Genomic DNA, 57671 nt, shown 5'->3' on the forward strand with positions numbered 1-57671 from the left:
ATTTCAATCAATATTTTCAATATGTTATAAAAAACACATATGACCTTCTCTTCGATTTTGAAATCATGATTTCACCAACCTGACCGACGAGCTCGGCTTGGCCAAGGACGAAGCGGCCAACGCCATCGCCGCCGATCTTCTCAAGGTCAAAGGCCGCCCACTGCCCGTGGTGATCTCAGACAACATGACCGTCCATCCCGGCTCCTTGCAGGCCAGGAATACGGTGAGCCCCGGAAAGAGGCAGGCCAGGCATGTGGAGTGACGGCCGCTCAACATGGCCAAGAAATTCAAGCGGTTTTTTGGAACGTGGACGCCGAGGAACCGGCTTCATCAGAATGCGGAAGTTTTGAGTCGGAAAGCACGAATGCTGTCGACCTCACAGACTCGGCCAGAGACCCCGTCGGACTAGATGAGAATGACCAGAGGCGTGTACTTGGCGAGGACTCCGTCGCCGGTGATCAGCCGCATGGGTTCGGCCATGGCCTGAGCCACCAGCATGTGATCAAAAGGATCGTTGTGGTACCTGGATAGCGTCGCCAGCATTTCCGCGTGGGAGCCGAGAAGCGGCAGCTCCAGAAACCCGCTTTCCTGCGCTGAAGCGCGAAGTTCGGTCAAGTTGGCGTCCAGTTTTCCGATATTCGTTTTGATGGCGATTTCCCACCAGGAGACGGTGCTCACAAAAACTTCGTTCTCATCCGCAAGCAACAGCTCTCTCACCGGGTCAATGCGCAGTCCATTGACCAGCGCCCAGAGCAGCGCGTTGGTATCCAGCAGCAGCCTCATTTGGCTTTCCCCTCAAAAGCGGCTAGAATTTCCGCAGGCAAGGGTTCGTCAAAATCATCGGGAACAATCAGCCTGCCTTCCAGAAGACCAAGGCGTTTCTTGGGCTTGGCGTTGGCGACTGAAGAAAGTACGGCCTCCGCCCGGCCATAGCTGCCGATGAAAATGGTTTCACCCCCGGCGGCACGCTTGACCAACTGTGAAAGGGTACTCTTTGCCTTGTGCATCGGCACTATGGCTGTGGACATAAAGCCCTCCTTTGTAATCTGTCTTTTAAGAAAAGACTTAGCCATGGCTTAGCCCGACGTCAATATTGGGTGCATGCAGGGATATGTGTGAGGCAGTCTCAGAGACCCAGACGGAGAAAATTCAATATTCAAGATCTGACCCCCCCAGTCTCTACCCCGAAACAGGCCCTCAGGCCTGCTTTTTCCAGACTCCGTCATCGGGAAAAAGATGGACACCCGTTGCGATCTCCAAGGGGCTGGCGAGCCAGTTCTTGGTGGTCTCCACCCAGCGAACGAAATGCGGGGTCTTCTTGTGCTCTTCGAAGGCCTCGGCGCTGGCATAGACTTCGTAAAGGTGCAGGCAGTTCTCGTCCTCGCTGTCCTGGACCACATTGAACAACAGACATGCGCTCTCGTTCCGCACGGACCCGCGTGCGTCGTCAAGCATGGCCTCCACGAATTCCTTTCTGTATTCCGGCTTGATGTGAACATTGACCATTACAGCGAACATGTCATTCTCCTGATGTTGTTGAGTTGCCTTGTGCGCAATGCACGACTCGGGACCGAATGCATTGAGCTACAGGAAAAGAGGTGGAGAGCGCAAGCAAGAATGACAATCCGCCGTTATGCGAATTTTCGTGGTGGCAGAAGTTCTGGGAAATAAAAATCACACACGGTGGTCACACTGCTTTTCCGCAGGGACCAAGGCGATCCGCATCCCCATTGCTCCAGCCACACCCATCAGCGTTTTGAGGTTGGGATTTCCTTTCTTGGAAAGGCTCTTGTAGAGCGTCTTTTCGTGCAGGCCTGTAGCCCTGGCAACTTCAGGCATGCCGCCAAAAGCCTTGGAAACATGGCGCAGCGCCAGCAAGAATCCTTCCGTATCGCCGTCTTCCAGGCATGCATTGAGCATGTCCGCCGCCAAAGCGGGATCTTCCCGGTACATCCTTATGGCCACTTCATCAAAGGGCTTTGTAGCGCTCATTTCTTCCTCCGTTCATAGTCGGCCCTGTATTCCCTGGCCCGCTGAATGTCCGCAGTTTGGGTATGCTTGTCCCCGGCACACAGTAACAGAACGATCGTGTTGCCATCCTGCGTGTAGTACACTCGATATCCAGGCCCGTGGTTAATGCGCAGTTCGGACAATCCATCGCCGAGTCCCCTCTGGTCACCGAAATTTCCCAGAGTTGCACGCTGAATGGTAAGCGCTCAGCGAAGCCCATCTTCCAATAATTTCAAGCTATGAGATAAAGGACCTTCAATCCAAGGAGGTCCTTATGAAATCTCACATCCGCCAGAACCGCGCTGCCCGATGGCTCGCTCATGTTGAGCATTGGCGGCACAGCGGCATGAGCAAGGCCGCGTATTGCACGGCGCACGGCCTGAATTTCAGCTCATTCCGGTACTGGCTGCGTAAATCGCGCTCGGCATCAGTGGACGTGTCCGCCTTGCCGCCCGCAATCGTCCCTCTCCCATTCACCCTGGCACCGAAGGCTCCGTCCATCGGATTGATGGTCGGCACCCGTTACGCCCTCGATATCCCGGCCGACTTCGACGAGGTCACGCTGACCCGGCTGTTATCCGTGCTGGAGCCCCGATGCTGAGGATGCCCGCGGCCAAGGTCTATCTCGCTCCCGGCACCACGGACATGCGGGCCGGTATCGACAGGCTGAGCATGATGGTCCAGGGAATCCTTGATCTGGATCCTTTCTCCGGGCACCTCTTCGTCTTCTGCAACCGCAGGCGCGACGCCATCAAGGTGCTGTATTGGGACCACAACGGATTCTGTCTCTGGTACAAGCGCCTGGAGAAGCATCGTTTCTGCTGGCCCGAGCGGGTGTCCGAGGTCATGAACGTCACCCCGCAGCAGCTCGGCTGGCTCCTTGATGGACTCACGCTGACGCCGCAAGGAGCCCATCAAAGACTATACTACAAATCGGTTCTCTAGCAATAAAATCCTTGCTATTTCAATGCATTATTGCTAAATGCATTTGCATGGGAGACATTGAAAACCTTCCCGACGACGTCGGGCAACTCAAGCATCTGGTCTGCGACTGCTACCAGCAGATTAACCATCTCCAGGACCGCGTGGCCCTGTTGCAGGCCGCCCTGTACGCTCCCAAGTCCGAGAAATCCAAAGACCTCTACCAGGGCATTCTGCCGCTTCCCATCGTCAGGATCGCAGAGGCGAAACCGGTAGAAGTACCCGTCGTCGAGGTCCCGGCCCACACCAGAGCAAAGCGGGGACGTAAGCCCCTGCCGGACAATCTGCCGCGCATCGAAATCACTCACGATTTGCCCGAGGACCAGAAAGTCTGCGCCTGCGGGACCTGCCTGAAGCGCATCGGCGAAGAAGTCTCCGAAAAGCTCGACTACGTCCCGGCCATCATGCAGGTCGAGCGCCATATCCGGCCCAAGTACGCCTGCCCGGCCTGTGACGGCGAGGAGGGCATGCCGGTGGTGCGCATTGCGCCCATGCCGCCGCAGATCATCCCCAAGGGCATCGCCACGCCGAGCCTGCTGGCGCAGGTCATCACCGCAAAGTTCGTCGATGCCATGCCGTTCTACCGCCAGACCAAGCAGTTCGCCCGCCTGGGCGTGGACATTCCGCGCCATTCCATGTCCGGATGGGCCATGGCCGTGGCCAAGGCGCTGGAACCGCTCCATGAACTGTTCCAGGCGGAGATCCGATCCGGCCCGGTCATCAACATGGACGAAACCACCCTGCAAGTCCTCAAGGAGCCTGGACGATCCGATACCTCGACGTCGTACCTGTGGCTCTTCCGTGGCGGCAACCCCGAGCGGCCGACCGTGGTCTATCGTTACGATCCGTCCAGATCGGGTTCCGTCCCCAGAGAGTATCTGGGCGAGTACAAGGGCTACATCCAGACCGACGGCTACTCCGGGTACCAGACTCTCGGTGAATCGGATGGCATCATCCATGTCGGCTGCATGGCCCACATCCGTCGTAAGTTCATGGACGTCCAGAAGGCGACCTCGAAAAAGATCATGCACGGGACGGCCAAGGAGATCCTGGATCTCATCGGCCTGCTCTACAAGGTCGAGCACAACATCAAAGAACTGGAGCCGGAGGAAAAGGTCGCCAAACGCAGGGAACTGGCTGTACCCATCCTCGACGCGATACGGACCATCCTCGATGAGCGCATCGATCACGTCCCGCCCAAAAGCCTGCTCGGGCAGGCCATGACCTACGCCCGAAACCAGTGGCGCCGGGTCGTGCGCTACGTGGACTGCGGCCTGCTCACGCCCGACAACAACGCGGCCGAGAACGCCATCCGCCCCGTGGCCCTGGGTCGGAAAAACTGGCTCTTTGCCGGCGCCCCCAAGGGCGCTGACGCCAGCGCCATGCTCTTTTCCCTGGTGGAAACCGCCAAGGCCAACGAGATCGAGCCCCAGGCCTACCTGAAATTCCTCTTCGAACGCTTCCCCGCAACGCAGACCACGGAAGACATGCGGGCGCTCATGCCGCAGCACGTGGACCGATCCCTTCTCCCAAGCCTCCCCAAGCCCAAACCGCGCAAAAAATAGGGTATTTTTCCTTCATGCCTTATCGCAGATCATTTGCCACCATGGAAGATGGGGGCGATTGAGCGGTTACGCTGAATGCGCCGCAAGACGTGCACCTTGGCCAGCCTGTCGCGCAGTTTGAGAAGCCAGCCTTCGAACGGGGCTATCCCTTCGATTGTCTGATAGACGACGATTTCAAATCTCGTGCTCTCGTTCATTTTAGTAGTTTTTAATCTACCCACAGTCAACTCCTCTGGCCAAAATTATCCGCCACGCTCCGGTGAACCGGAATGGAGCCCTGGATTTAATGGAGAAGCAAAGATATGGACATTCGGCGCATCGTATACCGCTGCGACACCGAAGCTACGCGGTTTGCGGTATGCACAGGGACTGAAGTGTGAGATGCTTTGGAAGAGAATAACGCGGCATCGCAAAAATATTCGAAAGTGCGCGATATCTGCACGCACAATGACTACGTTTATGTAATCTGCTGCAAATATGTAGCAATCCACAGCGCAACCCGTCCGGAAAGGAACGGATATCATCGCAGCTCCCGATCACGCTTTTCCGCGCCACCGTGACCGGGTTGAGGCCAACGGGCCGGAAAGCTAAGGGATCTTGGAAGTCCGAGAAGCGACGTCGGAAACACCTCCTGCGGCCCGGTTGTTGCTCAAGAGCCTCTAACTCACCCAAGGCGGAACACCGCCCAACCCTCGCCACGGAAAATGCGAATGGACATGACCTTTCTCTTCCCGGTGCAGCTCAGCCTGCGCGTGGCTGCCCTGGCCACCCTGACCTCCCTGGGTGCCGGAGTGGCCATGGGCTGGGTCTTCCACCGCTTCCGCTTTCCGGGCAGGGAACTGCTCGACTCCATCTTGAGCCTGCCCATGGTCCTGCCGCCCACGGTCCTGGGCTACTACCTCATCGTTCTCCTGGGCCGAAACGGCTTCCTGGGGCGCTGGTTGCAGGACGCCTTCGGGGTGACGCTCATCTTCACCTGGCAGGGGGCCGTCATCGCCGCCGCCGTGGTTTCCTTCCCCCTCATCTTCAAGTCGGCCCGAGCCGCCCTGGACGGCGTGGAGCGCAAGTTCGAGGACGCGGCCCGGACCATGGGCTACCCCGAGTGGCGCGTCTTCCTGCAGGTCTGCCTGCCCCTGGCCGGGCGCGGCATCCTGGCGGGCACCATGCTGGCCTTCGCCCGGGCCATGGGCGAGTTCGGGGCCACGCTGATGATCGCCGGCAACCTGCCCGGCCGCACCCAGACCCTGTCCCTGGCCGTGTACAGCGCCACCCAGGCCGGCCAGGACAGCCTGGCCGCGCAGCTCGTGCTGGTCATTTCCGTGCTGTGCACCCTCATCCTCTGGGTCTCGGGGCGATTGCTGACCCCGAAATGGCAGGCATGAACATGTTCTTCATCAGCCGCACCGAGACCTCGCACGCCTCTTCGGCCCCAACGACAACGTCCCCGACCGTGACCTGCGACATCGAGGCCCGTGTCTGCGCACCCGGGGCGGAGTTTTGCCTGCAGGCCAAATTCGAGGCATCGTCACGGCGCATCGCCCTCTTCGGCCCCTCGGGCTCGGGCAAGAGCCTGACGCTCATGGCCCTGGCCGGGCTGCTCAAACCCCGGACCGGACGCATCGAGGTCCGGGGCCGGACCTTCTTCGACGCCGCCTCCGGCCTGAACGTGCCGGCCCGCAGGCGCAACGTCGGCATAGTCTTTCAGGACTACGCTCTTCTCCCGCACCTGACTGTGCGCGAGAACGTGTCCTTCGGCCTGAAACCCTTCCTCGGCCCCCTGAAGCCCGCCCACCGGCGGCGCGTCGACGAGCTGCTGGAACTTTGCGGCTTGGGCGATCTGGCCGGACAGCGCCCGAACCAGATCTCCGGCGGCCAGCGCCAGCGTACGGCCCTGGCCAGGGCCCTGGCCACGGAACCGGACCTCCTGCTCCTGGACGAGCCCTTCACCGCCCTGGACCAGCCCCTGCGCGAGCGCATGCGCGCCGAGCTCTTCGCCATCCTGGAGCGCTTCGACATGCCCATGGTCATGGTCAGCCACGACCTCGACGACGTGGACCACTTCGCCCAGACCCTGGTGGCCTTCGGCCGGGGCCGGGTCCTGGACGTGGTCGACTACGAGACGCGCCGCAGGACGGAGTCCGCCCGACAGATTCTCGACCCTCTCTTTCTGGCCGCCCAGACGCAGACCGTCTGAACGGTCACGCTTCCATCCCCTTCCGTGACCTCGTTGCAGGGCGCAACCTTTTCCCTTTAACTCAGAGGGAAATACGGTCCGATTCCATCACCCCGGACCGACAAGCCCGGAGCATCGCATGGGACTCTGCATCCAGCTACGCAAACGTCTGCCGCATTTCGACCTGCGCCTCGAACTGTCCTGCGCACGGGGAGAGCTGACGGCCATCGTCGGCCCCTCGGGCGCGGGAAAAAGCACCCTCATCCGGCTCGTGGCCGGTCTGGAAACTCCGGACTGGGGGCGCATCGAGCTCGGCGGCAGGGTGCTTTTCGACAAGGCGGCCGGAACGGACATGCCGACGCGCAAACGGCGCATCGGCATGGTCTTCCAGGACTACCCCCTCTTCTCCCACCTGACCGTCGAGAAAAACGTCGCCTTCTCCTGTCCCGACAAAGCCATGGTCGACACATTGCTGACCCGCTTCGGAATCCGGCGCCTGGCCCGGCGCAAGCCCGAAGCCATCTCCGGCGGCGAGCGCCAGCGTGCGGCCATGTGCCAGGCCCTGGCCAGCAGCCCCGACATCCTGCTGCTGGACGAACCCTTCTCGGCCCTGGACGCGCCCACGCGCAAGGACCTGCGACGCGAACTCCTGCACCTGACCGCAAGCCTGAACATCCCCGTGCTGCTGGTCACCCACGACCTGCACGAAGCCTCTGAACTGGGCGACTCCATCTTTCCCATGACCGACGGCCGCCATGACCCCGAATGGCTCACGGGAGCCATCGCCGGGGCGCGGCATGCCGCCGGCCGTCTCTCAACCCGCGTCTGCGCATAAGGACCCGACATGAAAAAATCGCTGCTTATCCTCCTCTTCCTCCTCCTCGCCCTCCCTGCCCTGGCCGGTGAGACCCTGCTCATCGCGTCCGGCGCCGGCTACAAACCCGTGGTCGACGCCCTGGCCGACGCGTACACAAAAAACTCCGGGGCGACTGTGGAGCGCATCTACGGCAACATGGGCCAGGTCATCGGCCAGGCAAAGACCAGCGGCAAGGTGGACCTGCTCATCGGCGAGGAAGGCTTCCTGCGCGCCGCCTCCCTGCCACTGGCCGAAAGCGCCGCCCTCGGCAGGGGGCGCCTCGTCCTGGCCTGGCCCAAGGGCAAGGACGAACCGGCCGACCTGAAGTCCCCGGCCGTGGCGCGCATCGCCATGCCCGACCCGGAGCGAACCATCTACGGCAAGGCCGCCGCCCAGTACCTGGACGCAAGCGGCCTGCGCGAACCCCTCAAGGACAAGCTCGTGGTCGTGGGCACCGTGCCGCAGGTCTTCACCTACCTGGCCACGGGCGAGGTCGACGCCGGGTTCATGAACCTGACCCAGGCTTTGGCCGCTCCCGACCAGATCGGCGGGTACAGGGAGATGGACGAGAAGCTCTACAAGCCCGTGTCCATCGCCTGCATCCGGATGGAAAACGCCCCGTCCCCCGACGCCGCCCGCACGTTCGCCGACTTCCTCGGCACGGACGGCGCCAAGGCCATCATCGCCGCGCACGGACTGTAGGCATGCTGGAGTCGCTGACCGACCCGAGGACCATCGGTCCGCTGCTCCTGACCCTGAAAGTCCTGGCCAGCGCCGGGGGCGCGCTGCTGCCGTGCGGGGTGCTCCTGGCCTGGTACCTGAGCGGAAAACCCTCGCCCGCCCGGACCGTGGTCGATTTCCTCGTGGCCGTGCCGCTGGTCTTCCCGCCCATCGCCACGGGCTTCATCCTGCTCATGCTGCTCGGTCGAAACGGCCCTCTGGCGGCCGTCATGCCCGTGGACGTCGTCTTCGCCTTTCCAGGGCTGGTCCTGGCGTCCATGGTTTCGGGGCTGCCCCTGCTGGTCAAGCCCGTGGAGGCGGCCCTGCGCAACCAGGGCAAGCGCCTGTCCGAAGTGGCGGCCGTCCTCGGCAAGACGCCCTGGCAGACGTTCCGTCTGGTCCTGCTGCCCACGGTCCGCAGGCCGGTGCTGGCCGGGTGGCTCCTGGCCCTGTGCCGGTCCATGGGCGAGGTCGGCGTGACGCTCATGCTCGGCGGCAACATCATCGGCCGGACCAACACCCTGTCCCTGGAAATCTACAACTGCGTCTTCACCGGCGAGCTCGACCGCGCCATGGCCCTGTGCGCCATCATCGCCACGATCTCCGGCGGGATGCTCCTCACGCTCAAACGGCTGTCCGCCATCTAAAAACACACGGAGAACCACAATGAACACTCTTGAACAGGTCCGCCAGCGGGCTGTCGACATCTGGAAGGATGCGGGCCTCATGGACGAAACCGTCGAGGTCACGGCCGCGCCGCTGACCGTCGAACAGGCCATCGGCAAGCCCGAAGGCCAGGATTTCCCGATCCAGAAAGGCAAGGAAAAGCTCATGGAGGCGCGCTTCAAGGGTGCCAAAGGGCAGGCCTTCACCGACACCTACGGCAACTATCAGGGCACCCTGGCCGACATCGCCCGCCTGGACCTGACCGCACCCAAGGCCAGTGCCGTCTTCGTGGCCACTCTGAACGCCGTCATGCGCAGCATGGACAGGGCCGAGTGCACCATTCACTGCAAAGACGCCGGCCCGGCCGAGTGTTCGAGCCGCATCGCCGCGCACATCCGGGAACGTCACGGCGCCCCGAAAATCGGCATGGCCGGGTTCCAGCCGGCCATGATCAAGGCACTGAGCGGCGAATTCACCATGCGCGTCCTGGACCTCGACCCCGACAACATCGGCCAGGTCCGGCACGGCGCCCTCATCGAAGGCGGGAACGCCACGGCCGACGTCCTGCGCTGGGCCGACCTGCTCCTGGTCACGGGCACGACCCTGGCCAACGGGACCATCGACATTTTCCTGACGGAAAAGCCGGTCATCTTCTACGGCACCACCATCGCGGGAGCTGCGGCCCTCATGGGATGGGAACGATTCTGCCCGTGCAGCATGTAAGAATGAATTTCGAACATCATTATCCAATTTATCCCGCAATCACTTTTTCGATCACATCCGTGACAGCATAGACCAACTCGATAAAAATGACGCATATGAATTTTCAAATCATCACAAGGAGATCCATATGCGTCTTTTACTGCTCTCAATCATTTCTTTTTGCATCCTGCTGTCATCTGCAGCATATGCAGACAACGCGACTTCAGCGGCAAAACCGAAGCCACTCGCACCGGTCACGTTTCAAGACGGCAATGTTTTCGATCCCATGAAATTCGCCGTAATCGGCAAATACGTCTATTATGACCAGTTCAAGATCTACACGGGTTCATCCAAGGACGATCCCGGCTTCGGAAAGCGCAGACGTACGGCCCACGCCGGCCAGCTGACCTTCCGCGCCGGGGTGTTCGAAGGCTTCGAAGCGTTCGTCACGGCCACGGCCTTCGACAAGGAACTGGAGCGCAAGAACGCCAAAGGGCTGACGGATGAAAGCGATGTCCAGGGCCTGGGCGACATCCAGGTCATGGGACGCTGGCAGGCCTTGTCGCAGAAGAAGGGCGACCCGCTTTCCCTGGCCCTGGGCCTGGGCCTTGAAATCCCCACGGCCGACAGCGACAACCGCAATACCTTCGGCACGCAGCCGTACATGGGGCCTTTTCTGCAGTTGAGCACAGGTTCCTGGAACCCCAAGGCCTCCCTGAGCGCGTCCCGGGTATTCGGCCGATCCCGCCTGGACGGACAGCTCATGTGCACGCTGAACACCGAGGGGGAGCATGACCTGGAAAAGGGCGACATGTTCCAGTACGATCTCGGCTACGGCTTCGCCTTGAGCAAATGTCTCACCGCGGGCCTGGCCATGAACGGGGTGCATCAGGAGAAGAACACGCAGCAGATGGCTCCGGGCGTGACCAGGAAGGATCCCAACTCGGGCTGCGACATGATCTTCCTCGGCCCCGAGCTGAGCTTGAGGGTCGAACCGTTGAACATGGTCCTGGGGCTGGCCGCGCCCATCACCGTGTACGCCGACATGGACGGCACCCAGCCCGTCGAGGATTACCGCGTCGTCGCCAAGCTGGCGATGCAGTTCTGAAAAAAAATGGGGCCCGGCGCGAACTCGTCGCACCGGGCCCCGCACACAAAGGAATCCGGAAGGTCTATTCGAGGGTCAGGATGACCGAGAAGGCCTTGACCATGGCGCAGATGTCGTCGCCGACCTTGAGGTCGAGCTTGCTCACGGACTCGTCGGTGATGAGCGAGGTGATCTTGGTGCCGTCGGCCAGGTCCACCACCACCTCGGCCGCGATCTGACCGACGTTGACGGCCGAGATCTTCCCGCAGAACTTGTTGCGGGCGCTGGTCTTGAACATGGAGTCCTCCTTGACCAGCACGACCCACGGGGCCTTGACCGTGGCGATGACCGTCATGCCCATGGCCAGACCCAGATTCTGGAAACTCTCCTTGGTGATGACGGACACGACCTTGAGGCCCGAGGCCGTGGTCACCTCCACCTCGCTCAGGATGGCGCCGTCGCGGATGGCGCTGATCTGACCGACGAACATGTTGCGGGCCGACGTCTTCATCTTTCTTTCCTCGTAGATGTAATGGTTCATGATCCTCCTGGTGTCGGCATCGGAAAAGCTGACATATTGGGAGGACGGGTTCTGGTGGCCGAGCATGGCGTCGACCACGACCAGCGGCACCCCGCCGCGCAGCAGTTCCACCGCGCGGGAATGCCGCAGCACGCGCGGGTTGAGGAGGTCGCGCGGGATGTCCGTGCCCTGGCCGCGCTCGGAGAACTTGCGTCGCACGTAGCCCTGGTCCAGGCGGAAGACCTGGCCGCGAAGCTCCATGCTCATGGGGTCGTCGAAGAACAGCGTCAGACCGTCCACGACCTCCACGGGCAGCGGGATCTCGCGCGACGCCTCTCCCCTGACCCGGACCACGCCGCGGGCCAAGTCGAAATCCTCGCGGTCGTCGAGTTCCAGGGCCTCGCCGAGGCGCATGCCCGTATGGCGCAGCAGCAGGAACAGCAGCCACATGCGCATGCGCCCCTGCCGGGTGCGGGTGTCGCGGGCCGCGAGCAGCCAGTCGCGGAAAGACCTGGTCAGGGCGTCGAGCTGAGCCAGACTCAGATGCTTGACCGTGTCGGGAACCTGGAACATGCGCGCCGCCTTGGGCGCCTTCCCGGTCCCGGCGGCCGGGATTCCCATGCCGCGCCGAGAAATCTCCTCCTGGGCCAAAAAGGCAAGATGTAGCAATGCATTCGGATCAAGTTGATCCATTTTATTTGTATCAATCTGCAAGGCTGCGCCGGACTGAGTCATGCAATCCCCCCTTAAAAACACATGCACGATACGCAAAGACATGAGCAATGCAGTCACGCTTTGGCCTGCATGCGTGACCACGTTGCCAAACAGGCTTGCCCGAGGCCAGAGGAAAATCAACACCAACCTGGAAAGGAGACCATAATGAAATCACGAACGCTGACTGCACTTTTGTCCCTTGTCCTCATCCTCTTCTCGACGACCGTTTTCGCCGGCGACCTGCTGGTCTCCGCGGCGGCCAGCCTGACCAACGCCTTCCAGGACATGAAAGGCCCCTTCGAAAAGGCCCACCCCGGAACCACCATCGTCTTCAACTTCGCGGCTTCGGGCCCGCTCCTGCAGCAGATGGAGCAGGGCGCGCCCGTGGATGTTTTCGCGTCCGCCGACCAGGAAACCATGAACAAGGCCGAAAAGCTCGTCGACCCCTCCACCAGGGTCGATTTCGCGGGCAACGCCCTGGTGCTCGTCGTGCCGGCCGAAGGCGCCCAGCCCCTGACCGGTCCCGCTGACCTGCAGGGCGAACAGATCAAGCTCGTCGCCATCGGCAACCCCGAATCCGTCCCCGTCGGCCGCTACACCAAGGGCGCCCTGACCGCGGCCGGCCTCTACGACGCTCTGACGTCGAAATTCGTGCTGGCCGAGAGCGTACGCCAGGCCCTGGATTACGTGGTCCGCGGCGAGGTCCAGGCCGGCTTCGTCTATGCCACTGACGCGGCCCTGCGCGCCGACAAGGTCAAGGTCGCGGCCGAAGTGGCCGGCCACAAGCCCATCAGCTACCCCATCGCCCTCGTGCAGACCTCCAAGAGCAAGGACCTGGGCCAGGCCTTCATCGACTTCGTCAAGGGCGCCGAAGGCCAAGCCATCCTGGCCAGGTACGGCTTCAAGAAGCCCTAGACGCCACGCGCTTTCAGGGGGGCTCCATGCCGCCTTGAAAGTGTGTGGAGAGAAAGCTCCCCAAGCCCCGGCGCCGTGCGCACCGTCCGCCGGGGCCTGTGCTCAACTGCCGCCAAGCAGTCGGGCGCGGAGCTTCGGCTCGCTCGTTTCGGGCGAAAGCCAGATATTGAAAAAGCGGTCCGTGAATTCCTGTTCCCGTATGGCTCCGATAAAAACGCCGTTCCTATAGAACAGCGTGCCTCCCGCCCTGTCGCGCACCCCCGTCAGGGTCATGTCTTTGACGACGTCAGGGAAAATCGCTTCCATGCGCGCCCCGAAGCGCCGCAGCGTTTCAGGGTCGTCCAGGCCCTGCCGGCGCATTTCCTCGATGCTCCTCGTCGCGATGTCCGCCCCCTTGAGTTCCATGTGATAGACGATATGCAGCGCAAAGGGCCCGTCAGGGCGCCAGCTCCCGGCGGGCGCGTACAGGGTGGCGGTGTAGACGTTCCAGACCAGGAAACTCAGGTTGCCGCTGCCCACGGGCTGCGGGTTGTCCATGTATCTGTAGAGATGTGCGGGTGCGGACAGGGCGTCTGCCGCAAGGAGCAGGATCAGGAGCCAGGCGCGAAGAAAGCCTTTCATGTGCATTACCTCCCTCGGACGCAATGCGGACGTCCATGATGGAGAGGTATGACGAAAAAGACCGGGAAGGAAGCGACAATCGGAAGGGCCTGGGGGGTGAAAGACAGAACGCGCCCCGAAGGACGCGTTCTGTCTCGATCAATTTCGGCAACGACCCGTCACACCTTGAACTTCTTGACCAGCCCCTCCAGAGCCCTGGCCAGCAGGGAGAGGTTTTCGGAACTCTGCTTGAGCTCCGTGCTGTTGGTCGAGATGCGCCCCGAGGCGGTGCTGACCTGGACGATGTCCTTGGCGATCTCGCCCGTGACCACCGAGGCCTGGGACACGTTCTCGTTGACCTCCTGGATACCCATGGAGGCCTGGCCGACGTTCTCGGCGATGTCGCGGGTGGCGGCGGACTGCTGCTCCACGGCGGCGGCGATGGTCGAGACGAAGGTGCTGACCTCCTCGATGACCGCCATGACCTGGCCGATCTCCTCGATGGTCGCGGTCGTGGAGCCCTGGATGCCGGCGATGCGGTCTCGGATCTCCTCCGTGGCCGAAGCCGTCTGGTTGGCCAGCTCCTTGATCTCGTTGGCCACGACGGCGAAGCCGCGGCCGGCCTCGCCGGCACGTGCCGCCTCGATGGTCGCGTTCAGGGCCAGAAGGTTGGTCTGGGAGGATATGGCCGTAATGGCCTCAGTGACCTTGCCGATCTCGCGGGCAGCCACCCCGAGCTGATCCACGCGCTGCGAGGCCGAGTTGGCCTTGGCCACGGCGCGCTGGGTGACCTCGCGGGTCTTGTCCGTGTTGCCGGCGATCTCGTGGATGGTGGCGCTCATCTCCTCGGCCGCCGTGGCCACGGTGCCGACGTTGGTCGAGGCCTGCTCCATGGCCGCGGCCACGGAGTTCATGTTGGCGTTCATCTCCTCCGAGGCCGTGGCCACGGTGTTCGACTTGGCCGAAAGCTCCTCGGCGCTCCTGAGCAGCCCGTCGGACATCGTCTCCAGCTCGGCCGAGGAGCCCAGGAGGACTCTGGCCCGCTCGGTGATGTCCCGGACAATGACCCGCAGGTTCGAGGCCATGTGGTTGAGGTGCCCCTGCATGTCGCCCAGCTCGTCCTTGCGGCTGACCGTCAGTTCGCCAGTCATGTCGCCGTCGGCCAGGCGCTCCAGGTAGTCGCCGGCCTCGCGCAGTGGCCGCAGCACGCTGGCCCGGATCTGCAGCCAGGAAACGGCGCCCACCAGCAGGAGTATGCCCATGGTGACCGCACCGACGGTAAGCTCGCTGGACAGGATCGCGGCGTTGGTCTCCTTCAAGGAGGAGATGACGACGAACGCGCCGTGCACCTCGCCGGCCTTCCATCCTTCCTTGACGCCCCCGGTCGGGTCCTTCTCGCCCTTGGGGTCGCCGTGGCAGTACAGGCAGTCCTCGGACAGACGGATCGGCTTGAAATAGAGGAGTCTGTCCTTCTCGACGATGACCTTTTCCTGGATGTTCGAGGAGCTGAATTCGGCCAGCACCTTCCGTTCCAGGTCATTGGGCGCGTTCTTGGGGTTGCGGGGGCTCTCCTTGGGCACCTTGAACTCGTACCCGGCCTCCGCGGCCTTGGCCGCGGCCGTGTTCATGGCCGTGACGATGGGCACGGATTGCAGCAGCCTGGCCGGATCATCCTTGAGTTCATCCAGCGGACGGAGCACTCCGAGCTTGTGCTTGTGGGCCATGTCCTCGCGCACGGACTCGGCCATCATGACCACGGAGCGGCTCTCTTTGAGCTTGCCGCCAATGGCGGCGTCCGTGACGTCGCGTATGTGCATCCAGGCCATGACCAGCGCCAGGACCAGTGGGCCGCAGCCGGTAATCAGCAGTATCTTCCACTTCAGACTCAGTCGCGCCCACATAATTTTCTCCTCAGTTGCGCCGTTTTCAAGCAGGAAGAATAATTAATTGCACGTACAGACGAACGCAAGCACTATTCGTGTAACGACACAAAATCAAAGGAGGAAACGTCCACCAGCCCCCTGTCGGTCAGTCGCAGCTTCGGGATGACCGGTAGCGACAGGAAGGACAGCTGCATGAACGGGTTGATGTCCGCGGGGCAGCCCAGGGACCGGGCCGCGGCGTTGAGGCGATCCAGGCCCGCCGCGACCTCTGCGGGTTCGCGGTCGCTCATGAGCCCGGCCAGGGGCAGGGGCAGAAGCTCCAGCACCCGGCCGCCTTCGACACAGACATAGCCGCCGCCGCACGCCTCCAAAGTCCGCACGGCCAGCATCATGTCGGCGTCCGAGACGCCGACCGTGATGAGATTGTGGGAATCGTGGGCCACGGTTCCGGCCAGGGCGCCCCGCCGGATGCCCAGACCCCGCACCAGCCCCAGCCCCCTGCCCCCGGTGGCGTGGTGGCGTTCGAACACGGCCAGCTTGGCCACGTCCGCGTCAGGGTCGGCGCAGACGAGGCCGCCCTCGACCCTGGGCTTGACGAGGTCGACCTCGGTCACGATCTGTCCCGGCACCGTGCGGATCACGCGGACCCGCCCGTCCCGGGCCGGGATGTCGAGACAATCTGTGGACAGGCCACCAAGACGGACGCTGCCCGTCACCGTCACGCCGCTGGGGGCGGCGTCCCACGGCTGGTCGTCGATATGCCTGCCGCGCAGATGGACGGAGGAGATGGCGAAGGAATCCAGGTCGTCGAGGAGAATGAAGTCCGCCCTGTAGCCCGGGGCCACGGCCCCTCTGCGGTGCAGGCGGAAATACCGCGCCGTGTTGATGGAGGCCATCTGGATGGCCCGCAGGGGCGAGAGGCCGTTGTTCACGGCCAGCCGGACGGCGTGGTCGAGGTGGCCCTGGCGCAACAGGTCGTCGCAGTGGCGGTCGTCGGTCACCAGGGAGCAGTTCTGACTGTTGAAATCGTTGACCAGGGGCAGCAGCTCCACGAGGTTCTTCTCGGAACTGCCCTCGCGGAGCATGACGTGCATGCCCTTGCGCAACTTCTCCCGGGCCTCGGCCAGGTGCACGGCCTCGTGGTCGCTCCCCGGACCGGCCAGGATGTAGGCGTTCAAGTCGAGGCCCGTCAGCCCAGGCGCGTGGCCGTCGATGGGCCTCGTCCCGGCTGCGACGAGCTTGGCCAGGACCTGCGGGTCCTGAAACAGCACGCCGGGATAATTCATCATTTCCGCCAGACCGGGCATGCGCTCGGAAAAATCCTCAAGCATGGCCTGAATTTCCTGAGGCGAGATCCTGGCCCCGGCCGTCTCCAGGTGCGTGGCCGGCACGCAGGACGGCATCATGCAGCGGATCTCCATGGGCAGTTTGCAGGTGGTCTCCAGCAGCCAGCGGATGCCGTCGAGGCCCAGCACGTTGGCCAGCTCGTGGGGGTCGCAGACGGTCACGGCCGTGCCGTGGCCGGCGGCCACCCGGGCGAAACGCACGGGGTCGAGCAAGGTCGATTCGATGTGGATGTGCCCTTCCACCAGCCCCGGGCAGAGGAAGCGACCTTCGGCGTCCAGGGTTTCCTCGGCCTCGTAGTCGCCGATGCCGAGGAACACTCCGTCCTTGACGCCGATGCTCGCGGGGTGGATTTCGCCGGACAGGACATTGACCAGCATGCATCCGCGTATGAGAAGATCCGCCGGGGCTTCTCCCCTGGCGGCGGGAATGAGTCGATTCAAGGACATGGCGTCACCTCGCGTCTGTATGTGGTGGTCAGGGACGGGTTTTCCAGCGGCGGTGCATCCAGAACCACTGTTCCGGATGCCTGAGGACCATACGCTCCACGGCGTCGGTGTAAAAGCGGCAGATGCTCTCGATGCGCTCCGCCCTGCTCCCCGTCAGCCCGGCGGTGTCCAGGCAGGGCAGGGTCACGAAGCGGAAGCGCCCCTCGGGCAAGCGAAGCAGGAAGCAGGGCCAGACCTCGGCCTTGGCCCGCAGGGCCAGGATGGCCGGCCCCTTGTTGACGGCCGCGACTTCGCCCAGAAACGGCAGGAACTGGGCTTCGGCGCGCCTGCAGTTATGGTCGACCAGGAAGGCGCTCAAGCCACCTCCCCGCAACTGCCCCAGGGCCGAGACCGCGGCGTCGCGATGCGGCAGGACCCTGATCTTGCTCTGGGAGCGCATGTGCATGAGCAGGTCGGACAGGGCAGGGTCCTTGGGCAGACGGACCACGACCTGGCAATCGGTTTTGCTGGAGAAGCATTTGAGAACTCCCCCCAGCAGTTCCCAACTGCCGAGATGCCCGGTCACCCCGACGATGGGCCTTGGCGAGGAGCACATGCGCGCGAAAAGCTCCGGGTTTTCGTATTCGACGCGCTCCGCCAGGAAACGATAGTCCATGTAACGGGCATGAAAAAGTTCCAGAAAGGCGCAGGCGCTGTGCCGGAAGCTGGCCCTGGCCAGTTCCCTGGCCTGGCGTTCCTCCAGCCCGAGGCGGTCCCGGATGCGGGCCGTCGTTTCCTTTCTGCGCGCGGGCAAGGCCGTCCACATCAACCAGCCCAGACCTCTCCCGAAAGCATGGATGTCCTTCAGCGACAGGGACGAGCACAGGGGCAGGAAGGCGTTGTAGAGAAGTTGCCGCATCAGATGGCTCCCAAGGAGTTCATGAGTTCTTCGATGCGCTCGCATTGGCGCTGCATTTCCTCGGGATCCCTGGTGCAGTCCGGCAGGTCGACGGGATCGCCGTAGACGATGACGCAACGCGAAAAGGGCCAGGGCAGCTGGAACTTGTCCCAGGCCTTGTGAAATATCTTGGCCCGCTCCATGACCACCCGTACGGGAACCACGGGCGACCCGGCCAGGTTGGCCAGGAAGACCGCCCCCGGCTTGACCTTGTGGCGCGGCCCGCGCGGACCGTCCACGGTGAAGATGACCCCCAGGTCGTGCTCCTCCATGAACCGCTTGGCCGCGACCAGGGCGCGCATCCCGCCACGGGAACTGGACCCGCGCACGGTCCTGAACCCGAAGCCCTCGAGAACCGTGGCCAGAAGCTCGCCGTCCTTGCTCTGGCTGACCACGCAGGCCATGTGCTCGTCGGAATGGGAGGGGATGAGGGGGAAGATCTCGTCGTGCCAGAGGATGATGACCGGGCGCCTGGCGCGCAGGGCCGGATCCTTGAAAACGGCCAGGTTGCGCCGCTCCAGCCGCAAGGTCATGCACCACAGGCGCACGATCGGCACGAGGATGGCCCCGATGAGCCGCGGGGGGAAGGAAAGGCGCACTGCTGTCTCCTGTTAAAAATCGAATCGGATTTGCCGATGGTCAAATGGTAACTTGATAGATCAAAACGATTTGACCGCTCCGCAACGCTGCGTAATGCATCGAAAAAAAAAACAAGGAGCCCGGCCATGCCCATCATTCTCAATTGCGAAGGCGAACCATGCCCCAACCCCGTGCTGCGTTGCAAGCAGCTTCTGGACTCCGAGTCGCCGCAGGACATGCAGGTCATCGTGGACAACGACGCGGCCAAGGAGAATGTCAGCCGCTATTTGGCCAGCAAGGGCATGCGCATCGACGACATGCGCAAGGACGGCGGCCTGTGGACCATCACCGCTTCCCGCACGGCAGGGGCTGAAGGCGCAGCGGCGGCCCCCGCAACGCAACCTTCGGAGCGGTCCTGCCCGGTCTGCGCCCCGAAAATCCTCGTCTTCATCACCCGCGACGTCATCGGCCAGGGTGACGACACCCTGGGCTCGCGCCTCATGGGCAACTTCCTGGCCACCCTGCCGGAGCTGGGCGACGCCCTGTGGCGCATCATCCTGGTCAACAGCGCCGTCAGGCTGGCCACGGACTCGAACCCGGCCTCGGAGCACCTGAAAAAACTCGAAGCCGCCGGCGTGTCCATCCTGGTCTGCGGCACCTGCCTCGAATTCTTCAAGCTCATGGACCGCAAGGTCGTGGGCGAGGTCACCAACATGCTCGACGTGGTCACCAGTCAGCACGTCGCCGACAAAATCATTACCCTTTAGGGGGCAGTCCCGCTTCCAGCGAGGGGCAACCCCTCGCTCTTCCAGGCCAGAATCCCGCCGCGCAGGTCGAAGACGCGCTGGAAGCCGAGTTCGTCGGCCAGGGCCAGCACGTGCGAGCTGCGGTTGCCGCTGCGGCAGTAGGTGAAAATGGTCGCCGTGCGGTCCAAGGCCGCGAAACGCTCCCGGAAATCCGGCTCATAGTAGTCCAGCAAGACCGCCCCCTCGATATAGCCCTGCCGGAACTCCCCCGGCGTGCGCACATCAAGGATCAAAAAATCGGCCTTTCCCCGGTTGCGCTCCACGAGTTCAAGGGCCGCCCGCGGCTCCAGGAGCCGCGCGTCCTCCCGCAGGCACCCCGCCAGCAGCAGGGCCATGAACCATGTCACGGCCAGCGCGACCCGGCGGCACGTCGACCCGCTCATGCCACGCGTTCCGCGGAGGCGAAAATGGAAAACCGGTTCTGCCGGGCGAAGCCGATGAGGGTCAGGTTCATGTCGCGGGCCAGGAGCACGGCCTGGTGGGTCGGCGCGCCGAGGGAGACGAGAATGGGGATGCCGGCCCGCCGTCCCTTGTGCACGATCTCCGAGGAGATGCGGCCCGAGGTGACCATGACCGTGCGGGACAGGTCGATGCCGTCGTGCAGGGCCCGCCCCACGACCTTGTCGGCGGCGTTGTGGCGCCCGACGTCGTCGCGGATGAGCTCCGGCTCCCGGCCTTCGACGCTCAGGGCCACGGTGTGCACCCCGCCCGTGGCGTGGTGCAGGTCGGAATAGCGCCGGAACCAGTTGGCCAGCTCCTGGATGCGCGCGGCGGGCAGGGAAAAGCCGCCGGCCAGGGGCGAGCGGACTTCCAGCTCCGCGGCGCTGGCGAACATGACGCCCTTGCCGCAGCCCGAGGTGAAGGTGCGCCGCGAAAGGCGCTGCGGGTCCACGGCCGTGGCCAGGGAGACACGCACGGCCCACACGGCCGGGTCGACCTCGCTGCCGAGGAAATCCTGCGGCCTGTCCAGAAGTCCCGAGGTGTGCAGAAAGCCTCTGACCAGGTCGTCCAGATGTTCGGGGGTGCACATCAGGGTGGCGATTTCCGTGTCCCCGGCCATGATGGTCACGGGCACTTCCGTGGCCACTACGTCCATCTCGTGGGCGGGTCCGGCGGCCGTAACCTTGACGATGTCCATCTGGACCAGGGGTTCGAGGGGCTGTGGGTCGGGCATGAACGCTCCTTGCTCTGTTTTCGCGCCGCCGTGCCGAGCGCGCGCCGTCCCGATTCCTACCCGCAGGCCGGGGCCTGTCAAGACGCGATCATGCCGAATGGGCGTACGGGACCGACAGCGCCCACCTCGTGACAAACTTCACATTTAAAGTCTTGCCCTCCGCAAGGGATGAATATACAGGGAAAAACTTTGTCGAGGGATGCCGGCCCGCCGCCGACCTGTCCCCGGAAACGGCGGAACCGCGGGCCTCGTGCGTGATTGAAGAACATTTCAAGGAGGATCGGATGAAACGGATTGGAACCCTTGCCCTGCTCGTGGGGCTGCTGATTCTGGGCGGTGTCGCCACCGCCATGGCCGGAAGCGTCGAGATGCCCGAGAGCGTCCTGATGAGCGCCAAGGGCGTCAAGGACTACACCCCCAAGAAAGCCGAAGTGACGTTCAACCACGCTTCGCACATGCACATCGCATGTCAGGACTGCCACCACACCGTGCCGCAGACCTACACCTTCCAGAGCTGCATGTCCGAAGGCTGCCACGACAACGCCAAGGACCGCACGACCGCGAGTTCCCTCTACAACGCCTTCCACACCACCAAGGACACCTCCAAGAGCTGCGTGGGCTGCCACCGCGACCTCAAGAAGCAGGGACAGGGCGAAGCTCCCCTGGCCTGCAACAGCTGCCACGTGAAGTGATCTTCCGGCGCCCCCACCTCCCGGGGGCGCCTCTTTTTCCCCTCCCCCTATCTTTCCCGCTTTCTTCCGCCCCATGAGACGCCCGAGCGGGGCGCTTCGTTCCGGCAAGGGTCGTCGACTGTCTGACTGAGCCAGGCATCGTTCGTTTTCCCGTCGCCTGTCGCCCGAAGCTCCAGCCTTAGTCCGAAGAAGCGGCGGGAAAACGTTACGAGGCCGGCGATGGAGTTTCGCCGGCCCTTGCCGGAACGAAGCGCCTCGCGCCGCTCTGCACGACTTTCCCAAGAATGGACGAAGTGGACTTGATGGACGATATGGACGTGCCACCGCCCCCCTCTTCTGGCCCCGCACAAATTGACCTCAAACCCACATTCGTGCTTCAGTTGTTCAGCACCAATACACGGAGCCCCCGACATGACCGCACCACCTTCCTCCTCCCTCCTCTGCGCCCGCGACCTGACCAAGGTCTACCATTCCGGCGCGGCCCCTGAGGTGCGCGCCCTGGGCGGGGTCAGCCTGGACCTCTTCCCTGGCGAACTGGTCGTGCTTCTGGGCGCCTCGGGCAGCGGCAAGTCGACGCTCCTGAACATCCTCGGCGGCCTGGACACCCCCACCAGCGGCGCCCTGTCCTACCGCGGCCAGGACCTGACCCATGCCGACGAGAGGACCCTGACGGCCTACCGCCGCGAGTCCGTGGGCTTCATCTTCCAGTTCTACAACCTCATCCCGAGCCTCACGGCCCGCGAGAACGTGGCCCTCATCACGGACATCGCCGACGAGCCCATGGAGCCGGCCGAGGCCCTGGGCCTGGTCGGGCTTTCGGCGCGCCTGGACCACTTCCCGTCCCAGCTCTCGGGCGGCGAGCAGCAGCGCGTGGCCATCGCCCGGGCCATCGCCAAGAACCCTGACGTGCTCCTGTGCGACGAGCCCACGGGCGCCCTGGACGTGCGCACGGGCATCACGGTGCTCTCGGCCATCGAGCGCATCAACGCCGAGCTCGGCACCCTGGCCGTGGTCATCACCCACAACGTGGCCATCGCGGACATGGCCGACCGCGTCATCCTGCTCTCGGACGGCCGCATCACGGACATCCGGACCAACGACACCCGCCGCCGGGCGGAAGAGCTGGTGTGGTGAGATGCGCGCCCTGAACGTGAAGCTCCTGCGGGACCTGTGGTCCATGAAAGGTCAGATGGCGGCCGTGGCCCTGGTCATGTCCTGCGGCCTCATGGTCATGATCATGGCCCGCGGACTGGTCATGTCCCTGGAGACAGCCCGGGACGAATACTACGCCTCTCACCGCCTGGCCCACGTCTTCTGCGACCTCAAGCGCGCCCCCAACGCCCTGAAGGCGCGCCTGCAGGAGATCGACGGCGTGGCGGCCCTGGAGACGCGCGTCAGGGGCACCCTGACCCTCGACCTGCCGGGCCTGCGAGAACCGGCCGACGGCCTGATCCTGTCCCTGCCCGACGGCCGGCAGACCGAGGTCAACCGCCTGCACCTGCGCCAGGGCCGCCTGCCCGAGCCCTACAGCCCGGACGAGGTCGTGGTCAGCGAGCCCTTCGCCAAGACCCACGGCTTCGTGCCCGGCCACACCCTGGAGGCGACCATGTACGGGGCACGCACGAGCCTGCGCATCGTCGGCATCGGCATGTCGCCCGAATACGTCTACGAGACGCGGCCCGGCGAGACCGTGCCCGACAACCTCCGCTACGGGATCTTCTGGATGAGCGAGGGCGCCCTGGCCGACGCCTTCGCCCTGAGCGGCGCCTTCAACAGCGTCGTCCTGACCCTGGCGCCCGGGGCCGAAACCGGCCCCGTGAAGAAAACCCTGGACCGCATCCTGGCCCCCTACGGCGCCCTCGTGGCCTTCGACCGCTCCGAGCACGTCTCGACCAAGCTCATCGACGACCGCATCGCCATGCTCAAGGGCTTCGCCGTGGCCTTCCCCGTCATCTTCCTGTCCATCGCGGCCTTCATGACCAGCGCGGCCCTGACCCGGCTGGTGCGGCTGCAGCGCGAGCAGATCGCCCAGCTCAAGGCCTTCGGCTACTCCTCGGCGGACGTGGGGCTGCACTACTTCCAGTTCGCCCTGGCGGCCGTGGTGGCGGCCACCCTGCTGGGCTCCGTGATCGGCCTGTGGCTGGGCGACAACCTGGTGGGGATCTACCGGAAGTTCTTCCAGTTCCCGAACCTGGTCTTCCGCCCCGACTGGTGGGCCCTGGGCCTGGCCCTGGGCGCCAGCGCCGGGGCGTCCTTCCTGGGCGTGCTGGGGGCCGTGCGGCAGGCCGTGAGCCTGCCCCCGGCCGAGGCCATGCGGCCCGAGCCGCCGGCGCGCTTCGAGCCGTCGTTCCTTGAGCGCATGGGGCTCATGCGCCTGCTCTCGCCCATGCAGCGCATGGCCCTGCGCAACCTGGAGCGCAGGCCCTGGCAGGCCTTCTTCACGGCCTTCGGCCTGGCCATGGCCACGGCCATCCCCATCGTGCCCGGCGCCATGGGCGACGGCATCGACTACCTCATGGACTTCCAGTGGCGCCTGGCCCAGCGCCAGGACGCCACCGTGACCCTCATCGAACCCGGCTCCCCCGCCGCCCTGCACGCCCTGGCGGCCATGCCCGGCGTGCTGCACGCCGAGCCCTTCCGCGTGGTCCAGGGGCGCATCGTGAACGGCCTGCGGGAGCGCCGCGTGGGCCTGACGGGCCGCCCCCCCGACGCGCGCCTGAACCTGCTGCTGGACGACAGGGGGCGGGCCGTGGACCTGCCCCTGTCCGGCCTGCTGCTGTCCGAGAAGCTGGCCGAGGTACTGGAACTCTCCCCCGGCGACCCCGTGCGCATCGAGGTCCAGGAAGGCCGCCGCCCGGTGCTCGAAACCTTCGTGGCCGGGACCATCACGGACTTCGCCGGGGTCGGGGCCTACATGGACCTCCACGCCCTGGGCAGGCTCATGGGCGAGGAGCGCGTCGTCAGCGGGGCCCACGTGGTCCTCGACAACCTCCGCCGCGACGACTTCCTGCGCGAGGTCGCCGACACCCCGGCCATCGCCTCGGCCGTCTTCACGTCCTCGGCCCGCGAGAGCTTCCGGTCGGCCATGGGCGACATGATGGGCGTGGTGCAGGGCGTCTATTTCACCTTCGCCGTCATCGTGTCCTGCGGCGTGGTCTACAACGGGGCGCGCATCGCCCTGTCCGAGCGCACCCGCGACCTGGCCACCCTGCGCGTGCTGGGCTTCTCCGAGGCCGAGACCACGGTCATCCTGCTCTCGGAGCTGGCCGTCCTGACCCTGGCGGCCCTGCTGCCGGGGCTGTGGATCGGCGGGGAGCTGGCCCGCGTCCTGGTCATGACGGCCAACACCGAGTCTGTGCGCATGCCCCTGGTGCTGACGGACAGGGCCTACGCCACGGCCGTGCTCATCGTCCTGTCGTCCTCCCTGGCGTCATTCCTGGTGGTCGGGCGCCGCATCCGGAACCTGCAACTCCTCTCCGTACTGAAGGCTCCCGAATGAACACCGCACGCAAGCGCCGCCCGTGGCGCACGCTCTTCATCACCCTGTTCTGCCTCGCGCTGGCCGCAGCCCTCGCGGCGGGGCTCTGGCCCAAGCCCATGCCGGTGCAGACGACCGCCGTGGCCCGCGGACCCATGGCCGTGACCGTGACCGAGGAAGGCAAGACGCGCATCCGCAGCCGCTATGTGGTCTTCCCGCCCATGGCGGGCTTCCTGCAGCGCGTGGCCCTGCGCGCCGGCGCGCCCATCGAGGCGGGCAAGACGGTCCTGGCGGTGCTGACGCCCGAACCGTCGACCTTCCTGACACCCCGCACCCGGGCCGAAGCCCAGGCCAGGCTCCAGGCGGCCGAGGCGGCCGTGCAGGCCAGGCGGGCCGAGCGGGAGCGGGTGCGCACGAGCCTCGGGCTGGCGCGCACGGACCTCTCGCGTCTCGACGCCCTGCTGGCCGACGGCGCCGTGGCCAGACAGGACTGGGACCGGGCCGAAAACCAGGTCCGCGTCCTGGAGCGGGAGTTGCAGACGGCCTCCTTCGCCCTGCAGGTGGCCGTGCACGAGGCCGAAGCGGCCCGGGCGACCCTGAGCCGCGGCGACGTCTCGGGCAGGACCGAGGCCGTAACCATCCTGGCCCCGGTGGACGGGTACGTGCTGGCCGTCATGGAGGAGAACGCCCGCGCCGTGGCGCCGTCCACCCCCATCATGGAAGTCGGCGACCCGCGAGACCTGGAGATCGAGATCGAGCTGCTTTCCACGGACGCCGTGGCCGTGGCCCCCGGCGCCGAGGCCCTCATCGAGCACTGGGGCGGCGAAGGCGTTCTGCGCGCGCGGGTCACGACGGTGGAGCCCGGCGGTTTCACCAAGGTCTCGGCCATCGGCGTGGAGGAACAGCGGGTCAAGGTGCGGGCCGAACTAACGGGCGCCCTGCCCGACGGGGTCATGCTCGGCGACCGCTACGGCGTGCAGGCGCGCATCGTCACCTGGCGGGGAGAGGACGTGCCGCAGGTGCCGACGAGCGCCCTGTTCCGGCGCGGCGGGGAATGGATGGCCTTTGTGCTGGAAGGCGGCAAGGCGGCGGTGCGGACGGTGGGGATCGGACGCGAGAACGGCCTGTACGCCGAAGTGCGGGACGGGCTGAAGGAAGGAGAACGGGTCATCCTGCATCCGCCGGACACGCTTGCGGACGGGATGCGGGTGCGGGAGGAGGGGCTTTGATACCGGGCAACGGACGATAACCTGCGGAAAGCGCCCTTGAGGTGCGGATGGGGGCATGGATCCCCGCCTCCGCGGGGATGACGCGGTGGTTATGCGGTCATTCCGGGTACAAGTCGACACATGTCAGATGCTTGCCGTCCCAAACCCGATCTTTCTTCGATTACACCCAACGCTCGGTCCGAGCGGATCGATCTCCCCTTGCCTTTCCGCCATGCCGCCCAACACTCGATTTGAGCGGAACGGACATCCTTCTCGCATTTCCGTCACCCCGCCCAAAGCTCGGTCCGAGCGTGCCGGGCGGTCTCCGGCGAGGGCCGTCGACTGTTTGACCGATCCAGGCATCGTTTGCTTCCCGGCCGTGTCACGTTCGAAGCGCCACCCGACGACCAAAACTCAAGGCCGTGAAGCATTACGAGGCCGGAGAGGGAGTTTCGACGGCCCTCGCCGGAGACCGCCCGGCACGCGGCCGCACTGATACACCCCCCATCATGCCTCGACGCGGCGTCATCTACGCAATTCAGTAATCCATCATACTCAAATCGCCCAATATCACTCTTGGACCTTTCGCTTTACTGTCTCCCACCAAAACAATGTTCGGCGCCCCCGGCACGGGGGCAGGGCACTGCAACGCGGGAGGCTGAATCGATGGAGGTCTTGAATTCCTGGGGCACGCTTCGGAGTGTCGATAATCCGGACGAAGGTCTGCGGGAAGCACGGGGCAAAGGATGCGCGATCTGGCTGCTGCTGAATCCCGGCTGCCGCAAGGAGGCCCTGGCGCGACTGCACCTACGCCCAGACCAGCACGGTGCACCAGACGGGCGACCTGGATTACGTCCCCATTCCGCCGGCGGAAACGGCGACCGGCCATGACCCGGGGCCGAACAGACACACGTAGCTGCCCCGCCGTCAGCGGAAACCCCATGTCCTGTGCGCAGCGCTGCGCGCTGTGCGCCCTTGCCATCCTGACACTTCTTCTCGCCGGAGGTTGCAAAACCATGCAGCACACCACAACCAGCCAGCCCCCCCTGCCCGTGACCCTCTACCCCGTGGGGCGCTTCCTCTTCCCCGTGCCTCAGGGGTTGGAGTTCCAGGGCAGGAGCATCAAGATCAACCGCATGACCATCGAGGAAACGGACTGGGGCCGCGGGGACCGCGCACAACAGTTCCGGGACATGTGGGAACCGGTCCGCGACGAGGCCAGAAAGCACTACGACGTGTACAAGAACACGCCCGTCGTCCGCGGCGGGTTCGTCCAGGAGGACGTCAGCGAACACTTCGGCCACCCGGCCGTCCTGCTCTGCTACTCGGCCCAGAACGGCGCGCACTGGATCGACACGTTCGTGGCCATGCCGGACTGGATCCTACGCATCAAGGAGGAGACCGCCTATGAGATCGGCAAGGAATGCCTGGGCGATTTGAAAGGGACGACCCTGGACTTTTTCAGGCACTACCACACGGACAGGTCTAATCTTCCGGCGGACTTGTTTTGGACGGGGAGGGGGTGGATGCGGGGTATGAAGACGCGGTATGAAAGCATCGATGCCTACGCGTGGCGCGCAAAATCGGAAACTACACCGGAAATATCGCTGACTTTCAGGGCGTACACAAGCGCAACGCCTGATGAACCAGCCAAATCGATCACTTCGATTCGAAAAATACTCGATGGGAATAACATCGGTCTCAAACTCCTGCGTTCACGCCAACGCCCCTTCGAAGGCATGCCCGGCTTGGAAGAAGTCTTTATCCTTTCCGGGCATGAATGCGGCATACCAAAATCGACACTCTTTGCCGAGTGGGCCATCGAAACAGAAGCCAAAAATCCACAAAGACCTGCTCTCTACCTGGAGATGCTCTGCGACGCAGAAGCTCAGGACGATGCCCTGCGCATCTGGGACGCAGCCATAGATAATTTCACATCCATTCAGGCATGGCACGCCAAAATGAAAGGAGGAAGATAACATGCGCAACAGCACACCGAAAATACCCTACGACGATCCACTGCGCCACAGGAAAACACCTCGGGAAATGCTCAAGGAACCGATTTCAACAGAATGCGAGGCATGCAGGGACAATATCATCCAGGTTAGGCGCGACACCATCGCCGTCGTCTTCGTGCCCGGCATAATGGGGTCAAAACTCAATAAAGGTAATGTCCCCGTTTGGAATCCAGACGATCTCTCGTTCATGTTTGAAACGTACATGAAAGCGAAGCCCAAAAAGCGTTATAAACTCCTCATAGAAAAACCCTTAGCCGTCATGAACGAAATCAACAAGAAACACGCCGACTACCCCAAAGCCGAAGAACGCGGCTGGGGCTCAGTGGCCTGGAGCTTTTACGGGGACCTGCTGACCTCCATCCAGAACTGGGCCACTCCCCTCAAGGTGCTGCTGGATCTGCCCGTCTACGCCTTCGGCTACAACTGGCTGGAGTCGAACCGCGTATCGGGCGCGAAATTGCGCGCCTTCATCAGCACCATCCAGGCCGAAAAGGTCATCATCGTGACCCACTCCATGGGCGGCCTGGTCACACGCTGGGCCCTGGGCGGCGATGACGCCGGAGACATCGGTGACAAGGTCCTCGGCGTCATCCACGGTGCGCAGCCCGTACACGGCGCCCCGGTGGCCTACCGGCGCATGATCGCCGGGCAGGAAGTGGACGGCTTCTTCAACATCCTGGGCATGCTCGGCGCCAAGGTCCTTGGGCCAGACGGCCCGTCCATCACCGCCATCTTCCCCCACGCCGAGAGCGCCCTGGAGCTGCTGCCCAGCCAGCACTACCGCACCAACGACGGCAGGCGGGAATGGCTGCACGTCCAGGACCCATCCTCTCCGGACGGGCTTCACTCCTACCCCAAGGCCGACCCCTACCGGGAAATCTACGCCAGAAGCAGCCATCGCGACTTCTGGGGCATGATCCACGGCGACTGGTTCCAGCCGGACCCCCTGGAGGAAGGGGCTTTGGGCCGCGTCTTCCATGGCGAGGAGACAGAGGCGGATCCCGACTCCGAAATACGGGCCAGGATATTTCTGAACAGGCTGGAGACGGTCCGGAATTTCCACGCCACAATCGGCGACTACAGCCATCCCCGCACCATGCAGTTCTTCAGCAGCGGCGGCCAGGACACGTGTTCGGAAGTGAGCTGGCTGGCCAGGGACGTGACCCTGACCGTGAAGCACCGCCAGGACGACATGCGCGGGGACAGGGACCTGCGGGACAGGTACTACGCCCTGCGGCACATCTCGGGCATCCTGGAACGCAACCGGGGCAACTACAGCGAGGTCCGTTGGGTCGAGGCCGACGGATCCCACGGAAATACGGTGCCCTGGGACACGCCCTTTGCGGAACTGGACAGGGAAATCAGGGAAGGACGGCGGCTCATCCTGCTACGAGTGTCAGACTTCGGAGACACGGAACCGGGCATGGCCGACAAAGACATCTGTACTCTGGGCGACGGCACGGTCCCCCTCAGTTCGGCCACGGGCCTCCAGCCGGACTGCAACACCTGGGGCAACGCCACGTCCACCCTACCTTACTGGGATGGAGCCCATCGCTCCATGATCGCCACCGGCTGCCCCACGACAAACGAACATTCGGAATTCTTCGACAAGAGCGCCATCCAGGCCACCATCAACACCATCCACAACCTCTGTCTGGGCTGGCTCCGGGAAGAGCTCGACTGAAACGGGAAGCACTTGGAACAATTGTCCTCTCTTGCCTTTCCGCCATCCCGCCAAACGCTCGGTTCAAGCTTGTCGGGCGGTCTCCGACGAGGGCCGTCGACTGTTTGACCGAGCCAGGCTGCGTATTCCGATCCAAGCTGAACATGGATTCCGGAGCAAACTGAACACCGATTCCGCGGCAAACTGAACACGGAATCCATGGGAAACTGAACACCGATTCCGGAACAAACTGAACACCGGGTCGTGTTCGATCCCACGGGAAAAATTTCCTCAGCGGGTGCGGCGCTGGATAACTCGGGCATACTCCTTTTCAGGAGGTGCCCATGGCCAATTCGAGGTTATCCATGCGCAAGATCAAAGACGTCTTACGACTTCACTTTCAATCAGGGCTGACCGTGCGACAGATCGGTCAGAGCCTCAGCATTTCACACAACACCGCAATCGAGTATCTGCGTCGATCTCGGGCGGCCAATATAGGTTGGCCTTTGCCGCCCGGCTTGTCCGACTCGGATATTGAGAGCCTGCTCTTTCCGCCCCTGCCGCCGAGCACTGTGAAGCGGCCGGAGCCGAACTGGGCCGACGTCCACATAGAGCGCAAACGACGCTCTGTGACCCTGCTTCTGCTCTGGGAGGAGTACAAGGCAGAGCAACCCGACGGCTTGCAATACAGTTGCTTCTGCGACCGCTACCGCGCCTTCGTCAGCAAACTCAAGCCATCCATGCGCCAAATCCATCTGGCCGGGGAAAAGGCTTTCATTGACTACGCCGGCCAGACCCTTCCCATCCAGGACCCGTTCAGCGGCAAGGTTCGCGAGGCCCAGATCTTTGTGACCGTGCTTGGTGCCAGCAACTACACCTTTGCCGAGGCCACGTGGACGCAGGGCCTGCCGGACTGGATCGGCTCCCATGTCCGCGCCTTCACCTTTTTCGGCGGCGCCCCGCATCTGCTTGTCCCCGACAATCTGCGGTCGGGCGTCAACAAAGCCTGCCGCTACGAGCCCGACATCAATCCGACCTACGACGACATGGCTGCACACTACGGCTCGGCCGTCATCCCGGCCAGGGTGCGCAAGCCCAAGGACAAGGCCAAGGTTGAGGTCGGCGTGCAGATTGTGGAGCGTTGGATTCTGGCCAGACTGCGCAACCGGATCTTTCTGTCCCTGCACGAAGCCAACCTTGCCATCGCCGCCCTGGTAGCCGACCTCAACTCCCGACCGTTCAAAAAGCTGCCGGGCAGCCGAAGGGAGGCTTTCGAAACCCTCGACAAGCCAGCACTCCTCCCGCTGCCGTGCGCCCCTTACGTCTTTGCCGAGTGGAAGCAGGCCACGGTCAACATCGACTACCATGTCGAAGTGGACGGGCATTATTACTCCGTGCCGTGCAGCCTCATCAAAAAACGTGTCGACGTTCGGATCACGGCCACCAGCGTGGAATGCTTCCACAAGGGCCAGCGCGTGTCCGTGCATCCTAGGTCCATGCAGAAAGGACGGCATACGACCGTGATGGAACACATGCCCAAGAGCCACCAAGAATACGCGGGCTGGACCCCGGAGCGCATCATGGAATGGGCACGGAAGCTCGGCCCCAATGTCTTTGCGCTGGCCGAGGCCATCATAGACTCGCGCAAACATCCTGTGCAGGGCTACAGATCCTGCCTGGGCGTCATTGGGCTGGCCAAGGAGCACGGTCCCGAACGCCTGGACGCGGCCTGCGAACGGGCGCTGCATCTGGGCGCCCTTTCTCAGAAAAGCCTCAAGTCCATCCTCAAGACCGGACTGGACCGTCTGCCGTTGCCGATCCGCAACGCTGATCAGACCTCCATACACCACGACAACGTGCGCGGCCCGGAATACTATCGCAAGGAGGCCTCATGCTGAGTCACCCAACCACGCAGACTCTCAATGCCCTCGGCCTTGGCGGCATGGCCAGGGCTCTGGAGGAACAGCGGGCCATGCAGGGCATCGAAGAACTGTCCTTTGAAGAGCGCTTGGCGCTTCTCATCGACCGCGAAAAGATGCACCGCATGAACCGCCGTCTTACGACCAGACTGAAGAGGGCAAAGCTCAGGCACGCGGCCTGCTTCGAGGACATCGACCTCCACACTCCAAGGGGTCTCGACAAACCCTTGGTTATGGGCCTGGGCTCCTGCTCCTGGATCGGCAAGGGACACAACGTGCTCATCACTGGACCGACCGGCGTAGGGAAGAGCTTTCTGGCCTGCGCCCTGGCTCACAAGGCCTGTCTGGAAGGCTTCGACGCCCTGTACATGCGCTTGCCTCGGCTCATGGAGGATCTGCTGATCGCCAAAGCCGACGGCCGGTACGGAAAGCTCATGCGGTCCTTTGCCAAAACCCCTCTGCTCGTGCTCGACGACTGGGGGCTGGCTCCGATGACCCCAGCCGCATGCAGGGAACTGCTTGAACTGCTCGAAGACCGTCACGGAAGGCATTCGACCATCGTCACCAGCCAACTGCCCGTCGCGGCCTGGCACGACTACCTCGCTGACGCGACAATGGCCGACGCCATTCTCGACCGTCTCGTCCACAACGCCTACCAGCTCAACCTCAAAGGAGAATCCATGCGGAAGATGAAATCCATCATTGACCCCAACTGACCAGTTCCCATAGCGTTCCAAAACCAGCGTCGCTTCGCTTCGATTTCCTGGTCAGTTTCAGCCGGAACGCGTGTTCAGTTTGGCATGGAATCAGTGTTCAGTTTCTCCGGAATGCGCAGCCAGGCATGGTTTGCTTCCCGGGCGTGTCACGTTCGAAGCGCCACCCAATGACCAAAACTCAAGGCCGGGAAGCATTGCGAGGGTCGATTTTGTTGCCGCCAGCCTGGTCAACGTGGTGACGTCATCGCCCTACTCATGTGTCATCCCCGCGAAGGCGGGGATGACACCGAGATGCTCGCGGTTCTAACCGCCATCACGAAGAACATGCCCTCGTTTCCCGTTCCTACAGCCCGTGTACGAGCACCCGCTCCCCGTCCATGCCCGGATCTTCACAGCATTCAACGCCGCAGCGCGACCACTTACGCAATTGCGTCTTCCACTATACTGAAATCGCCCAATATCACACCCGGTCCTTCCATAATACCGTCTTCCTCCAAGTGAATTTTGACGCCTGCGAACGGAGGCAGAACACTGCACACGGGAGACTGAATCGATGGAGGTCATGAATCTCTGCGGCACGCAACGGCGTGTTGAAGGTCCAGACGCACCGCTGCGGGAAGCCCGGGACAAAGGATGCGTGATCTGGCTAATGCTGGACCCTCCGTGTCACCAGGATGCCCTGGCACGCCTGTACGAGTTGGAATCCGGCGCGGAAAAAACCATCCTACTACACCTACACCCAGACCACGACGGTGCACCAGACGGACGCCCTCGACTACATCCCCATACTGCCGCGCGGAAAAGGCGGCCGGCCATAACCCGGTGCCTAACAGACACCCACGGCGGCCCCGCCGTCAGTGGAAACCCCATCTCCCGTGCACAGAGTTGCGCGCTGTGCGTCTTTGCCATCCTGACACTTCTTCTCGCCGGAGGTTGCAAAACCATGCAGCACACCACAACCAGCCAGCCCCCCCTGCCCGTGACCCTCTACCCCGTGGGGCGCTTCCTCTTCCCCGTGCCTCAGGGGCTGGAGTTCCAGGGCAGGATCATAAACATCAACGATATGTCCATCGAAGAAACGGACTGGAACTCCGGGGACCGCGCACAGCAGTTCCGGGACATGTGGGAACCGGTCCGCGACGAGGCCAGGAAGCACTACGACGTGTACAAGAACACGCCCGTCGTCCGGGGCGGGTTCGTCCAGGAGGACGTCAGCGAACACTTCGGCCACCCGGCCGTCCTGCTCTGCTACTCGGCCCAGAACGGCGCGCACTGGGTCGACACGTTCGTGGCCATGCCGGACTGGATTCTGCGCATCAAGGAGGAAACAGCCTATGAGATTGGCAAGGAATGCCTGGGCGACCTGAAAGGGACGACCCTGGACTTCTTCAGGCACTACCACACGGACAGATCAGCCCTCCCGGCGGACTTGTTTTGGACGGGGAGAGGCTGGATGCGGGGGATGAAGACATGGGATGAGAGCGTCGATGCCTACGCACTGCGCACAAAAACTGAAGCTACACCGGAAATATCGCTGAGCCTCATGGCGTTCACGATCTTCAGACCAGATGAACCAGCCAAATCGATCGCCGCGATCCGAAAAATTATCAAAGCCCACGGAGCAGACCTAAAAATCCTGCGTTCACGCCAACTCTTCTTCGCCGGCAGGCCCGGCCTGGAGGAAGCGTTTGTCCTCTCCCCGAAGGAAAGTGGCGCACATGAAACGGAATTCTCGGGCAAATGGACGATCGAAGGGGTACCCAGGAATCCAGAACGGCCGAGAATTGTCATAAGAATGGAATGCAAGACAGATGATCACAGGGAAGCCCTGCGCATTTGGGATGCAGTCCTCGAAAATTTCACATCCATTGAGGCATGGCACGCCAAGATGAAAGGAGGAAGATAATGCATAACAAACCGAAAATACCCTACGACGATCCCCTGCGGCACAGAAAGACCCCGCGAGAAATGCTCAAGGAGCCTATTTGCACAGAATGCGAGGCCTGCCGGGACAACATCATCCAGGTCCGGCGCGACACCATTGCCGTCATCTTCGTGCCCGGCATCATGGGCTCAAAGCTGAAGAACCAAAAAAATGCTCCCATCTGGAACCCGGAAGATCCGTTCTTCATGAGCAAACTGTTCATGGGAGCAACGCCTGAAGATCGCTACAACCTTCTCATCAAAAATAAACCAAGCCTCATGAATGAAATCACCAAGGATCACGCCAACTACCCCAAAGCCAAAGAACGCGGCTGGGGCGGCGTGGCCTGGAGCTTTTACGGCGACCTGCTCACCTCCATCCAGGACTGGGCAACGCCCCTCAAGGTGCTGCTGGACCTGCCCGTCCACGCCTTCGGCTACAACTGGCTGGAGTCGAACCGCGTGTCCGGCGCGAAACTGCGCGAATTCATCCGCACCATCAAGGGCGAAAAGGTCATCCTCGTCACCCACTCCATGGGCGGTCTGGTCACCCGCTGGGCCCTGGGCGGCGATGACGCCGGGGACGTCGCCGACAAGGTCCTCGGCGTCATTCACGGCGCGCAGCCCGTGCACGGCGCGCCGGTGGCCTACCGGCGCATGATCGCCGGGCAGGAGGTGGACGGCTTCTTCGATGTGCTGGGCATGCTCGGCGCCAAGGTTCTCGGGCCCGACGGTCCCTCCATCACCGCCATTTTCCCCCACGCCGAGAGCGCCCTGGAGCTCCTGCCCAGCCAGCACTACCGCACCAACGACGGCAGGAGGGAGTGGCTGCACGTCCAGGACCCAGGCTCGCCGGACGGGCTGCAGTCCTACCCCAAGGCCGATCCTTACACGGAAATCTACGCCAGAAGCAGCCATCGCGACTTCTGGGGCATGATCCACGGCGTCTGGTTTCAGCCGGAACCCCTGGAGGAACAGGCCCTCGACAGCGTATTCCATGGCCAGGAGACAGAGGCTGATCCCGGATCGGAAAAACGGGCCAGGATATTTCTGAACAGGCTGGAGGCGGTCCGAAATTTCCATGCGGCAATCGGGAATTACAGCCACCCACGCACCATGCAACTCTTTAGCAGCGGACGCCACGACACGTGTTCGGAAGTGAGCTGGCTGGCCCGGGACGTGACCCTGACCGTGAAGCACCGCCAGGACGACATGCGCGGGGACAGGGACCTGCGGGACAGGTACTACGCCCTGCGGCACATCTCGGGCATCCTGGAACGAAGCCGGGGCAACTACAGCGAGGTCCGTTGGGTCGAGGCCGACGGCACCCATGGCCCGGCAGTCCCCTGGGATACGCCCTTTGCGGAGTTGGATCGTGGGATCAAGGAAGGAAAACGGCTGTTCCTGCTGCGTGTGTCGGGGTTCGGCGACACCGGGCCGGGCATGGCCGACACATGCAACCTGGGCGACGGCACGGTGCCGCTCAGTTCGGCGACCGGCCTCCAGCCGGATTGCACCACCTGGGGCAAAGCATCGCACACCCTTCCGTTCTGGCAAAACGCTTGGCACTGCATGATCGCCACCGGCTGTCCCACAAACGCGAAACATTCGGGATTCTTCGACCAGAGTTCCATCCAGGCCACCATCAACACCATCCACAACCTCTGTCTGGGATGGCTGCGGGAAGAGTACGACTGAAACGGGCGGCGGAACAGCTCTCTCCCCTTGCTCTTCCGCCATCCCGCTCAAAGCTCGCTCCAAGCGGATCGATATTCCCTTGCCTTTCCGTCACCCCGCCCAAAGCTGGGTCCGAGCGGATCGATCTCCACTTGCCTTTCCACCATCCCGCCCTACGCTCGGTCCGAGCGTGCCGGGCGGTCTCCGGCGAGGGCCGTCGACTGTTTGACCGATCCAGGCATCGTTTGCTTCCCGGCCGTGTCACGTTCGAAGCGCCGACCAATGACCAAAACTCAAGGCCGGGAAGCATTACGAGGCCGGCGAGGGAGTTTCGACGGCCATCGCCGGAGACCGTCCGGCACGCGGCCGCGCTGATACAAATCTACAGCCCGTGCACAAACACCCTCTCCCCGTCCCCCAGCCCCCGGGCCAGGTCCGCCACGTAGGCCTGATGGGTGAAGAGGATGACCTGGGTGCGGTCGGCCATCTCGGCCAAAGCCTTCAGGGTCGCCTCGCTTCTGACTTCATCGAAGTTGATGAGGATGTCGTCGACGATGAAGGGCATGGGCTCGGCGGTCCGTGCGCGCCAGGAGAGGCTCGCCAGTCGCAGGGACAGGTAGAGCTGGTCGCGGGTGCCGGAGCTCATGCCATCGACCCGGACCCGCTCGCCGCCGGGCCGCAGGCCCAGGATGACGGGCCGGTCGCTCTCGTCGATGTCAGCCTGCAGACCGATGAAGGACGAGAGGGTCAGGTCGCGGAAGAGATCCGAGGCCATGGACAGAAGCGGCCCCTGGTTGGCGGAGCGGTAGCGTTCGATCTCGGCGCGCAGCACCCCCGAGGCGACCTTGAGGCGGATGTAACGCCCCGTCAGGCGCGAAATCGTCGCCAGGACCTCCTGCATCTCCTCGGCCACGCGGGCCGCGGCGTCGCAGCCGTCCATGCGCGCCAGTTCGTTCTTCTCCCGCCCGATGACCTCGGCCAGTTCCTGCAGCCGCGGCTCGACCTGTTCCCGCAGCTCCAGGCGCAGTTCGGCCAGACGTCCGGGCAGGGCGTCGGAGTCGTGCTCGCGCGCCAATGACTCCAGATCATCGAGGCTTCCGCCCTCGGCCATGCCGGCCAGGTCGGCCTCGACCTTGTCCGCTTCACCGCGCAGCTGGGACCAGGCGGCGAACCGCCGTTCGGCCTCGGTCATGCCTTCGTCGTCATCGACGCGCGCCTCGGCCCGCAGGGCGGCCAGCCCTTCCCCGACCACAGCCATGTCTTCGGACAGGGAGCGGATTTCCCGTTCCGCCTGGGCCGCGTCTTCCTCCAGCCGAGCCCGCACGGTCTGCTCCCGCACCGCCTGGGCCAAGAGGGCCTTGAGGCGGCCCACGGCCAAGGCGGCGTCGTGATCCGCGGCGACCGGGTCCACGAGGCCGCAGACGCCGCGCACGTCGTCCTCGAAGGTCCGCGCGTCGCGGTCGATGCCAGCGATGCGCTTGCGCAGCACATCCTCCTCGTCGAGCTTGGCCAGACACTCCTGGACCGTTTCCACGTAGTCGGCGGCCTCCTCGGGCGATGCGCCGCCGGGCAGGCCCAGGAAAGCCACGGCCTCGGCCCAGGCTTCCCGCCACTCGTCGCCCTGCCTGCGGGCGGCGTCCGCGGCCACCTCGGCCTTGCCCACGGCAGACGACAGTTCGGCCACGGCCCGCGCCAGGGTTTCGCGCCTGACACGGCCCGCACCCAGCGCGTCGGCCAAGGCCTCGGCCCGGCGCAAGGCCGGGGACAGCTCCTCTCCGGTCCGGTCCGCGGCCTCGCCCAGGGCCTCAAGCTCGCGCAGCAACAGCTCGCGCAGCTCCGCGCGCCGCGCCTGGCGTACGGCCAGTTCGGAGCGAGCCCGGTCCAGTTCCTCGACCTTGCGGCCGAGGTCGTCGAAATTCGCGCGCCAGGCCCGCATCTCGCGCGGGCCCAGAGGCTCTATGCCGCACGGCGACCACTGCTCACGCCAACGGGCCAGGAGGGCCTCGCGTTCGGCCAGTTCCGCGGCGATGGCGGCCCGCAGCCCGTCCAGCACGGACCCGGCGGACTCAATGCCGGCCAGGAACTGGGCGTGCTTCTGGACCCGGTCGGCCTCCCGGTACATGCGGTCGGCCGTCTGATCGGCCTTGACCACCCACTGTTCGTAGGCTTCGGGCAAAGACCCGTCCTCGGCGTAGAGACAGCTTTCGGCCGTGATGTCCTCGCCGCCCAGCCATTGCCGCCGCAAAAGGCCCCACCCCTCCTCACGCCTGGCCCGGCAGTCGGCCAGATCGGCCTCGGACGGGACCACGGCGGCGTGCTCGATGGCCCGCAATTCGCGATCCAGGGACTCCAGATTCTGGACGGCGCGCTCCTCTTCCTGACGGAGGCGGCGCAGCTCCTCGTCCCGGCGCTGCAGGGCCGCCTCGAATTCGTTGACGGTCTCGGGCAGGGGCAGGCGCAGGGACGGCACGGCTTCGAGGCTCCCCCGCCACAGCCCCAGACGCTCCAGCGAGGCCAGACAGACGCCGCGCAGCCTCTGCCCGTCGGCCACGCGCTGACGCAGTTCCTCGTCCAGATCGCCAGCCTTGCGCGCGGCCCCGATGGCCAGCGCCAGCGCCGAGCCGTCGGCCTCCCGGCCCAGGGCGGACAGCTCGGCCTTTCGGCTTTCCAGGTCCCGCTGCAGTTCGGCCAGGTGCGTCCCGGCCTGCCGCACGCCCTGGAACACGGCCTCGTGACGCTGGGCCAAGGTCTGGACGGTTCTGCGCTTGGCCAGACCTGGGCGCAGGGTCTCGGCCCGTTCCACGTCCAGTTCGGGCCTGATGCGGCGCAGCAGGTGCGCTGCCTCGATCTTGAAAGTACTGCGCCGACCGTCGAGACCGGGGCGGTCCTCTAGGCCCTTGCGGTACGCGCCCAGACGCTGATGCAGGTTCTCGATGTCCTCGGCATGGTCGATGACGATCCTCTCGGCGCCCAGGGCGGCCATGCGCTCAACGGTCTCCCGTCGCCGCGCCTCGGCCGCCTCCAGCCGCACGCGCAGGGTCCGGCCCTTGTCTTCCAGTGCGCGCCGACGCAGGCCGAAATCCTCGGCCAGGGCAAAAACCTCACCCATCTCCTGAAGTTTTTCCAAAAGCATCCGACGCCGACTCAGGAAGGGCAGGGCCCGCTGCAGCCGTTCCAGACGGTTCGTCTCGCGGCTCAGTTCCTGGCGGCGGGCGGACAGGGCGGTCACCTCCCCTTCGGCCTCGGCCAGGGCCTGGCTGTGCCGCTGCCACTCGTGCCCGGCCAGGCTGGCGGACCGCAGCTGCGAATGCAGCTCCTTGTGGCGCGCCAGAGCGGCCGTCAAAGCCTTTGTCGAGGCGCGGGGCTTGAACAGGTCGTCGGCCTCGTCCTCCAGCCCCTTGAGCACGGACCGCAGGGAGGCGAAGCCTGCCCCGGCGGCGAACAGGGCCTGCCCCACCTCGCCTTCCTGGTCCAGGATGCCCTGGCCGCCGCGGACCAGGGTCTCGTGGTCGATGCCGTACATAGCGGAGAACATGTCCTGCCCCACGCCGTGCAGAAAAGGCGTCAGCGCGTCGGCCCCGAGGGAGCCGTCGGACTCGTCGAAAAGGTCGTTCTTGGCCTTCTTGCGCCGACGGAAGGAAAGAGCCAGGCCGTCGTCGCGGCGCAGGCGCCCGCCCACCAGCAACTGGTCGTAGGCGTGCAGGAAATTGTCGCCCGTGCGCGTCGGGAAGCCGAAGAGCAGGGCCTGCAGGCCGCGCAGGGCGCTCGACTTGCCGGCCTCGTTGGGGCCGTGCACCACGTGCAGGCCGGGAAGATTCGAGTCGAAAAGAAGGACCCGGCCGGTGAAGGGGCCGAAGGCCGCGAGTTCCAGGCGCTCAATCCGCATGGCGTCCCTCCTGCAACCGGGCCATGAGCAGTTCCCGGACCTCGTCGCGAAGCGAGGCCATCCCCTCCTCGTCCGGGTGGAACGGGTCCTCGGCTGCCAGCAGTTCGGCCGGAAGGCGGCCTCTCAAATTCTCGAACTCCGGCGCCAGGCCAAGGAGCGACCCATCGAGTTCCAGTGAGGCCACAGCCTGCTCCAGGCCGGCCAGGGGCGAATCCTCATCGGGCAGGTCGGGGACCGTCGGCCGGGTGGCCACCTCCAACTTCTCCAGCCACACGTCGCCCAGGTCCGCGGCCAGGGCCCGCAACTCCTCGCGCAGGAGCCCCCGGTCGCGGTGCAGGCCTGCGTGCAGATCCGTTCGCCCTTCCAGGGTTACCCGCACGGCCAGGGGACGACCGTCCGTTTCCCGGCGCCGCGCGTCCAGGGTCTCGCGCACCCGGTCACGCACACCGTCGGAACCCGCGCAACCCGTCAGGTCAACACGGCAAACCTCGAAACGCAGCACGTCGATATCGCGGAACTCCACGCCTGTGACGCGCCCGGACTCGACGGTGACCACGGCGCAGCCCTTGGGCCCGGTCTCGCGGATGTGCCGGCCCTGGATGTTGCCGGGGAAGACGATCCACGGGTCGCGGCCGACCACCTCGCGACGGTGGACGTGCCCCAGGGCCCAGTAGTCGTAGCCCCGGGAGGCCAGGCCCTCGACGGTGCAGGGTGCGTAGTTCTCATGGTTCGGCCGCCCCGTCAGGCTCGTGTGCAAGAGGCCGATGTTGCACATGCCCGGCACGGCATGTGGGTAGTCCCGGCTCAGGTCCTCGGACACGACGCGGCCGCCGAAGCTCTGGCCGTGCACGGCCGCGCCCAGGTCGTCGAGGGTGACGGTGGCCGGTTTGCGGTGCGGGAAGAGGGTCACGTTGTCCGGAAGGCGCAGGGTGCGGGTCAGCTGGCTCGCGGCGTCGTGGTTTCCCGAAACCAGCAGCACCCGGATGCCCGCTTCGCGCAGGCGCCCCATGCGGTGGGTGAAGTAGAGACCCGTGTTGTAGTCCTTCCAGTCGCCGTCGAAGAGGTCGCCGGCCAGGAGGACGAAGGCCGCCCCCTCATCGATGGCCAGGTCGACCAGGTTGTCGAAGGCCCGCCTGGCGGCCCCGCGGATCTGCTCCACCGGGGCGTCGGGATAGGATTCGAGGCCCCGCAGGGGGCTGTCGAGATGGATGTCGGCGGCGTGGACAAAGCGGAACATGAAATCTCCGGTTTGCGGTTGCGGTTCGTCGTGCCGGTGCTTCATGCACCGGGGGCCTGTCCGGAGTGCCGTTCGAAACCTCCTCCCGGTCGCGACCGGCCGCAGGCGCTGGTACGCCGCCTCAGAACAGCGGCGTGGACTGTCCGTTGACCGTCAGATGCCCCTGGCTGAGGGAAGCCCGGCCCGTGATGTTCGCGCCGTCGCGCGTCAGGAATCCCCGGGCCAGCAGTGGCTCGATCTGGTCACGGAAGCGCTGCCTGGCCAGAAGGTCCACGGCTTCGTCCGTGGCGGCCGGGTCCTGATTGCGCACGTCCAGGCCCAGCAGGCCGACGAGAAGCTCTTCGGAGGCGATCAGTTCGGCCTCGGCCTTGACATAGGGCAGCAGGAGCAGCGGATTGACCGCGGCCTGTCCGGCGGGCGCGTCGCTTCTGACCTGCAGGGAGCCCGTCAGGTCGCCCCGGGCCGTGCCCAGGCGCAGCCGGGAGATGCGCAACTCGGGCTTTCCGGCCAGCAATTTCCCGAAAAGGGTGACATACAGTTCCCCGACCTGTGCGGACAGGGCGTCGACGTCCACGTCGCTCGCGCCGGCAAGCAGGCGCAGGCGGGACTGGAATTCGCTCAGGGCCAGGGCGTCGAGGTGTCTGGCCTCGAAGTCGCAGGACAGCGGACCGAAAGCTCCGCCGCCGTACTCGACCCTGGCGATGTCGAGCTTCTGGAGCATCGCGGCCAGGTTGGCTTCGCAGCTGCTTTCCGACGACACGCGCAGATCCGTGACGAGGACGCTCTCTGCACCCGGCTGGGTCATGTTGATGGACGCCACCGCGCCGTCGGCCCGGCCGACATAGAGGTACGGCAAGGCCTCGACCAGGTCGAAGGTGCCGGTCAGGCCATCCAGCGCCACCCTGCCCCGGTCCGCGGCCATGGACAGGCCGGGCAGGGAGAAATCGCCCCGCACGGCGCCGGTCATGGGCTCATGGACGATGTTGAGGGTCAGCCCGCCCCAGGTCAGGCGCTCCCCTTCCCCGCCGCTCTTCTCGAAGGCGGGAACCGTCAGATCGCCCTTGATCTCGCCGGAAAAGCCCACGCGCAGCGTGGACCTGGACTGCGCCAGCTCCGGGATCTCGGCGAACAGCTTCCCGACGTCGTCGCCGGAATCGACGGGTTCGACGACGCTCTTCATGGTTGCCAGGGCCGTGTCGAAGGAAAACCCGTCGAACAGATCCGGCATGGGGCCATGCCGCAGTTCATGACGCAGCGTAAAGCGCACGGTCTTCGCCGCCACGCCTCCCTGCTCCGCTCCGGGAAAGGCGACCTCCACCAGCGTCGCGGCCCGGGAAGCGAGAAAACCGCGCTCGTAGTACTGGTTGGTCAAGGACACGAGGCCTGAGCGTTCGTGCTCCTTCAACAGGGAAAAATACTGCTCGCGGGCCTGTCCGCCGAGCAGATACGCGGCAGCGGCATATGCGCCGGCGGCGAAGACGAGCAGCAGAACAAACAATCTTTTCATCGATCCTCCATGTGCCCGGCGCCATTGGCAGACGGGCCGGTTTCGTCAGGTCGGCAGACTTGCACATCAAGCCGGAGAAAACAACGGATTTGAGGCGGCCACGGCGCGGTTGGCCGGAAACAGGCGGCGCAGAAACGAAAAGGCCCCCCCGGGAAAGTGAATTCCCGAGGGGGCGCAAGGAGGGGGAGGCTCTGATCCTATTTCAAAACGCTCAGGGTCGCCTTGGCGATGGCCAGTTCCTCGTTGGTGGGGATGACGAGGATGGCGACCTTGCTGCCGTCGGCCTGGACCGCGATGGCGGTCTTCTTGCGTCCGGCGTTGCGCTGGGGGTCGATGCTGATGCCGAGGTGTTCGAGGCCGGCGCACACGCGTGCACGCACCTCGTCGTCGTTCTCGCCGATGCCGGCGGTGAAGACCAGGGCGTCGAGGGGGCCGGTCACGGCGTAGTAGGCGCCGATGTACTTCTTGATGCTGTAGACGAACATGTCCACGGCCAGGGCGGCCTTCGTGTCGCCGTCATGGGCGGCGGCGTGGATGTCGCGCATGTCGTTCATGCCGCAGATGCCCTTGAGGCCGCTCTTCTTGTTCAGGATGTCGTCGATCTGGCCCATGTCCAGGCCCTTCTCCTTCATCAGGAAGGGGATGATGGCCGGGTCGATGTCGCCGCTGCGGGTGCCCATCATCACGCCGGCCAGGGGGGTCAGGCCCATGGACGTGTCGATGCACTTGCCCTTGCGCACGGCGGCCATGCTGCAGCCGTTGCCCAGGTGCAGGGTCACCAGATTGACCTCGTCCGCGGCCTTGCCGAGCATGGCCGCGGCCTGCTGGGCCACGTAGCGGTGCGAGGTGCCGTGGAAACCGTAGCGGCGGATGCGCAGTTCCTCGTACAGCTCATACGGGATCGGGTACATGAAGGCTTCGGCGGGCATGGTCTGGTGAAATTCCGTGTCGAACACGGCCACCTGCGGCACGCCAGAGAAGAGTTCGCGGGCCACCTCGATGCCGACCAGGTTGGCCGGGTTGTGCAGGGGCGAGAGGTGGCAGTTGTCACGGATCTTGGCCACGACGTCGTCGTCGATGAGGGTGCTCTTGAACAGCGTCTCGCCGCCCTGGACCACGCGGTGGCCGATGGCGTCGATCTCGGCGGCCGAGGCGATGACGCCCGTGTCCGTGCCCGTGACCAGGTCGACCACGGTGTGCATGGCCGCGCGGTGGTCAGGGAACGGCATCTCCCGCTCCACTTCGGCCTGCCGGGACTCGCCGGGCCAGTTCTTCTGGCTGAGCTTGCCCACGGTTTCGCCGATGCGCTCCACCAGGCCCGTGGCCATGACGGAACCGTTTTCCATGTCGAGAAGCTGGTATTTGAGGGAGGAACTCCCGGAGTTGATGACAAAAATCTTCATGGTATCCTCGTTATATTAAGCCTTTTTCGGCCTGGGCCTGGATGGCCGTGATGGCCACGGTATTGACGATGTCGGGAACGGTGCAGCCGCGGCTCAGGTCGTTGACGGGCTTGTTGAGGCCCTGCAGGACCGGGCCGATGGCCACGGCGTTGGCGGCGCGCTGGACCGCCTTGTACGTGTTGTTGCCGGTGTTCAGGTCCGGGAAGATGAAGACCGTGGCCCGTCCGGCCACCTGGCTCCCGGGAAGCTTCTTGGCGCCGACCTCGGGGTCGATGGCCGCATCGTACTGCAGCGGTCCTTCGAGCATCAGGTTCGGGGCGATTTCGCGGGCGATGCGGGTGGCCTCGATGACCACGTCCACGTCGCCGCCCGCGCCGGAATCACCGGTCGAGTAGGACAGCATGGCCACGCGCGGGTCCACGCCGAAGATGCGGGCCGTTTCGGCCGAGCTGATGGCGATCTCGGCCAGCTGCTGCGCCGTCGGGTTCGGGTTCACGGCGCAGTCGCCGAAGACCAGGACACGGTCCTTGAGGCACATCAGGAACACGCTCGACACGATGGACGCGCCGGGCTTGGTCTTGATGATCTGGAAGGCCGGGCGGATGGTGTGGGCCGTAGTGTTGATGGCGCCGGAGACCATGCCGTCGGCCTGGCCCTTGAAGACCATCATGGTGCCGTAATAGGTTGGGTCGACCATGCAGTCGCAGGCCACTTCCTTGGACACGCCCTTCTTCTTGCGCAGTTCCATGAAGGTGCCCACGTAGTCGTTGTAGTCCGGCGACATCACGGGATCGATGATGTTCACGCCGCTCAGGTTGAGGCCCAGCTGGGAGGTCATGGAGGAGATGGCCTTGGGGTCGCCAAGGATGGTCAGGTCCACCACGCCGCGGCGCAGCAGAATGTCGGCCGCGCGCAGGATGCGTTCGTCGCCGCCCTCGGGCAGGACAATGTGCTGCTTGTGCTTCTTGGCCTTCTCAATGAGGCCGTACTCGAACATCTGCGGCGTGACCTTGGTCGATTTGCGGGTGTCGAGGCGCTGGCGCAGTTCGTCCGTGGCCACGTTCTCCTCGAACACGCCCAGGGCCGAGGCGATCTTCTTCTGGTCGCCGGGCTCGATCTTGCCGTACATGTTGTAGAGGCGCCGAGCCGTCTGGAAGGTGGCTTCCTTGCCGAGCAGCACGGGCACGGGCACGCCGGTCCAGCCCTCGATGAGCCGGTCCACGGCCTTGCCGGGGCGGATGCCGCCCGTCAGCAGGATGCCGGCGATGTCAGGGTAGGACGACGACTGCCGGGAGGCCAGGCTGCTGACGACGATGTCCGAGCGGTCGCCAGGGGTGACCACGAGGCTGCCGCGCTCGATGTAGTTCAGGAAATTCTCGATCTGCATGGCGGCCACGACGATGTCGTCGACCTGCGCGCCCAGGTTCTCGCGGCCGTAGAGGACTTCGGCCCCGACCCACTTCATGACGTCGGCCACGGTGGGCTTGCCGAGGATGGCCACCTCGGGGATGATGTACAAGAGCGTCTCGGACTTGTTCAGGGTCTTCTTCAGGGCGATGCGCAGCGCGTCGCGGTCGGGCACGTCCGTGCGGTTGACGATGACGCCCAGGATGTCCACGGCCTTGTCGGCGAAGGACTCAACGGCCAGCTTGGTGGCGCTGATGATCTCGTGCTCGGTCTTCTGGCAGGCGTTGGACACGACCAGAAGCGGGCTGCCGAGGTTGGCGGCGATGTCGGCGTTGATGTCGAACTCGAAGGCGGGGCTTGTGCCCTCGAAGTCCGTGCCCTCAAGCAGGACGAAGTCGCACTTGCTCTCCAGCTCCTTGTACTTGTTGATGATCTTTTCGATCAGGATGGAGTGCTGCCCTGCGTTGACCAGCTCCTTGGCCTGACGCATGGTCAGGGCGTAGGTCTCATGATACTGCAGGCCCAGGTAGAACTGGGACAGGACCAGGTCGATGTCGTGATCCTTGCGGTCCGGCACGTCGTTGATGATGGGTCTGAAGAAGCCGACCCGGCGGATGTCACGCAGGAGCATCTGCATGACGCCGAGGACAATGGCTGATTTTCCGCTGCGAGATTCCGTCGCCGTGATGTATAGATTTCTGGCCATATTCCTTCCCTTGAATGCCGGTCCGGTTTCCGACGTGTCCCGTCCCGTGATGTTTCACGGTCGGTAAATCAAATTGGTTGGTTACACAAGCTGTAAAATTTCGAAAAAAAGAGAAAACTTCCGTCAGGTATATTTTTCATGATTTCGGCATGTTGAAATATCACTGACGGAAAGGCGCCGACGCCGGCACAGGACCGACGTCGACGCCATCTGTTTACAGCGTTTCCGCGTAGATTTCCATAACGTGTTTGACTGCGATCTTGTCTCCATGCTGGGACAGCATGTCGGAGATCTGCATCATGCACGCCGGGCAGCCCGTGGCCACGACCTGGGCGCCGGACGCGACGATGTTGTCGCGCTTGATCTTGCCGATGTCCTTGGACAGCCCGTAGTGCTGCAGGTTGAAGCTGCCGCCGCAGCCGCAGCAGCGGTCTGCCTCGGACATCTCCACGAACTCCACCTTGGGGTTGCTCTTAAGGAGCGCACGGGGCTGCTCGAAGACCTTCATGGACTTCTTGAGGTGGCACGGGTCGTGGTACGTGACCTTGGTCCCGTGTCCCTGCACCGGCGCGGCGACCTTGAGCACGTCAACCATGAACTGGTTCACATCCATGGTCTTGGCCGCCAGGGCCGCGATGCGCTCCTGCATGCTCTCGGTCTTGTCGCCGGACATCATGGGCCACAGCTCGTGGATGGTGGCCGTGCAGGTGGCGCAGGCCGTGAGCAGGTAGTCGAAGTTCTCCTTTTCGAAGATCTCGAGATTGCATTTCACGAGCTTGTCGAAGGACTCCTTGTCGCCCGAAGCCAGGGCCGGGATGCCGCAGCAGGCCTGGCCCGCGGGCATGTAGATGCCCAGTTCGTGATGACGCAGGGCCTTCAGGACGGCCTGGCCGACCTGCGGGTAGATCTTGTCGATGACGCAGCCGGGGAAGAAGGCCACGCGGTATCCGCCCTTGCCGGGCCGGGTGTTCAGGGCCGGTTCCAGCTTGCGCAGGGGCTTCTTGGCCAGGGGCATGAAGTGCCGCTCGCCGATGACCGGCGCGTTGATGCGCGAGCAGGACGAGCCGATGACCTCGTTGGCCGTCTTGGTGAACGCGCCCTGGAACTTGGAGGCCACGTCCAGCACGGAGTTGAAGAGTGCGGGCTTGGTCAGCAGGCCCTTGAAGATGGCCTTCTTGGTGGCCGAAAGGCCCATGTACGTGTTCACGATGACGCGGGCCTTGAAGAAGATGTCGAGCACCTTCACGCCGCTGGGGCAGTTGGCCGCGCAGGAGCCGCAGAGCAGGCACTTGTTGAGCTTTTCCTGCACGCCCTCGGCGTCCGCGATCATCTCGTGGGACAGGTTTTCCAGAAGCGCGATCTTGCCGCGGGCGACGTCGCCCTCCTTCATGGTTTCGGAGAATACCGGGCAGACCGCCTGACACATGCCGCACTTCATGCACGCGACCATCTGGTCGTCGAGCTCGTGCAGCATCTTGGCTAGCTGATGGAGATCTTCGTGCATGACTAGCCTCCGATGATCTTGCCGGGATTGAGCAGGTAGTTGGGGTCAACCGCCTTCTTCAGTCTGCGCGAGTAGATGATGGTCGCCTTGGAGGTTTCCTTCTCCAGCCACTTGGACTTGGCCGTGCCGATGCCGTGTTCGCCGGACAGGGTGCCACCCAGGGACAGGGCCACGTCGAAAATCTCGTCGACGGCCTGCTCCACGCGGTGGAACTCTTCCTTGTCGCGCTTGTCCGTCAGGATGGTCGGGTGCAGGTTGCCGTCGCCGGCGTGGCCGAAGGTGCCGATCTGCAGCTTGTATTTGGCGGCGATGTCGTTGATGGCCTTGATCATGGCCGGAATCTGGCTGCGCGGCACGGTGGCGTCTTCGAGAACGGTGGTCGGGCGGGCGCGGGCCAGGGCCGGCAGCGCGTTGCGGCGGGCTTCCCACAGCTTGTTCTTCTCGGCGGCGTCCTTGGCCATCTGCACGCGGCGGGCGCCGTGCTTCTTGCAGATTTCGACAACCTTCTCGGCGTCGTCCTCGACCAGGGCGATGTGCCCGCCGTCGACCTCGATCAACAGGATGGCCGCGGCGTCACAGGGCAGGCCGGCCTTGGTGAAATCCTCGACATAGTTGATGGTCGCGTTGTCCAGGAGCTCAAGGGTGCAGGGCACGATCTTGTTGGCGATGATGGCGGCCACGGTCTCGGAGGCCTTGTTGATGTCGTCGAACTCGGCCAGCATGGCCTTGGAGGCCACTGGCGGCGGGACGAGCTTGAGGATGATCTCGTCGAACACGCCGAGGGTGCCTTCGGAACCGACCATGAGCTGGGCGATGTTGAGGCCAGTGACGCACTTGACAGTCTTGCCGCCGGATTTGACGTACTCGCCCTCGGCGTTCCAGAAATTCACGCCCATGACGTAGTCCTTGGTCACGCCGTACTTCAGGCCGCGCAGACCGCCGGCGTTCTCGCTGACGTTGCCGCCCAGGGTGGAAACGGCCTGGGAGCCCGGGTCCGGCGGATAAAAGAGGCCGCGACGCGCGACTTCGGCCGCGAACTTGGCGGTGACCACGCCGGGCTGAACCACGGCGTAGAGGTCCTGCTCGTTGATCTCGAGGATCTTGTTCAGGCCGTTGGTCAGGATGACGACGCCGTGCTCCTTGGTCGGAATGGTCCCGCCGCTCAGGTTGGTGCCGGCGCCGCGCACAGTCATGGGCAACTTGTTCTCGTTGCACAGAGCCACGGTCTTGCCCAGCTGTTCACTGTTGGTCGGACGCAGCACCAGTTCCGGGACGACCGCGTCGAGGACGGCGGCATCGTAGGAATAGGCGTGGCGGTCGGACTCGCTTACGAGGACATTGTCTTTGCCCAGCAGATTCTGGAACTCGGTGAGCAGACTCGCTGAAATCATTATTCTCTCCTTGCGTGAGGCTCGCTGATATGGATGAAGCGGTCCCGGAAGCCTTGCGCAACTCCCGGGACCGCATTGACAACTAGAACAGGTGAGGCAGGAAGACGAAGCACATCAGGGAGGCGACGATGCCCACGACGATGCCGTAGAGCACGAAGGGCCAGAAGGTGCGCTTCAGGATCATGCCTTCGCGGCCGATCAGGCCGGTGACGGCGCAGACCGCCACGATGTTGTGGATGCAAACCATGTTGCCCATGGCGCCGCCGGCGACCTGAGCGGCCACGATGATCTGGCGCGGCAGTTCCAGCTGCTGGGCGACGCCCCACTGGAATTCGGCGAACAGAAGGTCGGAGACCGTGTTGGAACCGGTGATGAAGGCACCGAGGCCGCCCACGTAGGAAGCCAGCATGGGCCAGGCGTTGCCGGCGATGGCGGCGACGGTCTTGGCCATGGCCAGGGGCATGGACGGGTAGTTGTTGGGGTTCAGCAGCGGGTCGGCCACGCCGGAACCGCGGAAGATGGAGACCAGGGCCACGGCGGCGAAGAGCGCGATGGTCGGGGCCTTCATCTTGGCGATGGATTCGGTCCAGGCCTGCTTCACGGCGTCACCCTTCATGCCGTGGATGGCGATGGTCAGGATGGCGACCAGCATGAAGGGGATGGTGCCGGGCAGGTACAGGTAATCGATGGAGGCGGACACGCCCTTGTAGCCGAGAATGTCGTTGAAGGGAATCTTCTGGGCGGCCAGCACGGCCTTGAGGCCCAGGGAGGGAATGCGGGTCACGACCAGGATGGCGCCGATCAGGATGTAGGGCAACCAAGCCTTGAACTGGCTCATGTGCTCCTTGAAGACCGTGTTGGTGCTGGTGGCAATGGTACCGGTCCAGGCAGCGTCCCACGTGGACTGGGGGCCGAAGTCCCAGGTTTCCTTGGGCACGCAGAAACCGGCCTTGGCACCGGCCACGATGATGCCGAGGCCAACGAGACCACCGATCAGAGACGGGAATTCCGGACCGACCAGCCAGGCGAAGCCCAGGTAGGGAACCAGGAAAGCCACGGCGGCGAAAACGCAGAACTGCCAGGCGGCGAAGCCTTCGGACCAGGACTTCTTCTGGCCGAAGAAGCGGGTCAGGAAGCCGAGCATGAAGATGGGCAGGATGATGGCCATGGGGCCGTGCATCAGGGTGACCCACTGGCCGATGGCCTTGGCGAAGGTGCCGTAGTCGGCGAAGTTGAGGCCCGCGATGCCGGATTCGGCAGCGGCCTTGACCAGGGGCTCAAGGAACTTCAGGCCGAACAGGATGGGGGTACCGACCGCGCCGAAGGACACGCAGAAGGAGTTGAAGACCAGGCAGATGACCGCGGCGGCCAGGGGCGGGAAGCCCAGGGACAGCAGCAGCGGGGCGGCCAGGGCGGCAGGCGTGCCGAAACCGGCGGCGCCTTCGATGAAGGCCGCGAACATGTAGCCGATGATGATGGCCTGGATGCGTTTGTCACGGCTGATGTTCTGCATCCCGTACTGGATGGTTTCCATGCCCCCTGAGTACTTCAGGGTGTACAGGATGATGATGGCACCGAAGACGATGATCAACACGCCGATGGCGGTGATCACGCCCTGGATGGACAGGGCGGCGATGTAGCCAGCAGGCAGATTCCAAGCTCCGACGGCGCCGAGTACGCAGGTCAGGAACGCCAGAGGCATGGCCTTGGTCGAAGGCCAGTTCATGCCGACCATCAGAACAAGAGCCACCAGAATGGGCAACAGTGCCACCATTGCCAAGACAGGAATTGACATATCTCCCTCCAAATAAAACTGATGAATTGGCCGCCCGTCCGCGGGTACCCCACCCCGCGGACAGGCGGCGAGCCTTTACCTATTTTCCGGCGCGGCCGTCATCGCAGGGCTCTGCGGGCTTGTTGGCCCCGGAGTGCTCGGCGGTTGCCGAAAGCGTACAGCCCTCACCGGCAGGGGCGGCTGCGGCCACAGGCTCGGAAGCGGCCTGAACCGGAGCGAACTCCTGCTTGGAGAGGTACTCGTACATCGCAAAACGGTGCATGTAGTCCTGCTCGATCTGGCTGCGCAGACGCTTGGAGTCTTCGGGCGCGATCTTTTCGAGCAGGGCGTAGCGGTTTTCGCTGGCCAGGAACTCCTGGATGGATCCGTCCGGAGCCTTGGAATCCAGGGTGAAGGGGTTCTTGCCCTCGTCGGCCACCAGGGGGTTGAAGCGGTACAGCGGCCAGTAACCGGACTGCACGGCCAGCTTCGACTCGAGCTGGGTCTTGCCCATGCCCTTGCGGAGCCCCTGGTTGATGCACGGCGCGTAGGCAATGATCAGGGACGGTCCGGGATAGGCCTCCGCCTCGCGGAAGGCCTTCAGGAGCTGCTGCTTGTCGTAGCCCATGGAGACCGTGGCCACGTAGACATAGCCGTAGCTCATGGCCATGCGTCCGAGATCCTTCTTCCCTGTCCGCTTTCCTGCGGCAGCGAACTTGGCGATGGAGCCGAGCGGGGTCGCCTTGGAGGACTGCCCGCCAGTGTTGGAGTACACTTCAGTATCCATCACCAGAACGTTGATGTCTTCGCCAGAGGCCAGAACATGGTCCAGCCCGCCATAGCCGATATCGTAGGCCCACCCGTCGCCGCCGAAGATCCAGAAGGACTTCTTGGTGAAGAGTTCCTCGTTCGCGAAGATCTCCTCGAGGAGGTCGTTGCGATGCGTGAAGGCCAGGATGTCACGAATGGTGTCGCCGTATTCCTTGGACTTTTCGGCGTTGGCGCGGTTCTCGAGCCAACCCTTGAAGGCTTCGGCCAGGTCTTCGGGCAGTTCGCCCTGCAGGGCCTTCTCGATCAGGTCCACCAGCTTGGCCTGACGCTGGGCGTAGGCCATCTGGATGCCGTAGCCGAACTCCGCGGCGTCCTCGAACAGGGAGTTGCCCCAGGCCGGGCCATGCCCTTCGGCGTTGACCGTGTAGGGGGTGGTCGGCGCGGAGGCGCCCCAGATGGAGGAGCAGCCCGTGGCGTTGGCGATGATCATGCGCTCGCCGAAGAGCTGGGTCAGCACCTTGACGTAGGGGGTCTCGCCGCAGCCCGAGCAGGCGCCGGAGAATTCCATCAGCGGCTTCTGCAGCTGGCTGCCCTTGACCGTGTCGCGGCGCATGAGGTTGTCCTTGAAGGGCACGGTGACCGAGAAGTCGTAGTTGGGCACTTCCTTCGGGGTCTGGGTCTCAAGGGGCTTCATGACCAGGGCGGTGTTCTTGGCCGGGCAGATGTCGGCGCAGTTGCCGCAGCCCATGCAGTCCAGAGTGTTGACCTGGATGCGGAACTTCATGCCCTTCAGTTCCTTGCCCAGGGCGTCGATGGTCTCGAAGGTCTCGGGGGCCTCGGCCATCTCCTCCTCGGTCAGCAGCACGGGCAGAATGGCGGCGTGCGGGCAGACGAAGGAGCACTGGTTGCACTGGATGCAGTTGCCCGCGATCCACTCGGGCACATTGATGGCCACACCGCGCTTCTCGAACTGGGAGGTGGCCACGGGGAACAGTCCGTCGGGCTCGAAGGCCGACACGGGCAGGCTGTCGCCCTTCTGGGCCAGGATGGGACGCATGACGTTCTTGACGAAATCGGGCTCGTCCTTCTCGCCCTTGCAGTCGCAGACGGCGTCGGCCCAGGAGGCGGGAACCTTGATCTCGACCAGGTTCTCGATGGCCTGATCCACGGCGCCGATGTTCATGTTGACGATCTTGTCGCCCTTCTTGCCGTAGGCCTTCTTGATGGCCTTCTTGAGCAGGGCAACGGCCTCCTCGAAGGGCATGACGTTGGCCAGCTTGAAGAAGGCAGTCTGCATGACCATGTTGATGCGGTTGCCGAGGCCCACTTCCGTGGCGATCTTGACGGCGTCGATGTTGTAGAACTTGAGACCCTTCTTGGCGATGGTGCGGCGCATGGAGGCGGGCAGTTCCTTCTCCATGTCCTCGGCGGTCCAGGCGGAGTTCAGCACGAAGGTGCCGCCGTCCTTGATGCCTTCCAGGACGTCGTAGGTGTGCACGTAGCTGGACTTGTGGCAGGCGATGTAGTCGGCCGCGTTGACCAGGTAGGTGGACTGGATGGGCTCCTTGCCGAAGCGCAGGTGGGACACGGTGATGCCGCCGGACTTCTTGGAGTCGTAGGCGAAATAGCCCTGGGCGTACATGTCGGTGTTGTCGCCGATGATCTTGATGGCTTCCTTGTTGGCGCCGACGGTGCCGTCGGAGCCCAGGCCCCAGAACTTGCACTGCACGGTGCCGGCAGGGGTGGTGTCGGCGAAGGCCGGCACGTCGAGGGAGGTGTTGGTGACGTCGTCCTCGATGCCCACGTTGAAGTGGTGCTTGGGCTGGGAGACCATCATGTTGTCATAGACGGCCTTGACCATGGCCGGGGTGAACTCCTTGGAGCCCAGGCCGTAGCGGCCGGCGACGATCTCGGGCATTTCGCCGCGTTCCATGTAGGCGGTGCAGATGTCCTTGAAGAGCGGATCGCCCTTGGCGCCGGGTTCCTTGGTGCGGTCGAGGACCGTGATGACCGAGGCGGTGGCGGGCAGGACCTGCAGGAAGAACTCGGGCACGAAGGGACGGTACAGGCGGACCTTGACCAGGCCGACCTTCTCGCCCTTGGCCAGCAGGTGGCGAACGACTTCTTCAATGGTTTCGCAGCCGGAGCCCATGGCCACGATGACGCGCTCGGCCTGCGGATGACCGACGTAGTCGAAGGGCTTGTAGGGGCGGCCGGTGATGGAGGCGACCTTCTTCATCTGCTCGACGACGATGGACGGCACCTGGTCGTAATAGATGTTGGCGGCTTCACGGCCCTGATAGTAGATGTCGGGGTTCTGGGCGGTGCCGCGGATGGTCGGGTTGGTCGGGCTCATGGCGCGGGCGCGGAAGTCGGCGATGGCATCGTAGTTCACGATCTTCTTGATGTCTTCGTAATCGATGACCTCGATCTTCTGAATCTCGTGGGAGGTGCGGAAGCCGTCGAAGAAGTGCAGGAAGGGGATGCTCGATTCGAGGGAGGCCAGGTGGGCGACCAGGGACAGGTCCATGCACTCCTGCACGGAGCTGGAGGCCAGCATGGCGAAGCCGGTCTGGCGGCAGGCCATGACGTCCTGGTGGTCGCCGAAGATGGACAGGGCGTGGGCCGCGATGGCGCGCGCGCTGACATGGAAGACGCCGGGGAGCAGCTCGCCGGAAATCTTGTACATGTTCGGGATCATCAGCAAGAGGCCCTGGGAGGCCGTGAAGGTGGAGGTCAGCGCGCCGCCGGCCAGGGAGCCGTGCACCGCACCGGCTGCTCCGGCTTCGGACTGCAGCTGACGGACCAGAACCTTCTGGTCGAAAATATTCAGACGGCCCTGAGCGGCCCACTCGTCCGCGATCTCACCCATGGTCGAAGAGGGGGTGATCGGGTAAATGGCGGCCGTGTCACTCATCGCATAGGCGATATGGGTGACGGCGGTGTTCCCATCCATGGTTTTCATATTTTTTGCCATGTATCTTCTCCTAAAGCCTGGTTGGTGTTTCAAGGCGTGCGCATCCACAGCGTGCGACACTACCTGTAGAAACAAGTTTTGTGCCATCGGGTAAAATCAATCTAACCATCCGAAATACAAATAATTTACGAGATCATCGACATCTCAAGCACTCCCCTCCCTCCGGTTTGTCCGAAAAAAAAGACAACATGGGTTTGTCCGCAGAACTACCACGATATTTGCGGAATGCAAACAAACAACTTCAATCCGGTTAACGCGCGTAATTGCAAGGTTAAAGGCGGATTTGCCGTTCACGGCCCCCGTGTCCGGTTTTCCGGACATGCCAATGCCGGGATTCTCCGACGGCGTACTCAGCCCCTTTTTCGGCCCTCCCGACCACCCGAATTCCGCTGACGGGGTTGACCGGGCGTGATCGCTGAACCGATCGACGGAGCATCGCCGAAAATGCGTCTGATTTTCCGGACTGCGCATGACCGATCTGGGTAGCACAATTTGGTTGACTAAACAACCATTTTTCAGCAAGGGGATTTCCGCGGCCAGACCGGCCGACGTTGCGCACAGGTGTGCACAAACGTCGCAAGACGCCACATGCGGTGTTTCAAAAATGCACACTCGGTGCATGCACATGAACTCGCCCCGCGGCGGTCTGAAAAAGACCGAGCGCATAACATACTGAAAATCAGGACGATACGAAATCAAGGGCGAACAAAACGCGCCGATACGTCTTGATTGGCAATTATTTTGCTAAAAAAATCGGCGCGCATCTTGCCACAATCGCATTTGATGCATTATCAGACACAAAACGGAGGTTTGTGATGAAAGGAAAAAGCATAACCAAAAGCGGCGTTATCAGAGGCCTCTCTCAGAACGAGACGATGCAGCTGTCGCAGCTGCTGACCCCCATGCAGAAGCAGCGCATCAATGACGGCGACAGCGTGCTGGTCAAGACGGAATACATCCTCGATTCCTGGAAGGAATACTGGCTGGGCAAGGAAGTCGACGAAGAATAGATCGCAAGCTACGCCTCGAGGCCGTGCTTTTTGAGCATGGCGTACAGGTGAGACCGGGAAAGTCCCGATACGCCGAGCATCTTGGGGATATCCCTCCCATGGGCCCGCAAGAGCCTCTGCAGGTACTCCCTTTCCATCGCGGTCTTGAAGTCCTTCAATGAAGGGAGATTCTCTTCGTCCCCTCCGTCTCCTGCCTCTTCCACCGCATCTTCCCGACTCCTCTCCAGCATGGATTTGGCCACCCGGATACGCACCGCCTGCGGCAGGTGCTGCACGTAGACCGTCTTCTCCGCGCCCGACAGCACGAAGGCCTGTTCGATGGTGTTGAAGAGTTCGCGGACGTTTCCGGGCCAATCGTAGAGACGGAGCATGGCCATGAACTCCGGGTCCATCTCCTTGACCGGGATGTTGCGCTGCCGGCAGAGCTTGTCGATGTGGTGCCGCGCCAGGATCAGGATATCCTCCTCCCGTTCGCGCAGAGGCGGCAGGGTCAGGTGGATAGTGTTGATGCGGTAGAAGAGATCCTGCCGGAACTCCCCCGCCGCGACCATGGCCGACAGGTCCCGGTTCGTGGCCGAAATGAGGCGGAAGTCGCTCTGCAGTTCCTGGTTCCCGCCCACGGGCCTGAAACGGCGCTCCTGCAGGACGCGCAGAAAAGTCTTCTGGGCCGAAAGGGGCAGTTCGCCGATCTCGTCCAGAAACAGGGTGCCGCCGTCGGCGAGCTTGACCAGGCCCACGCGGTCCCGGGCCGCACCCGTGAAGGCGCCCTTGGTGTGGCCGAAAAGGATGCTCTCCAGCAGGGATTCCGTCAGGGCCGCACAGTCCACGACCACGAAGGCGCGGTCGGCCCGGCCCGAATTGCGGTGGATGGTCCGGGCCAGCAGTTCCTTGCCCGTGCCCGTCTCGCCCGTGACCAGGACCGTCGAGTCCGAGCCGCTGGCCTGGGCCAGGCGTTCGTAGCACTGGCGCATGGCGTTGCTCTGCCCCACCACGTCCGTGAGATCCAGGGCGAGGTCCTTTCTGTCCTGCCGCTGGGCCAGGGCCCGATTGAGGGTCTCCTTGATCTGTCTGATGGGCGACGGCTTGACCAGGTAGTCCCAGACGCCCCCCTGGATGGCCAGCTCCGCGCCTTCGGGGTCGCCCTGGCCGGTCAGGACGATGACGTCCGGCGGCGCTGCCTGGCTGCGGATCTGACCCAGGGCCTCCAGCCCGTTGCCGTCGGGCAGGCGCACGTCGAGAAAGACGAGGTCGAATTCCCCGCTGCCCAACTGCGCCAGTCCCTCCTTCAGTGTCTGGGCCGCATGGCACTCGTGGCCCAACCTGTGGACCAGGCTTTCGAGGGTTTCGCAGACCTGCCTGTCGTCGTCGATGATCAGAATCCTCGCCATCATGCATCCTTGTCCAGAACATCCCGAATGGCCCGCCCGAGGATGTCCTTGTTATAGGGTTTGCTCACGAACAGCCTGATGTTGCCCGACTGCGGCGCGAACTCGGCCGCGTGCTTGCGGCCCGAGACCATGATGACCGGCAGCTCGGGGCGGCAGTCCTTCAGGGCCGCGGCCACGTCGAAGCCGTTCATGCCAGGCATGTCGAAATCCGTGATGACCAGATCGAGCCCGAGCCCGCCGCAGACGGCCTCGATGGCCTCCGCCGCGCAATGGAACGGGTGCACCGTGTAGCCGAGCTGCGCGAGCACGCGCGGGATGAGCTGCAGCTGGTCCTCGTCGTCCTCGATGAAGGCCAGGCGCTCGCTGCCCATGGCCACGCCGCTGTCGCACGTTCCCGGCAGGAGGCAGGAATCGTTCATGCCCGGCAGCAGGATGTCGAAGCGCGTCCGCCCGGGGACGCTGTCGAGCCGGATTCCCCCGCCATGATTGCGCACGATGCCGTGCACCACGGCCAACCCCAACCCCGTCCCCTCGCCCTTGCCCTTGGTGGTGAAGAACGGGTCGTAAATCTTGTCCTGGATGTCCCCGGGAATGCCCGGCCCGTCGTCCTCGATGCGCAGCAGGCTGTACTGGCCGGGCGCCAGGCCGCCGCAGCGGGGATCGTCGCGCTCCAGGGACAGCCCGCCCAGGCTGATGGAGATGGTGCCGCCCTTCGCGCCCAGGGCCTGGAAGGCG

General features: G+C 64.0%; 49 protein-coding genes (1 of these 49 running past the window's edge). 24 read left to right on the forward strand and 25 right to left on the reverse strand.

Annotated features, from left to right (window positions below):
• The first annotated feature begins 97 nt into the window (after positions 1 to 97).
• A complete protein-coding gene (locus ACYQ3G_RS12485) occupies positions 98 to 262 on the forward strand; it encodes a hypothetical protein (RefSeq protein ID WP_459826137.1) in 165 nt (54 codons plus the stop codon).
• Positions 263 to 405: 143 nt separating this feature from the next.
• On the opposite strand, the gene ACYQ3G_RS12490 is transcribed toward ACYQ3G_RS12485, so the two are convergent.
• The 5 genes from ACYQ3G_RS12490 to ACYQ3G_RS12510 all read right to left on the reverse strand — a co-directional run bounded on the left by ACYQ3G_RS12490 (position 406) and on the right by ACYQ3G_RS12510 (position 2207).
• Positions 406 to 783 (reverse strand): type II toxin-antitoxin system VapC family toxin, encoded by a 378-nt coding sequence (locus ACYQ3G_RS12490; protein ID WP_459826138.1) that lies wholly within the window; start codon positions 781 to 783, stop codon positions 406 to 408.
• Positions 780 to 1028, reverse strand: coding sequence for a type II toxin-antitoxin system Phd/YefM family antitoxin (locus ACYQ3G_RS12495; protein ID WP_459826139.1), 249 nt, complete (start codon positions 1026 to 1028; stop codon positions 780 to 782). Before ACYQ3G_RS12495 ends, ACYQ3G_RS12490 begins: the two co-directional genes overlap by 4 nt.
• 169 nt (positions 1029 to 1197) lie before the next feature.
• Complete coding sequence (locus ACYQ3G_RS12500; protein ID WP_459826140.1) at positions 1198 to 1518, reverse strand: putative quinol monooxygenase; 321 nt, start codon at positions 1516 to 1518, stop codon at positions 1198 to 1200.
• A 156-nt stretch (positions 1519 to 1674) separates the two neighbouring features.
• The gene (locus tag ACYQ3G_RS12505; RefSeq protein ID WP_459826141.1) at positions 1675 to 1992 is read right to left on the reverse strand and encodes an addiction module antidote protein; all 318 of its coding nucleotides are present in this window, start codon (positions 1990 to 1992) and stop codon (positions 1675 to 1677) included.
• The gene (locus ACYQ3G_RS12510) at positions 1989 to 2207 is read right to left on the reverse strand and encodes a type II toxin-antitoxin system RelE/ParE family toxin (RefSeq protein ID WP_459828325.1); all 219 of its coding nucleotides are present in this window, start codon (positions 2205 to 2207) and stop codon (positions 1989 to 1991) included. Before ACYQ3G_RS12510 ends, ACYQ3G_RS12505 begins: the two co-directional genes overlap by 4 nt.
• 77 nt (positions 2208 to 2284) lie before the next feature.
• On the opposite strand from ACYQ3G_RS12510, the gene tnpA reads away from it, so the two are divergent.
• The 3 genes from tnpA to tnpC are packed head-to-tail and all read left to right on the forward strand — an operon-like array spanning position 2285 to position 4556.
• Positions 2285 to 2611: an IS66 family insertion sequence element accessory protein TnpA gene (gene tnpA / locus ACYQ3G_RS12515; protein ID WP_459821402.1), complete on the forward strand. Its 327-nt coding sequence runs from the start codon at positions 2285 to 2287 to the stop codon at positions 2609 to 2611.
• A complete protein-coding gene (gene tnpB / locus ACYQ3G_RS12520; protein ID WP_459821400.1) occupies positions 2605 to 2955 on the forward strand; it encodes an IS66 family insertion sequence element accessory protein TnpB in 351 nt (116 codons plus the stop codon). Before tnpA ends, tnpB begins: the two co-directional genes overlap by 7 nt.
• Before the next feature lie 47 nt (positions 2956 to 3002).
• Positions 3003 to 4556: an IS66 family transposase gene (tnpC, locus tag ACYQ3G_RS12525; protein ID WP_459821398.1), complete on the forward strand. Its 1554-nt coding sequence runs from the start codon at positions 3003 to 3005 to the stop codon at positions 4554 to 4556.
• A 29-nt stretch (positions 4557 to 4585) separates the two neighbouring features.
• Here tnpC and ACYQ3G_RS12530 read toward each other — a convergent pair whose 3' ends face one another.
• Positions 4586 to 4777, reverse strand: a complete 192-nt coding sequence (locus ACYQ3G_RS12530) for a type II toxin-antitoxin system RelE/ParE family toxin (protein WP_459826142.1) — start codon at positions 4775 to 4777, stop codon at positions 4586 to 4588.
• A 489-nt stretch (positions 4778 to 5266) separates the two neighbouring features.
• On the opposite strand from ACYQ3G_RS12530, the gene modB reads away from it, so the two are divergent.
• The 7 genes from modB to ACYQ3G_RS12565 all read left to right on the forward strand — a co-directional run bounded on the left by modB (position 5267) and on the right by ACYQ3G_RS12565 (position 10781).
• On the forward strand, positions 5267 to 5938 hold the full coding sequence (gene modB / locus ACYQ3G_RS12535; protein WP_459826143.1) for a molybdate ABC transporter permease subunit: 672 nt from the start codon (positions 5267 to 5269) through the stop codon (positions 5936 to 5938).
• On the forward strand, positions 5935 to 6750 hold the full coding sequence (locus tag ACYQ3G_RS12540) for an ABC transporter ATP-binding protein (protein WP_459826144.1): 816 nt from the start codon (positions 5935 to 5937) through the stop codon (positions 6748 to 6750). The genes modB and ACYQ3G_RS12540 overlap by 4 nt, the downstream gene beginning before the upstream one ends.
• Before the next feature lie 118 nt (positions 6751 to 6868).
• Positions 6869 to 7564, forward strand: a complete 696-nt coding sequence (locus ACYQ3G_RS12545; RefSeq protein WP_459826145.1) for an ATP-binding cassette domain-containing protein — start codon at positions 6869 to 6871, stop codon at positions 7562 to 7564.
• A gap of 9 nt (positions 7565 to 7573) precedes the next feature.
• Positions 7574 to 8287, forward strand: a complete 714-nt coding sequence (gene modA / locus ACYQ3G_RS12550; protein WP_459826146.1) for a molybdate ABC transporter substrate-binding protein — start codon at positions 7574 to 7576, stop codon at positions 8285 to 8287.
• Positions 8288 to 8289: 2 nt separating this feature from the next.
• A complete protein-coding gene (locus ACYQ3G_RS12555; protein WP_459826147.1) occupies positions 8290 to 8952 on the forward strand; it encodes a molybdate ABC transporter permease subunit in 663 nt (220 codons plus the stop codon).
• A gap of 19 nt (positions 8953 to 8971) precedes the next feature.
• Complete coding sequence (locus ACYQ3G_RS12560; RefSeq protein WP_459826148.1) at positions 8972 to 9694, forward strand: Rossmann-like domain-containing protein; 723 nt, start codon at positions 8972 to 8974, stop codon at positions 9692 to 9694.
• 265 nt (positions 9695 to 9959) lie between these two features.
• Entirely contained in the window at positions 9960 to 10781 is an 822-nt protein-coding gene (locus ACYQ3G_RS12565; RefSeq protein ID WP_459826149.1) for a transporter, read from the forward strand.
• A 64-nt stretch (positions 10782 to 10845) separates the two neighbouring features.
• Here ACYQ3G_RS12565 and ACYQ3G_RS12570 read toward each other — a convergent pair whose 3' ends face one another.
• Positions 10846 to 11901 (reverse strand): TOBE domain-containing protein, encoded by a 1056-nt coding sequence (locus ACYQ3G_RS12570; protein WP_459826150.1) that lies wholly within the window; start codon positions 11899 to 11901, stop codon positions 10846 to 10848.
• Positions 11902 to 12159: 258 nt separating this feature from the next.
• Between ACYQ3G_RS12570 and modA (ACYQ3G_RS12575) the strand changes: the two genes are divergently transcribed.
• The gene (modA, locus tag ACYQ3G_RS12575; protein ID WP_459826151.1) at positions 12160 to 12909 is read left to right on the forward strand and encodes a molybdate ABC transporter substrate-binding protein; all 750 of its coding nucleotides are present in this window, start codon (positions 12160 to 12162) and stop codon (positions 12907 to 12909) included.
• Positions 12910 to 13011: 102 nt separating this feature from the next.
• On the opposite strand, the gene ACYQ3G_RS12580 is transcribed toward modA (ACYQ3G_RS12575), so the two are convergent.
• The 5 genes from ACYQ3G_RS12580 to ACYQ3G_RS12600 form a co-directional block, all read right to left on the reverse strand.
• Positions 13012 to 13530, reverse strand: coding sequence for a chalcone isomerase family protein (locus tag ACYQ3G_RS12580; protein ID WP_459826152.1), 519 nt, complete (start codon positions 13528 to 13530; stop codon positions 13012 to 13014).
• A gap of 158 nt (positions 13531 to 13688) precedes the next feature.
• Positions 13689 to 15410 carry a methyl-accepting chemotaxis protein gene (locus tag ACYQ3G_RS12585; protein ID WP_459826153.1) on the reverse strand — a complete coding sequence of 574 codons (1722 nt, stop codon included), beginning with the start codon at positions 15408 to 15410 and terminating at the stop codon, positions 13689 to 13691.
• Between the two features lie 71 nt (positions 15411 to 15481).
• The gene (ade, locus tag ACYQ3G_RS12590; protein ID WP_459826154.1) at positions 15482 to 17185 is read right to left on the reverse strand and encodes an adenine deaminase; all 1704 of its coding nucleotides are present in this window, start codon (positions 17183 to 17185) and stop codon (positions 15482 to 15484) included.
• A 28-nt stretch (positions 17186 to 17213) separates the two neighbouring features.
• Positions 17214 to 18083 (reverse strand): lysophospholipid acyltransferase family protein, encoded by an 870-nt coding sequence (locus ACYQ3G_RS12595; RefSeq protein WP_459826155.1) that lies wholly within the window; start codon positions 18081 to 18083, stop codon positions 17214 to 17216.
• Positions 18083 to 18721 carry a lysophospholipid acyltransferase family protein gene (locus ACYQ3G_RS12600; protein WP_459826156.1) on the reverse strand — a complete coding sequence of 213 codons (639 nt, stop codon included), beginning with the start codon at positions 18719 to 18721 and terminating at the stop codon, positions 18083 to 18085. Before ACYQ3G_RS12600 ends, ACYQ3G_RS12595 begins: the two co-directional genes overlap by 1 nt.
• Positions 18722 to 18847: 126 nt before the next feature.
• Between ACYQ3G_RS12600 and yedF the strand changes: the two genes are divergently transcribed.
• Positions 18848 to 19468, forward strand: coding sequence for a sulfurtransferase-like selenium metabolism protein YedF (gene yedF / locus ACYQ3G_RS12605; protein ID WP_459826157.1), 621 nt, complete (start codon positions 18848 to 18850; stop codon positions 19466 to 19468).
• Here yedF and ACYQ3G_RS12610 read toward each other — a convergent pair.
• Positions 19465 to 19890, reverse strand: coding sequence for a rhodanese-like domain-containing protein (locus ACYQ3G_RS12610; RefSeq protein ID WP_459826158.1), 426 nt, complete (start codon positions 19888 to 19890; stop codon positions 19465 to 19467). The two genes, yedF and ACYQ3G_RS12610, sit on opposite strands and share 4 nt — an antisense overlap.
• A complete protein-coding gene (gene fdhD / locus ACYQ3G_RS12615; RefSeq protein ID WP_459826159.1) occupies positions 19887 to 20681 on the reverse strand; it encodes a formate dehydrogenase accessory sulfurtransferase FdhD in 795 nt (264 codons plus the stop codon). The genes ACYQ3G_RS12610 and fdhD overlap by 4 nt, the downstream gene beginning before the upstream one ends.
• Positions 20682 to 20965: 284 nt before the next feature.
• Between fdhD and ACYQ3G_RS12620 the strand changes: the two genes are divergently transcribed.
• The 10 genes from ACYQ3G_RS12620 to ACYQ3G_RS12665 all read left to right on the forward strand — a co-directional run bounded on the left by ACYQ3G_RS12620 (position 20966) and on the right by ACYQ3G_RS12665 (position 35996).
• Entirely contained in the window at positions 20966 to 21373 is a 408-nt protein-coding gene (locus tag ACYQ3G_RS12620) for a cytochrome c3 family protein (RefSeq protein WP_051306853.1), read from the forward strand.
• A gap of 411 nt (positions 21374 to 21784) precedes the next feature.
• Positions 21785 to 22507: an ABC transporter ATP-binding protein gene (locus ACYQ3G_RS12625; protein WP_459826160.1), complete on the forward strand. Its 723-nt coding sequence runs from the start codon at positions 21785 to 21787 to the stop codon at positions 22505 to 22507.
• Between the two features lies 1 nt (position 22508).
• Positions 22509 to 24872 carry an ABC transporter permease gene (locus tag ACYQ3G_RS12630; RefSeq protein WP_459826161.1) on the forward strand — a complete coding sequence of 788 codons (2364 nt, stop codon included), beginning with the start codon at positions 22509 to 22511 and terminating at the stop codon, positions 24870 to 24872.
• Positions 24869 to 26080, forward strand: a complete 1212-nt coding sequence (locus ACYQ3G_RS12635) for an efflux RND transporter periplasmic adaptor subunit (RefSeq protein ID WP_459826162.1) — start codon at positions 24869 to 24871, stop codon at positions 26078 to 26080. Before ACYQ3G_RS12630 ends, ACYQ3G_RS12635 begins: the two co-directional genes overlap by 4 nt.
• 1115 nt (positions 26081 to 27195) lie before the next feature.
• A complete protein-coding gene (locus ACYQ3G_RS12640; RefSeq protein WP_459826163.1) occupies positions 27196 to 28038 on the forward strand; it encodes a hypothetical protein in 843 nt (280 codons plus the stop codon).
• Between the two features lie 298 nt (positions 28039 to 28336).
• Positions 28337 to 29761, forward strand: coding sequence for an alpha/beta hydrolase (locus ACYQ3G_RS12645; protein WP_459826164.1), 1425 nt, complete (start codon positions 28337 to 28339; stop codon positions 29759 to 29761).
• Positions 29762 to 30105: 344 nt separating this feature from the next.
• On the forward strand, positions 30106 to 31638 hold the full coding sequence (istA, locus tag ACYQ3G_RS12650) for an IS21 family transposase (protein WP_459822249.1): 1533 nt from the start codon (positions 30106 to 30108) through the stop codon (positions 31636 to 31638).
• Positions 31632 to 32375 (forward strand): IS21-like element helper ATPase IstB, encoded by a 744-nt coding sequence (istB, locus tag ACYQ3G_RS12655; RefSeq protein WP_459822251.1) that lies wholly within the window; start codon positions 31632 to 31634, stop codon positions 32373 to 32375. Before istA ends, istB begins: the two co-directional genes overlap by 7 nt.
• Before the next feature lie 943 nt (positions 32376 to 33318).
• Positions 33319 to 34281: a hypothetical protein gene (locus ACYQ3G_RS12660; RefSeq protein WP_459826165.1), complete on the forward strand. Its 963-nt coding sequence runs from the start codon at positions 33319 to 33321 to the stop codon at positions 34279 to 34281.
• Positions 34281 to 35996 (forward strand): alpha/beta hydrolase, encoded by a 1716-nt coding sequence (locus ACYQ3G_RS12665; RefSeq protein ID WP_459826166.1) that lies wholly within the window; start codon positions 34281 to 34283, stop codon positions 35994 to 35996. The genes ACYQ3G_RS12660 and ACYQ3G_RS12665 overlap by 1 nt, the downstream gene beginning before the upstream one ends.
• A gap of 361 nt (positions 35997 to 36357) precedes the next feature.
• Here ACYQ3G_RS12665 and ACYQ3G_RS12670 read toward each other — a convergent pair whose 3' ends face one another.
• The 9 genes from ACYQ3G_RS12670 to nifJ all read right to left on the reverse strand — a co-directional run bounded on the left by ACYQ3G_RS12670 (position 36358) and on the right by nifJ (position 54538).
• A complete protein-coding gene (locus ACYQ3G_RS12670) occupies positions 36358 to 39861 on the reverse strand; it encodes an ATP-binding protein (RefSeq protein WP_459826167.1) in 3504 nt (1167 codons plus the stop codon).
• Positions 39851 to 41098: a metallophosphoesterase family protein gene (locus ACYQ3G_RS12675; RefSeq protein WP_459826168.1), complete on the reverse strand. Its 1248-nt coding sequence runs from the start codon at positions 41096 to 41098 to the stop codon at positions 39851 to 39853. The genes ACYQ3G_RS12670 and ACYQ3G_RS12675 overlap by 11 nt, the downstream gene beginning before the upstream one ends.
• Before the next feature lie 121 nt (positions 41099 to 41219).
• Positions 41220 to 42605, reverse strand: coding sequence for a YdgA family protein (locus ACYQ3G_RS12680; RefSeq protein WP_459826169.1), 1386 nt, complete (start codon positions 42603 to 42605; stop codon positions 41220 to 41222).
• A 197-nt stretch (positions 42606 to 42802) separates the two neighbouring features.
• On the reverse strand, positions 42803 to 44008 hold the full coding sequence (locus ACYQ3G_RS12685) for an acetate kinase (RefSeq protein ID WP_459826170.1): 1206 nt from the start codon (positions 44006 to 44008) through the stop codon (positions 42803 to 42805).
• Between the two features lie 10 nt (positions 44009 to 44018).
• Positions 44019 to 46121, reverse strand: coding sequence for a phosphate acetyltransferase (gene pta / locus ACYQ3G_RS12690; protein ID WP_459826171.1), 2103 nt, complete (start codon positions 46119 to 46121; stop codon positions 44019 to 44021).
• A gap of 214 nt (positions 46122 to 46335) precedes the next feature.
• Entirely contained in the window at positions 46336 to 47625 is a 1290-nt protein-coding gene (locus ACYQ3G_RS12695) for a (Fe-S)-binding protein (protein WP_459826172.1), read from the reverse strand.
• A gap of 2 nt (positions 47626 to 47627) precedes the next feature.
• Complete coding sequence (locus ACYQ3G_RS12700) at positions 47628 to 49016, reverse strand: FAD-binding oxidoreductase (RefSeq protein ID WP_028576052.1); 1389 nt, start codon at positions 49014 to 49016, stop codon at positions 47628 to 47630.
• A gap of 82 nt (positions 49017 to 49098) precedes the next feature.
• Positions 49099 to 50811: an L-lactate permease gene (locus tag ACYQ3G_RS12705; RefSeq protein WP_459826173.1), complete on the reverse strand. Its 1713-nt coding sequence runs from the start codon at positions 50809 to 50811 to the stop codon at positions 49099 to 49101.
• Positions 50812 to 50890: 79 nt separating this feature from the next.
• The gene (gene nifJ / locus ACYQ3G_RS12710) at positions 50891 to 54538 is read right to left on the reverse strand and encodes a pyruvate:ferredoxin (flavodoxin) oxidoreductase (RefSeq protein ID WP_459826174.1); all 3648 of its coding nucleotides are present in this window, start codon (positions 54536 to 54538) and stop codon (positions 50891 to 50893) included.
• Positions 54539 to 55413: 875 nt separating this feature from the next.
• Here nifJ and ACYQ3G_RS12715 point away from each other — a divergent pair.
• A complete protein-coding gene (locus tag ACYQ3G_RS12715; RefSeq protein ID WP_459826175.1) occupies positions 55414 to 55548 on the forward strand; it encodes a hypothetical protein in 135 nt (44 codons plus the stop codon).
• Positions 55549 to 55556: 8 nt separating this feature from the next.
• Here the strand turns inward: ACYQ3G_RS12715 and ACYQ3G_RS12720 are convergent, their stop codons facing one another.
• Both ACYQ3G_RS12720 and ACYQ3G_RS12725 read right to left on the reverse strand, forming a co-directional pair.
• A complete protein-coding gene (locus ACYQ3G_RS12720) occupies positions 55557 to 56936 on the reverse strand; it encodes a sigma-54-dependent transcriptional regulator (RefSeq protein WP_459826176.1) in 1380 nt (459 codons plus the stop codon).
• Positions 56936 to 57671, reverse strand: the final stretch of a protein-coding gene (locus ACYQ3G_RS12725; protein ID WP_459826177.1) for a hybrid sensor histidine kinase/response regulator. 2627 nt of this gene lie beyond the right edge of the window; 736 of the gene's 3363 nt are visible here — the last part of the coding sequence; its start codon lies off the right edge, out of view; it ends in the stop codon at positions 56936 to 56938. The genes ACYQ3G_RS12720 and ACYQ3G_RS12725 overlap by 1 nt, the downstream gene beginning before the upstream one ends.

Source organism: Desulfomicrobium salsuginis, from assembly GCF_054657795.1.

Coding starts and splice junctions, on each gene's coding strand:
- ACYQ3G_RS12490 (WP_459826138.1), bottom strand. CDS start 783: ATGAGGCTGCTGCTGGATACCAACGCGCTGCTCTGGGCGCTGGTCAAT.
- ACYQ3G_RS12495 (WP_459826139.1), bottom strand. CDS start 1,028: ATGTCCACAGCCATAGTGCCGATGCACAAGGCAAAGAGTACCCTTTCA.
- ACYQ3G_RS12500 (WP_459826140.1), bottom strand. CDS start 1,518: ATGTTCGCTGTAATGGTCAATGTTCACATCAAGCCGGAATACAGAAAG.
- ACYQ3G_RS12505 (WP_459826141.1), bottom strand. CDS start 1,992: ATGAGCGCTACAAAGCCCTTTGATGAAGTGGCCATAAGGATGTACCGG.
- tnpA (WP_459821402.1), top strand. CDS start 2,285: ATGAAATCTCACATCCGCCAGAACCGCGCTGCCCGATGGCTCGCTCAT.
- tnpB (WP_459821400.1), top strand. CDS start 2,605: ATGCTGAGGATGCCCGCGGCCAAGGTCTATCTCGCTCCCGGCACCACG.
- tnpC (WP_459821398.1), top strand. CDS start 3,003: ATGGGAGACATTGAAAACCTTCCCGACGACGTCGGGCAACTCAAGCAT.
- modB (WP_459826143.1), top strand. CDS start 5,267: ATGGACATGACCTTTCTCTTCCCGGTGCAGCTCAGCCTGCGCGTGGCT.
- ACYQ3G_RS12540 (WP_459826144.1), top strand. CDS start 5,935: ATGAACATGTTCTTCATCAGCCGCACCGAGACCTCGCACGCCTCTTCG.
- ACYQ3G_RS12545 (WP_459826145.1), top strand. CDS start 6,869: ATGGGACTCTGCATCCAGCTACGCAAACGTCTGCCGCATTTCGACCTG.
- modA (WP_459826146.1), top strand. CDS start 7,574: ATGAAAAAATCGCTGCTTATCCTCCTCTTCCTCCTCCTCGCCCTCCCT.
- ACYQ3G_RS12555 (WP_459826147.1), top strand. CDS start 8,290: ATGCTGGAGTCGCTGACCGACCCGAGGACCATCGGTCCGCTGCTCCTG.
- ACYQ3G_RS12560 (WP_459826148.1), top strand. CDS start 8,972: ATGAACACTCTTGAACAGGTCCGCCAGCGGGCTGTCGACATCTGGAAG.
- ACYQ3G_RS12565 (WP_459826149.1), top strand. CDS start 9,960: ATGAAATTCGCCGTAATCGGCAAATACGTCTATTATGACCAGTTCAAG.
- ACYQ3G_RS12570 (WP_459826150.1), bottom strand. CDS start 11,901: ATGGGAATCCCGGCCGCCGGGACCGGGAAGGCGCCCAAGGCGGCGCGC.
- modA (WP_459826151.1), top strand. CDS start 12,160: ATGAAATCACGAACGCTGACTGCACTTTTGTCCCTTGTCCTCATCCTC.
- ACYQ3G_RS12580 (WP_459826152.1), bottom strand. CDS start 13,530: ATGAAAGGCTTTCTTCGCGCCTGGCTCCTGATCCTGCTCCTTGCGGCA.
- ACYQ3G_RS12585 (WP_459826153.1), bottom strand. CDS start 15,410: ATGTGGGCGCGACTGAGTCTGAAGTGGAAGATACTGCTGATTACCGGC.
- ade (WP_459826154.1), bottom strand. CDS start 17,185: ATGTCCTTGAATCGACTCATTCCCGCCGCCAGGGGAGAAGCCCCGGCG.
- ACYQ3G_RS12595 (WP_459826155.1), bottom strand. CDS start 18,083: ATGCGGCAACTTCTCTACAACGCCTTCCTGCCCCTGTGCTCGTCCCTG.
- yedF (WP_459826157.1), top strand. CDS start 18,848: ATGCCCATCATTCTCAATTGCGAAGGCGAACCATGCCCCAACCCCGTG.
- ACYQ3G_RS12610 (WP_459826158.1), bottom strand. CDS start 19,890: ATGAGCGGGTCGACGTGCCGCCGGGTCGCGCTGGCCGTGACATGGTTC.
- fdhD (WP_459826159.1), bottom strand. CDS start 20,681: ATGCCCGACCCACAGCCCCTCGAACCCCTGGTCCAGATGGACATCGTC.
- ACYQ3G_RS12620 (WP_051306853.1), top strand. CDS start 20,966: ATGAAACGGATTGGAACCCTTGCCCTGCTCGTGGGGCTGCTGATTCTG.
- ACYQ3G_RS12625 (WP_459826160.1), top strand. CDS start 21,785: ATGACCGCACCACCTTCCTCCTCCCTCCTCTGCGCCCGCGACCTGACC.
- ACYQ3G_RS12630 (WP_459826161.1), top strand. CDS start 22,509: ATGCGCGCCCTGAACGTGAAGCTCCTGCGGGACCTGTGGTCCATGAAA.
- ACYQ3G_RS12635 (WP_459826162.1), top strand. CDS start 24,869: ATGAACACCGCACGCAAGCGCCGCCCGTGGCGCACGCTCTTCATCACC.
- ACYQ3G_RS12640 (WP_459826163.1), top strand. CDS start 27,196: ATGACCATCGAGGAAACGGACTGGGGCCGCGGGGACCGCGCACAACAG.
- ACYQ3G_RS12645 (WP_459826164.1), top strand. CDS start 28,337: ATGAACGAAATCAACAAGAAACACGCCGACTACCCCAAAGCCGAAGAA.
- istA (WP_459822249.1), top strand. CDS start 30,106: ATGCGCAAGATCAAAGACGTCTTACGACTTCACTTTCAATCAGGGCTG.
- istB (WP_459822251.1), top strand. CDS start 31,632: ATGCTGAGTCACCCAACCACGCAGACTCTCAATGCCCTCGGCCTTGGC.
- ACYQ3G_RS12660 (WP_459826165.1), top strand. CDS start 33,319: ATGCAGCACACCACAACCAGCCAGCCCCCCCTGCCCGTGACCCTCTAC.
- ACYQ3G_RS12665 (WP_459826166.1), top strand. CDS start 34,281: ATGCATAACAAACCGAAAATACCCTACGACGATCCCCTGCGGCACAGA.
- ACYQ3G_RS12670 (WP_459826167.1), bottom strand. CDS start 39,861: ATGCGGATTGAGCGCCTGGAACTCGCGGCCTTCGGCCCCTTCACCGGC.
- ACYQ3G_RS12675 (WP_459826168.1), bottom strand. CDS start 41,098: ATGTTCCGCTTTGTCCACGCCGCCGACATCCATCTCGACAGCCCCCTG.
- ACYQ3G_RS12680 (WP_459826169.1), bottom strand. CDS start 42,605: ATGAAAAGATTGTTTGTTCTGCTGCTCGTCTTCGCCGCCGGCGCATAT.
- ACYQ3G_RS12685 (WP_459826170.1), bottom strand. CDS start 44,008: ATGAAGATTTTTGTCATCAACTCCGGGAGTTCCTCCCTCAAATACCAG.
- pta (WP_459826171.1), bottom strand. CDS start 46,121: ATGGCCAGAAATCTATACATCACGGCGACGGAATCTCGCAGCGGAAAA.
- ACYQ3G_RS12695 (WP_459826172.1), bottom strand. CDS start 47,625: ATGCACGAAGATCTCCATCAGCTAGCCAAGATGCTGCACGAGCTCGAC.
- ACYQ3G_RS12700 (WP_028576052.1), bottom strand. CDS start 49,016: ATGATTTCAGCGAGTCTGCTCACCGAGTTCCAGAATCTGCTGGGCAAA.
- ACYQ3G_RS12705 (WP_459826173.1), bottom strand. CDS start 50,811: ATGTCAATTCCTGTCTTGGCAATGGTGGCACTGTTGCCCATTCTGGTG.
- nifJ (WP_459826174.1), bottom strand. CDS start 54,538: ATGGCAAAAAATATGAAAACCATGGATGGGAACACCGCCGTCACCCAT.
- ACYQ3G_RS12715 (WP_459826175.1), top strand. CDS start 55,414: ATGCAGCTGTCGCAGCTGCTGACCCCCATGCAGAAGCAGCGCATCAAT.
- ACYQ3G_RS12720 (WP_459826176.1), bottom strand. CDS start 56,936: ATGGCGAGGATTCTGATCATCGACGACGACAGGCAGGTCTGCGAAACC.